This window comes from Aurantiacibacter flavus, assembly GCF_039710615.1.
In the GTDB taxonomy this organism is placed as follows: Bacteria; Pseudomonadota; Alphaproteobacteria; order Sphingomonadales; family Sphingomonadaceae; genus Alteraurantiacibacter; species Alteraurantiacibacter flavus.
Window position 1 is genome coordinate 1 of record NZ_JBDLBR010000008.1, and the last position, 56,316, is coordinate 56,316.

The following is a 56,316-nucleotide window of genomic DNA, read 5'->3' on the forward strand; positions in this document are numbered from 1 at the left end:
GGTGCCAGCCCGCGCCCCCGCCCAACCACCCGATCGCTTACGGTTACAATATCGGGTGGTTGGGCGGGGGCGCGGGCTGGCACCGAAACTGAGCGTCAGCGAAGAGAGCCCATGACCGAGGAACTGTCCAAGACTTTCGATCCCGCCGCCATCGAGGCGAAATGGTATGCCCACTGGGAAGAAACCGGCGCCTTCCGGCCCGAGCGGCCCGACGCCGAACCCTTCACCATCGTCAATCCTCCGCCCAACGTCACGGGTTCGCTGCATATCGGTCATGCACTGGATAACACTCTGCAGGACATTGTGATCCGGTACGAGCGCATGAGAGGCAAGGATGCGCTGTGGGTGGTGGGCACCGACCACGCGGGGATCGCCACGCAGATGGTGGTCGAGCGGCAGATGGAAGCCGCACAGGACAAGCGCACCAACTACACCCGCGAAGAGTTCATCGACAAGGTGTGGGAGTGGAAGCATGAGAGCGGCGGCACGATCACCCGCCAGCTGCGCCGCCTCGGCTGCTCGATGGACTGGAGCCGCGAGCAGTTCACGATGGACGAGCACTTCACCAAGGCCGTGCTCAAGGTTTTCGTCGATCTCTACAACAAAGGCCTGATCTACCGCGACAAGCGGCTGGTGAACTGGGACCCGAAGTTGAAGACCGCGATCTCCGACCTCGAGGTCGAGACGCAGAACATCAACGGTGGGTTCTGGCACTTCAAGTACCCGCTGGCGGACGGCGTGACCTTGGATGATGGCCGCGACTATATCGAGGTCGCCACCACGCGCCCCGAAACGATGCTGGCCGATATGGCCGTGGCGGTGAACCCGGAAGACGCGCGCTACACATCGGTGGTGGGCAAGTTCGTCACACTGCCGATCACCGGACGGCGCATTCCCATCGTCGCCGACGAACATGCCGACCCGGAACTGGGCTCGGGCGCGGTGAAGATCACGCCGGGGCACGATTTCAACGACTTCGAAGTGGGCAAGCGCGCCGGGATCAAGCCCGCCGAGATGCTCAACATGCTCGATCAGGACGCCAACGTCTGCCAGACGGCGGACGGGCTGGTGCCGGAGAAGTACATCGGCCTGCACCGCTTCAAGCGGGACGGCGAGGATGGCGCGCGCGAAAAGGTCGTGGCTGCGCTGAAGGCCGAGGGCCTGCTGATCCCGCATGTCGCCAAGACCAAGAAGGGCGAAGAGGTCGAGCACGACGCCGAGCCGCGCGTGATCGCGACCCCCTTCGGCGACCGTGGCGGCGTGGTGATCGAGCCGTGGCTGACCGACCAGTGGTATGTCGATGCCGAGAAGCTCGCCGGCGCGCCGATCGAGGCGGTGAAGTCGGGCAAGATCGAGATCGTCCCGAAGACCTGGGAAAAGACCTTCTTCAACTGGATGGAGAATATCCAGCCTTGGTGTGTATCGCGTCAGCTGTGGTGGGGGCACCGGATTCCGGCCTGGTATGCCGAGGACGGCGAGGTCTTCGTGGCCGAGACCGAGGAAGAGGCGCAGGCTCTGGCTGGCGAGAAGGCGCTGACCCGCGACGAGGACGTCCTCGACACATGGTTCTCCTCCGCGCTGTGGCCCTTCGCCACGCTCGGCTGGCCTGACGACACCGAGCTGCTGAAGAAGCACTACCCCAACAACCTGCTCGTCTCGGGCTTCGACATCCTGTTCTTCTGGGATGCGCGCATGATGATGCAGGGCATCGAGATGACCGGCCAAATCCCATGGCCGCGCCTTTACCTCCACGGGCTGGTGCGCGCGGCGGATGGCTCGAAGATGTCGAAATCGAAGGGCAACGTGGTCGATCCGCTGATCCTGATCGACAAGTATGGCGCCGATGCGCTGCGCTTCTTCATGGCGGCAATGGAAAGCCAGGGCCGCGACATCAAGATGGATGAGAGCCGCGTCGAAGGCTATCGCAACTTCGCCACCAAGCTCTGGAACGCGACCCGGTTCTGCCAGTCGAACGGCATCGGCGCTTCGGCCACCGTGGCCGCGCCGGATGCGAAACTGGCGGCAAACCAGTGGATCATCGGCGAAGTGGCGCAGACGGTCGAGGCGCTGGACAAGGCCATGGCCGAGCTGCGCTTCGATGCCGCCGCCAACACCATCTACCAGTTCGCGTGGAGCCGCTTCTGCGACTGGTATCTGGAGCTGATCAAGCCGGTCTTCGCGGGCGATGCCGACAGCCCCGCAGCGGTGGAAACCCGCGCCGTGGCCGGCTGGGCGCTCGACCAGATTTTGGTGATGCTGCACCCGTTCATGCCCTTCATCACCGAAGAGCTGTGGCACGCGCAGGGGACACGGCCCTATGACCTCATCCTCGCCAATTGGCCCGAACCGCAAGCATCGGTCAGCAAGGACGCGACCGACGCCATCGACTGGGTGATCGCGCTCACCACCGCCACCCGCGCGGCGAAAAACGAGCTAGGCATTGCGCCGGGCGCGAAGCTTGCCGCGTTCTGCCCCGCCCCGAGCGACCTCGCCAAGCGCGTGGTCGAGCGCAGCGCGGCGGCAATCGAGCGGCTGGCCCGCCTGACGCCGGTCGAGTTCGCCGAGGCTCCGGCGGGCGCGGCGATGCAGGTGACGGCGATGGACGACGTGTTCCTGATCCCGCTTGAGGGCGTGGTCGATCTCGATGCCGAGAAGGCGCGTCTCGAAAAGGCGCTGGCGGCCTCGCAGAAGGAGTTCAAGAGCCTCGACGGGCGGTTGTCGAACCCGGCCTTTGCCGAGAAGGCCAAGCCCGAAGCGGTCGAGAAGGCGCGCGCCGATCATGCTCACCACGCGGGCGAGATAGAGCGGCTGACGGCGGCGCTGGCACGGTTGGGGTAAGTGAGCCCCAAACACCAACCCCGCTCATCCTGAGCTTGTCGAAGGATTGTCCTTATCTTTGTGCGTGATGCCCGAAAGAAGAAAGACAGCCCTTCGACAAGCTCAGGGCGAGCGGGTGTGGTGCTGGACATTTCCTACACCTCTCAGGCTGTGGCATGGGAACAGTCATGACCTCCTCCCATCTCCCTCGCGCGCCCCGCCAACAACACCCCCACCCGCGCAAAAAGTTTCCCCTCAGGGCACTGTCACACCTGTCACACCTTGGGGCTGCCCCATGGCGCTAGTCCTCGCCACTCAGACCCCGGGAGAGCCCGAGATCTTCGCTTCGCTGCAAGGCGAAGGCCCGAGCATGGGCACTCCGGTCGCCTTCGTCCGCCTGTCGCGCTGCAACCTCGCCTGTGTCTGGTGCGACACCCCCTACACCTGGCACTTCGCCGACGACGACCGCCCCCATCGCGGCGGCGCAACCTACGACCGTGCCGCCAATCAGATCACACTCGACGAGGCCGACGTCGCCGCGCGGATCGCAGCGCTCGGGCAGAAGCGGCTCGTGATCACCGGCGGCGAGCCGATGCTGCAAGGCGCGCAGCTTGCGCGGATGCTCGAACACCTGCCCGACATCGAAGTAGAGATCGAGACCAACGGCACGGCCAAGCCCCCCGCCCGGCTCGACTTCCGCGTCGATCAATTCAACGTCAGTCCCAAGCTCGCCCATTCGGGCAATCCGGCAAGCCTCGCGCTCAAACCCCAGATGCTCGACTTCTGGGCCAGCGAAAGCCGCGCAGTGCTCAAGTTCGTGATTGGCGCACCCGAGCATATTGCCGAAGTCAAAGATATCGTTCGTAAACACATGATATCCCCGAATAAGGTATTTCTGATGCCCGAAGGAACTGACAGCGAAACGCTGCGCGAGCGCGAAGGATGGCTGGTAGATGCCTGTCTTGCCCACGGTTTTCGCATGTCAGACCGGATGCACATTCACCTGTTTGGCGATACACGCGGAACTTGACTATGTCCGATTCGCCAACAGAAGCGCCCGCGAAGGCGCCACCTCGCATGCGCGGTGACCTCACCTCGGGGCCGATCCCCAAGACCCTGCTGATGTTCAGCCTGCCCGCCCTGCTCACCAATGTGCTGCAATCGCTGTCGGGCACGGTCAACTCGATCTGGGTCGGGCGGCTGATCGGCGAAGAGGCCCTGGCCGCCACCGCCAATGCCAACATCGTCATGTTCCTCGTCAGCTCGGCGGCCTTCGGGTTCGGCATGGCCGGCACGGTGCTGATCGGCCAGCGCTATGGCGGACGCGACCTTGACGGGGCGCGGCGCAGCTTCGGTTCGGCGGTGGGCTTCTGCGCGATGCTGATGCTGGCGATTGCGGGTGTGGGCTTCGCCTTTGCGGGGCCGCTGCTGCGCCTGCTGGCAACGCCAGAGGGTGCCTATCCGCTGGCGCTGGTGTACCTCCAGCTCATCTTCCTCTCGATGCCGTTCATGATGGTCTCGATCATCCTGTCGATGGGCCTGCGCGGCACAGGTGATGCGAGCACGCCGCTCATCTTCATGGGTGTGACCGTGGCGCTCGACACGGTGCTGAACCCGCTGCTGATTGCGGGGTATGGCCCCTTCCCTGAGCTTGGCATCGCGGGGTCGGCACTGGCGACGATCATCTCCGCCATGATCTCGTTCGCCGCGATGGTGGCCTACGTCTATGCGAAAGACCTGCCCTTACGGCTGCGCGCGAAGGAACTGCGCTATCTGTGGCCCTCGAAAGAGGAGTTGGCCTTCATCCTCACCAAGGGCCTGCCGATGGGCGCTCAGTTGCTGGTGATGAGCAGCGCGGGCATCATCGTGGTCGGCCTCGTCAACCGCGAGGGACTGCTGACTACGGCAGCCTATGGCGCGACCATGCAGCTTTTCAACTACATCCAGATGCCCGCGATGGCGATCGGCGGTGCGGTAAGCGCAATGGCGGCACAGTACATCGGCGCAAGGAAGTGGGACGGGCTCGACAGGGTTACCAGGGCGGGCCTGTGGCTCAACCTCACCTTCACCGGCGTGGTGACCGTGCTGCTGCTACTGTTCGACCGCCCGGTGCTGGTGCTGTTCCTCGGGCCGGACAGCCCTGCCGTGCCGATTGCGCGGCATATCCAGCTGTTGGCGAGCTGGAACTTCGTGCTGTTCGGCGTGACCATGGTCTATACCGCCACGATGCGGGCAGCGGGCGCCGTGTGGATTCCGCTAGTGGTGGTGGCCGTGGCGCTCTTCCCGGTGCGGCTGGGCTTCTACGAACTGACTTACGGCTGGCTCGAAGCAGATGCGATCTGGCTCAGCTTCCCCGTAGGCGCGGCGGTTGGCCTGGCGCTGGGGTGGTACTTCTACCACCACTTCAACTGGCGCAGGGCCATAGATGCTCCGAGCCCCGAGATGGCGGCGGAAGGTATCCACGCCGAGGGCCAGCCCGCCGGCCGGATGAGTGCGGACCTCTAGCCGCCCTGCGCGCGCCAGCGCTGGACGGTGCGGTAGACCATCTCCTCTTCGCCGCCACCCTGGCTCCACAGGTCGACGAAGCTGGGATCGTCGGAAGCGGGGCGCTTCGATTCCTCCAGCGAATCGAAGTTGACGCGCATCGGGATCGACACGCCCTCGCCGCAGATGATGCACTCGCGGTTGCGCAGTGCGGGCACCGAATCGAGGAACCCGCGCGCGCCTTCGGGCATGGCCGCCTTCACGAAGGCCTGGTCGCGCTCGTTGTTGAGCCGCATCGAGATGATCGTGCCGCACTGCGAGAGCACGCCTTCGGCAAGGTCGGAGGGGCGCTGCGTGATGAGGCCGAGCGAGATGCCGTACTTGCGGCCCTCCTTGGCGATGCGCGAGAGGATGCGGCCCACCGAGTTGCCATCCGAATTGCGCTCGTTCGGCACGTAGCGGTGGGCTTCCTCGCAAACGAGCAGGATCGGCGTGGTGCGCTCGCCCCGGCTCCAGATCGCGAAGTCGAACACCATCCGGCTGAGCACGGCGACCACGGTGCGCGTGATGTCCGACGGCACGCCCGAGACGTCGATGATCGAGACGGGCTTGTCCGAACTGGGCAGGCGGAACACCTTGGCGATGAAATCGGCCATGGTGTCGCCCACCAGCATGCCCGAGAACATGAACTGATAACGCGGATCGGCGCGCAGCTCCTCGAGCTTGGTCTTGATGCGCATGTAGGGCGCGGTGGTGGTCGCCTTATCGAGCTTGCCCATCTCGTCCTGCAACATGTTGGTGAGGTCGGACAGCAGATAGGGGATCGGCGAGTCGACGGTGATCTTGCCGAGGCTTTGCGCGAGCCGGTTCTTCGAGCGTGCCGCCAGCAGGCACTTGGCGAGGATGTCCTTGTCTTCCTGCAGGTCGTTGCCGGTGGAGCGCAGCAGCACCTCGCAGTGTTCCTCGAAGTTCATCAGCCAGTAGGGCATCTGCAGGTTGGAAACGTCGAAGATCATGCCGGTGTTGCGGAAGGCGGCGGCATATTCGCCGTGCGGATCGATCATCGCGATATGGCCCTGCGGCGCGGCCTGGCAGATGCGGTGCAGGATCAGCGCCGCCCCGGTCGACTTGCCGGTGCCGGTCGAGCCGAGCAGCGCGAAGTGCTTGCCGAGCATCGCATCGACATAGATCCCCGCGCGAATATCGCGGGTGGGATAGACGGTGCCGACCTGGATCGATTTGCGGCCATCGGAAGCGTAGATCTGTTTCAGATCGTCGGAAGTGGCCGGAAAGATTTCCGAGCCTGGGATCGGATAGCGCGTCACCCCGCGGCGGAAGCCGTGGAGCTTGCCGGTCAGGCGCTCTTCCAGCCCCTCGCCGAGGAAGTCGATGTGGGCGACGAGGGCATTGCCGTCGCCGCGTCGGTCCTGCCGCTGGTCGCGCACCGAGCCGAGCAGCCAGCCCTCGTTGGTGCGCACCTTGATCAGGCTGCCGACCTGCCCGGCCAGCGCGACCGAGGGGTCGGCATCGTCCATGCAGGCATTAAGCCGCGCCAATTCGAGCGCAATGGCCGAACCCGCGCCCGAGACTTCAAGCACGCAGCCAATCGGCTGCGCGGCAAGATCGGGTGCATCGTCCAGCGGATCGGGAGCATGGTGCGGATCAGCGGCCTCGCCTTGCGGCTGCGCGCCGTGAGAGAAATTCTGGCGCATTTCGGTCATCGACTGTTCCCGCTCCAAGCGACGTAGATGGAAAGCGGATAGCGACCGGGTGGTTAAGATCGGGTCAAAATTAGGGAAACGTCTCTAGTTGACGCGCTCCTACACGATCGCGAACAGCCGCCCCGCCGCCCAGCCCATGAACAGCGACATGCTGATCGCGAACAGGCCATAGAGAAACGAATTGTCCTGCGACTGGTTGGCGATCGCAAGCTCCACCCCCTCCTTGTGCACCCCCAGCTGACGGCTGTTGGAGGCGATGACACGGCCCCGCAGGACGGCGAAGGTCTCGGCGGTATATTCGCCCGGCCGCACGTTCGATGGGATCGGCAGGCGCACCGAGTAGAGCACGCCCTCATCCAGATCGACGGCACCGTCGTACTGGTTGTAGAGCCCCTGCCGCTGGCGCAGATCGACCAAGCCTGCCGAGAAGCGCGCCTGTTCGGCGGGGTCGATGGTGCCGGTGGGCGAAAGCTGGATATAGTCGAGCCCGAACTCGTAGATTGCAGCGGTGCGCGGATCGACGATCTCGGATACCGGGCTCGACGAGGCCATGGCGTAGAAGCTGGGCACCGAACGGTAGTCGGTGCTGGCCGCGTTCACCCAGATGCCCGCGATCTGCTCCTTCTCGCGCAGGGTAATCGGCTCGGTCGGGCCCTTGAGCACGACGACGATATCGTAGTCCTCGTCGGCCCGACGCCCGCGCGGATCGAGCAGCGCGCCATAGAGCAGCAGCTCGGTGCCGGTGAAGCCTTGCCGCAGCACGATGTCGGTCTGCGATGCGCCCACGACGAGGATCGGATCGCGCCCTTGCGCATGGGCCGGAGAGGCAAGCGCAAGCCCCGTGACGATAACAAGCCCGGTGACGAAAAATAACACCCACGCCGCCAACGGCCCAAGGGGCCGCAAGGCCGACTGGCCGCCCGCAGACGCCCCGGAGCCAAAGGCGAAGGGAGTGGTGCCGAAGAAACCCATCACAACGGCACCACCGAATAGACTTCGTCGGGCCGGATGGTGAGGCCGAAAGCCATGCGCAGCGCTATCGCCAGCACGATGGCGGCGAGGATCAGGCGCAGAACCTCCGGCTTGGCGACCTGGGCGATGCGCGTGCCATACTGCGCGCCCGTCACCGAGCCGACCAGCAACAGCCCCGCCAGCACGATATCGACCGCATGGGTCGTGAACGAATGGACCATGGTCACCAGCATGGTGATAAAGAGAATGTTGAACAGGCTGGTGCCGACAACCACCCGCGCGCTCATCCCGAGGATATAGAGCATCGCGGGCACCATCATGAAGCCGCCGCCCACGCCCATCAGCATCGTGAGAATGCCCACGACGAGCCCCAGCAACATCGGCGCCAGCGGCGAGACGTATATGCCGGAAGCGTAGAACCGCATCCGATAGGGCAAGGCCGCGATCATCGGATGGTGGCGGCGCTTGGCCGCGCGCTTCTTGGAGCCGAAGCGCGCAGGCTTCAGTTCGGCCAACGCCTCGCGCAGCATCAGCCAACCAATCGTGCCGAGCAAGATCACGTAAAGCAGGTTGATGACCACGTCGATCTGGCCAATAGCCTGCAACAGCGAGAACAGCCCGGCCCCGATCAGCGCCCCGCACAGCCCACCGCCGACCATCACCGCGCCGATCTGGAAGTCGACGCCTTTGTTGCGCATGTGGGCGGACACCCCGGAAACGCTGGCGCCCGTAACCTGCGTGGCAGCAGAAGCGGCGGCGACCGTGGGCGGAATACCGTAAAAAATCAGCAGCGGGGTGGTCAAAAACCCGCCACCGACACCGAAAATGCCCGACAGGATGCCCGTGCCAAAGCCAAGCATGACGATAAACAGCCCGTTTACCGACAGATTGGCGATGGGAAGGTAGACATCCATGCCAGCGGCCTATCGCATGGCAGGCCCTAGGCAAAGGTGAATGCTGCGCTGCGGCTAAAATCCTGCGGACAGTGTGAGCGCAGGGCCACTGGCGGGCGCGGCATTGCCCGCTACCCTCACCCGATAGTCGGTAGAGAGGCGCCCATAGACATTGTCGCCGAGCCGAAAGCTGGCACTGAGGCTGGGGCCGATGTCGAATCGCCGCGTACCTTTTTGCGCGCCAGCCCAGGCACCGCCACCAGCGGACAGCGAAAAGCTCGGGCTCTGCGCCAGCGCCCGGGTGAACCGCATCTGCGCATCGACGAAGCCGGTTGCAAAGTCGCCGCCGACCCAGCCCGCCTGCGCATAGACCTCGCCTGCGAACTGTCCGGGAAGCGAAAGCGGCGGCAGTTCGGTGACGGCGAAAACCGCCGGACGCACTTCGTTTGCCCCGTTGCGCAGGCTCAGTCGTGCCTCTGCGGCGAGGCGCACAGGAAGATCGGGCAAGGGCCGCGCCGAAAGGCCCGCAGCCAGATCGGCCTCGCGCGCACCATCGAGCGCGGTCGTAGCGCGGCTGTAGACCTGCGGCCGGTGCGCACTGCCGGGTGCCAGCAAGTAGGCGAGCACAGCCCCGGCCTGGCTGCGACCATAGTTCGGCGCGGTCGCCGCCTGAACGCCGCCCCCGCTGTCATCGCGCCAGAACACCCAAGTGCTCGCCATCCACCGCGAGGGAGCGACCGACATCGGGGCAAACACCGGGTCGTCTATGGTCGCGGCAGACGCGACGCTCGACTGACCGCGATCCCTATGCCGCGATTCGCCGGGTTGCGAAGGGGCAGTGATCAATCGAGACCGGGGCCTCGGCTCGATCTCCAAGCCAATCGAATCGGCACGTTCATCCGCCGCCCGTTGGTCCACGCCGCCTGTCTTCAATCCTGAAAGCTCGATCCGGACAAGCGGATGGAAGCCTGCCTCGAGGCGCGCGAGACGCTCTGCGGACTCTGCCCCGGCAATGCCCCCACTCACGCTCGGCCGTGCCAGCGCCGCTTCGATGGCGGTGCCGCTGCCAAATGTCGCCTGAGAGTTTGCCAGCATCAATGGCGACTGCCAGAACACCAGCCGCAGCAACACCCAGACGACCAGTACGCCCAGCATGGCAAACACCGGTCGACCACGAGCGCGCTCCTCAGCCGACGTAGTCACTTTCCGGTCCTGCCAAGGTCCATCTCCAGGCGCAGATCCTGATCGGCAGCGAATTGCGCCGGATGGACATCGTGCTCAGTCTTCTCCCACTTGGGCGCCGCGCCGCGAAGCGTGCGAATATAGGCGAAAAGCGCGCGCCTGCCGGCCATGATGGCGATGATGTTGGAGACCGGAATACGCAAAACCGCGCGCAGCCCTTCGAGCCAGCCATATTCGCGTGTCGTAAAGGCGAAGCGCATGCCCGCGCGCCAGACAAAGCTCGCCACGTTCAACCACAACAGCCACAGCAGGAGGGCATCGGGCTTCCATTCCGCGCCAAGTCCGAACTGCCTAAGCAGCAACGACAAGGAGCCCAGCACCAGCAGTAGGTAGCCGCTAAACAGCACCAGCGCTGCAAACGGTCCGCGCCGGTCACGCAGGCGCATCCAGCAGTCGCCGATCCCGCGGCTCCAGCCGAGCCGGTCCCAGCCTTGCAGCGCTATGCCATGCACCCAACGTGACTTCTGCCGCACGGCTCCTGCAATACTGGACGGGAAATAGGCGCGCGTAGCCACCAGAAGTCCAGCCTCGTCGCGCACCCGCAAGAAGCGCGACCGACCGCCGGCCAGGGCAACGCGCAACCCGAGCTCGTAATCTTCGGTGAGCGAGCGGTCGGCGAAGGGGCCGACAGTTCCGCGTTGACGCACCATTTCGGCCAACATGCGCCGTTCGAACGCGCAGCCCACACCCGCTGCGGGCAAGCCCGTCGCAAGCGCGGCGCGTACCACCATCCCCTTGCCATGCGCCTCGGCAAATTCCTCGCAATAGTGGCTTCCGATCCAACGGCTGTCCGATTGCGGCACCGGCAACACCGGGAGTTGCACGAACTCGGCCTGCTCGATCGCTCGGTCGAGCAACGGCAAGGCGGCCGGGTCGACCATATCCTCCGCATCATGCAGCACGACCATGCGTACCAGACGGCCCGTGCGCATCTCGTCCAAAGCCATGGCCGCATATATCCGGTTGAGGCAATCCGCCTTGCTCGTAGGCCCCTTGTTTTCATGGACCACAATACGCAGCCGCGGGTCGCCCCCGGCGCCGCGCATGGCCGCCTCCAGAGTTCCCGAGTCGTTCGAGTAGCACCCGACGTAGATTCGCAGGTCCGCCTGCGGCCAGGCCGACAGCGCATGGGCAACTGTGTGGGCAATCACCTTCTCTTCACGCCAGGTGGGAATCATCACCACTGCCAGACCCGAAAGTTGGCGATCGGCAACGTTGCGAGTCGCCATAGTCAGGGTGCGCAGTTCACCACGCCAGCGCTTGCACAGATAGATCAGATCGACTGCAAACTCGTCGGCGGCACCAATGAGGAAGAAGACCCCAGCGAACAGAAGCAATTCGTACTGGATGAGCGCAAGCCATTCCACGCCTCGGAAAAGTTCGACACCCATGAACGCGCCCCTTCGTTCTAATAAGTATCTTTATCTATATGATATCGAGTGACTACTCAACGTAATCGCCAGCAAATTTGCCAACAAAAATGTATCAGAAGGGAAAAGGGCGGGCTTGCAATCCCTCCCGCATCTGCGAAATGTGGCGGCGAGATGAACCAGCCTTCCCTGATCACCACCGCCGTCCGCCCATTTAAGGCCCTGTTCAAAGCCGACAGCTTCGAAGGCATCCTGCTGATAGCGGTTGCAGCATTGGCGATGATCGTCGCAAATTCCGGCGTCAGCGGCGCCTATCATGAGCTGTTTCAGGGTTACCTTTGGTCGAAAGAGACCTTTTACCTCAACACCATGCACCTGTGGATCAACGACGGGTTGATGGTGATCTTCTTCTTCGTCGTCGGGCTGGAAGTGAAGCGCGAGCTGATCGCGGGAAATCTGTCCGATCCAAAGCAGCGCAACCTCCCGGTGCTGGCCGCCATCGCCGGCATGGCCGCGCCGGCCGCCGTCTACATGCTGCTGGCTGGTAGCGAACCTGGGCTTGCGCGCGGGTGGGCCATTCCTGCCGCCACCGACATCGCCTTCGCCATGGGCGTGATCGGCTTGCTCGGCACCCGCGTGCCCGCACCGCTACGGCTGTTCCTGCTTACCGTCGCCATTGTCGACGATATTGGCGCAGTACTGATCATCGCGATTTTCTACACGGCCCACCTCTCGCTCGCCTGGCTTGCGGCGGCCGCCGTTGTCCTGGGGGTGATGGTGGCCTTGAACCGCTTCGGCGTCAGCCGCCTGTGGCCCTTTGTCATCGCTGCGATCGTGCTGTGGCTGTTCGTGCTGTTCTCAGGCATTCATGCGACGATCGCCGGGGTGCTTGCAGCGCTGACCATCCCGATGAAGAAGCGCGACGGCAATTCGATGCTCGAGGATGCCGAGCACGCGCTGGTGCCGTGGAACGCCTATCTCGTGGTGCCGATATTCGGTTTTGCCAACGCGGGCGTCGATCTGTCGGATATCGGCGTGGAAAATCTGTTCGACCCCCTGCCGCTGGGCGTCGCCGCAGGCCTCGTGCTCGGCAAGCAGCTGGGCATCTTCTCATGCGTGTTTGCTGCGGTGAAGCTCGGCGTCGTCCAGAAGCCGAAGGATTGCTCTTGGGCCGAGATCTGGGGCGTATCGATCCTGTGCGGGATCGGTTTCACGATGAGCCTGTTCATCGGCGAGCTGGCCTTCCCCGGCGCTGGCGACATGATGCGCCTGCTGCGCGAAGAGGCCAAGATCGGCATCCTCGTCGGCTCGGTGATCAGCGCGCTGCTTGGCTATGGCGTGCTGCGGCTGGTTACGAAGGTGCGGCCGGAATACGACGACCCGAACGACCCGATTGTTTGATTTGCAGGCCCTGGGCCGCCTGCGCCGGGCCTTCATCGCCGGACTGGCATCGCTCGCACTTATCGGATGCGGCAATGCTGACGAGAACTGGGCTGCTAACGAACAGGCATCCCAGCCAGCGCCTTACGATCCTGCGCCGATAGAGTTCTTCCAGAGGCCTGCGATGCTCGCCGAAGCCCGTGCGAGCGGCAAGCCGATGCCGCTGCTGGTGTTGATCGAAAGTGCGCGGTGGAGCCCGATGACAGGTTCGGATTCACCGCGCCTTGCCCTTTATGACGATGGCCTCGTCATCTACCGCACAAAGGCCGGGTTCCGACAGGCGCGGCTCAATGCGCAGGAGCAGAGCGATCTGCTGGCCATCACGAACGATCTCGACCCCGCTCTGAGGGCAGGCCGTTATGATCTCGCGGATGGCGATCCGGTGCGGCACGAACTCTCGCTGCTGCTCTATCGCGAGGAGCCGGTGTTCATCTCGACTTTCGGCTACCTCAACGACGGGACCGGCTCTATGCACCTGCCGAAGGATCTGCGCAGAGCCTACTGGAAGCTGCTCGACTATTCCCATCCGCAGGCGCAGCCATGGCTGCCGGAGTTCGTCGAGGTGATGATCTGGCCCTACGGCCATGCCCGCGAGGATGTGGTTGCCTGGCCTGCCAACTGGCCCGGTCTCGATGATGCGCGCACTGTCCGCACCGGCGACGGTTACAGCCTCTATCTGCCATCCGCCGAACTGGACGAACTGCGCCCATTCATCGCATCGCGCAGACCGCGCGGAGCCATCGAGCTGGGCGGCATGAAGTGGTCCGTCTCATTCCGCTACCCCTTCCCGATGGAACAGCTATGGATGGCACCCAACCCGGAGCAAGATGCTCCGGGCCAGTAAAATCAGGCCTTCGCGAGCGGCGCGTCTTCGCCGAGGTCTTCGTACCAGGCTTCGACCTCGCCCTTCAGCTTGATCGTCAGCGGGCGGCCCTTGCGGTCCATCGCCTTGCCGGCCTGCACGCGCACCCAGCCTTCGGAAATGCAATATTCCTCGATGTCGCGCCGTTCGCGGCCCTTGAAGCGGATGCCGACGCCGCGTTGCAGCTTGTCGCCATCGAAATGCGGGCTGCGCGGGTCGATCGCGAGGTGATCGGGCGGCACGTCCGCAGCTGCGGGGGTGGCCGGGGTCGCCTCGGGGGCGGTTTCGGGGGTTTGCTCTTCGCTCATGGGGCAAGGCCCCTATAACGCAGCCCGCCGCGTGGCAATGCCGATCCGCACAGCCAACCACCCTTCGTGCTTGCCCTTTGCCGCGCTGCCCTTTAAGGGCGCGGCTTCGATTTTTGCGAGGTGGCTTGCCATCTTGCAGCTCATCGTCGGGCCGCGGGCGTGGCGGAATTGGTAGACGCGCTGGTTTTAGGTACCAGTATCGCAAGATGTGGGGGTTCGAGTCCCTTCGCCCGCACCAGTTTCGGTTGGCGCCCCGATACCCGGCTATCGGATGCGGGTGTTCGTGCCCGGTCCGCAGCAATTAGAAGGCCTGAAAGAACCAGATATGGCAATGCAGATCGTCGAAACCACCAATGAAGGCCTCAAGCGTGGCTATACGCTGACCATCCCCGCCAGCGACATCGCCGACAAGGTCGGCGCTGAGATCAAGAAGATCGCCCCGCAGGTGAAGATGCCCGGCTTCCGCCCCGGCAAAGTCCCGGCCAACCTCGTGAAGAAGATGCACGGCGAGGCGATTCACGCCGACGTGCTCAACACCACGTTGCGCGGCGCAATCGACGAGCTGATGGCCGAAAAGAAGCTGCGCCCCGCGCTGCAGCCCAAGGTCGACATGACCGACGGCTATGAGCAGGGCAAGGATGCCGAGCTGACCGTCGAGCTGGAAGTGCTGCCCGAGATCGAGGTGCCTGCGCTCGAAGGCCTGAAGCTCGAAAAGCTGACCGTCGCCGTGAGCGACGAGCAGATCGACGAGGCGCTGGGCAAGATCGCCGAGGGCCAGAAGAGCTACAAGGACGCGGCCAAGACCAAGAAGGCCGCCGAGGGCGATCAGGTCATCATCGATTTCGTCGGCTCGGTCGACGGTGTGGAATTCGAAGGCGGCAAGGCCGAAGATGCCCCGCTCGTGATCGGCTCGGGCCAGTTCATCCCCGGCTTCGAAGAACAGCTGACGGGCGTGAAGACCGGTGAGGAAAAGACCATCACCGTGACCTTCCCCGAAGACTATCCGGCCGAGCACCTGAAGGGCAAGGAAGCCCAGTTCGCGATCACCGTGAAGCAGGTGAAGGTCGAAGCCGAAAGCAAGATCGACGAAGACTTCGCCAAGTCGCTCGGCCTCGAGAGCCTCGAACAGCTCACCGGCCTCGTGAAGGGCCAGCTGGAGCAGGAAAGCGCCGGCCTCACCCGCACGCAGATGAAGCGCCAGCTGCTCGATACGCTGGCTGCCAGCCACGATTTCCCCGTCCCGCCGACCATGGTCGAAGCCGAGTTCGACCAGATCTGGCAGCAGCTGGAAGCCGAAGCCGCTCGCGAGGAAGATCCCGAAGCCGCCAAGGCAGAGATCGAAGCCGAGAAGGACGACTACAAGCGCATCGCCGAACGCCGCGTGCGTCTGGGTCTGCTGCTGTCGGAAATCGGCCAGGCCAATAGCGTGGAGATCAGCCAGCAGGAAATGGGCATGCTGATCCAGCAGGCCGCGCAGCAGTATCCAGCCGAGCAGCGTCAGCAGTTCGTGGACTACGTCCGCAACGAGCCTATGGCTCAGGCTCAGCTGCGCGCGCCCCTCTATGAGGATAAGGTCGTCGACTTCCTGTTCGACAAGGCCGACGTCACCGAGCGCGAAGTGACCCGCGAGGAGATCGAAGCCGCGATCGAGGCCGACGAAGCCGGCACCGAGGACAAGAAGCCCGCCGCCAAGAAGGCTCCGGCCAAGAAGCCTGCCGCGAAGAAGGCTCCGGCCAAGAAGGCAGCTGCTGACGGCGAGGCCGAGGCCAAGCCGGCGGCAAAGAAAGCGCCTGCCAAGAAGGCCCCGGCGAAGAAGGCTCCGGCCAAGGCCGCCGATGGCGAGACCAAGGCCAAGGCAGCTCCAGCCAAGAAGGCTCCGGCAAAGAAGCCTGCAGCCAAGAAAGCGCCTGCCAAGAAGGCTGACGCCGAGTAATTCGCGCCTTCAAGAACAAGCGAAAGGGCGGCCTCGCAAGGGGCCGCCCTTTTCGTTTGCTCAGAAGCTGCCTTTGACGATGAACTCCATCACCCGCCCGATCTCGCGGCGCCGATTCTCGCGGAACAGCAGGTTGTCGGCGCCGCGCGGGCCGTCGAACACGTAACGGTCGTAGACCAGTTCGTCCTGCAGCAGGTTCGACATCTTGGCCTGCACGGTAAGCCCGAGCAGATCCTTGTGTTCGACAAACAGCGCCAAGGCATTGCCGATGCGATGGTCGTAGCCGTATTCGGCGACACGGTAGCTGGGATTGAACCGTGTCCGGCGCAGCGCAGCGCCCCATGCCCAGTCGGTAACGGGGATGTCGTGTCGCCAGTCCAGTTCAAGTTCGAACGGTTCGGCAAAGCCCACCGGCAGCGCCCCGCCCAGCACCGGATCGGTGTAGGACGATTCGCGCAGGTTCAGCGAATAGTCGAGCCGCGCTCCGGTGAACCCGACCGGCTCGAACCGAACGGTGCCGTATAGTTCGACGCCCTGAATTCGCGCCGTTTCGATATTGCCCCGCGCCGAGCCTCCCGTGGGGGTGGGCACGAAGGTGGTGTAGTCCGAAAAGTCGCGCTGAAAGATGCGCAAGGTGGCATTGCCCCAGGGTCCGAAATCGCGCGCCGCTTCCAGATCGTAGGCCCAGCGCTGGTCGGGGCGAAGCTCGTTGTTGGCGGCATTCTGGTTGTCGTCGGCAAGGTTCACCTCGGCCAGCACGTCGGCAAAGTCGAGCTGGCCGGTGCGCCGCTCGATCTTGAGCGAGACATTGAGCCGCTCGCTCGCCGACCAGGATAGCGACAGCGAACCGTTCGGGCGGCGGAAACTGCGCGCCAGCGCGCCGCTGCCCGTCTGCTGGATGCGCGAATACTCTCCGCCCACAATCAGCTGCATCGAAACGGTGGGTGTGAGCGCCCGGCTATGTGAAATGCTTGCCGAATACCGGTCTTCGGTCACCCCCCCCGTCCCCGCAGGGAAATCGAGCGGCGTGAAGGTGCCGTCGGGCTCCAGGGTGAACAGATCGGACGTGCGGTCGAGCCGGTTGAACGCGGCCTCTCCCGAAAGCTGCCAGTCGCCGTCGAGCATGGCCCAGTCGTATTCGGCGCGTCCGATGCGCTCGCCGCTTTCGGTGAACCTGCTGAAAAGAATACCGGTGACAGGCACCCCGGTGGCCGGATCGACCTCGGACTGCGAGCGGAAAGTGAGCCGGTCGTAGCGCTCGAGCCCGATCAGCGTCAATCGCCCTCCTGCGAGCGCGAACTCCAGGTCGCCGCCGACCTCGTAGTCGTAACCGCGCGAGAGCGAGAAGATTTCCTCGTATAGCGGGGCGACATCGGGGCTGAGCGTGCGCTCGCGCTCCCACTCGCGGAAGCGACGCAGGAGCAGCGAGGCATTAATGTTCGCCACCGCCCCGCCCGGCAGTCCATAGCGCAGGGAGGTCGAATACTTGGTGTCGTCGCCCTGTTCGAGCCCGGTACTGAAGCGCTCCTCCACCCGGCCACTGGCGAAGGTCACATAGTTCGTCCCACCTGATCCACCGTAAAACGGCTTGCCCTCGGCAGCCACAGTGACGTCGAGCGCGCCGAACGTGCCCGAGGCCGAGATCACCCCTTCGAGCCAGCGGTTCTTCGAATATTCCGCAGCCAGTTGCGGACGCCATTCGAACTGCACCTGCACCCCGCCGGTCGAATTGGCGACGATGTTGGCGACCCGCCCCGTCAGCCCGGGCACATCGAGTGCGGCGCCGTCGACGATCTCGATACGAATGACGTTGCCTGCCGGGATGCGCGCGAGCTGGTCGGTGATCGAATCCGACTTCGAAGCAAGTCGCTCGCCGTTGAGCAGCACGTTGCCCGAAGCCTGCCCCAGCCCGCGCCCCTGCCCACCGCCGCGGTCGTCGATCGCAAAGCCGGGCACGCGCTCAAGCATGTCGAGCGCGCTGCGCGGGGCGAAACTGGCAAAGTCGGCCGGAGTGAACACCTCCCGCGCGGCGCCCTCGGCTGGCGGCGCAGGAGCAACATCCTCGCTTGCTCCATCAGCCTGGGCAAAGACGGGCGCGGACCAAGGCGTAAACCCCAAGGCCAAGGCGGCGGCGCTGGCCCCAACGGCACCGCGCCGCAAACGAGTGATCCGCCCTTCTCCCATAACAACAGGGCTAAACACGCGCCCGCCCTGCGGCAAGAGTGCTTTTGTATCGAAATGAATACACCGGAAAACTCTCCCACACCAATACACCTGGCTCCAGAGCTCCAAGTAAAAATACGGAGGGCGAGGCGAGCATGGAACAAGCGCATTCCATGCCACTAAGGCTCTGCGCTCGGGTCGCGGGCCGGTTACATAGTCAGTGATGCACAGGTCCAGTGATCAAGCCCCTTGAACATCGCGCGGCCAGACGCGACATAGCGTTCGGATCACACGAAGGGATATTCATGTTCGACGTTTTCGGCGACGCCAAGGACCGTTTCCACACCGACCCCATGACCGGCGCTCTCGTACCCGTGGTGGTCGAATCGACCAGCCGTGGCGAGCGCAGCTTCGACATCTTCAGCCGCCTGCTGCGCGAACGCATCGTGTTCGTGACCGGCCAGGTGGAGGACAACATGGCCTCGCTGATCGTGGCCCAGCTGCTGTTCCTCGAAAGCGAGAACTCGCAGGATATCAGCATGTACATCAATTCGCCCGGCGGCGTGGTGACGGCCGGCATGGCGATCCACGACACCATGCAGTACATCAAGCCGAAGGTGCGCACCGTGTGCATCGGCCAGGCCGCATCGATGGGCTCGTTCCTGCTTGCCGCCGGTGAGCCGGGCATGCGCGTGGCGCTGCCGAACGCGCGGATCATGATCCACCAGCCCTCGGGCGGCGCGCGCGGCATGGCCTCGGACATCGAGATTCAGGCCAAGGAAATCCTCCGCATCAAGGCGCGGATGAACGACCTCTATGTGAAATACACCGGACAGGATCTGGAAACGGTGGAACGCGCAATGGATCGCGACACCTTCCTCGAGGCCGACGAAGCCAAGGAATTCGGTCTCGTCGACGCGGTCTTCGCCCATCGCCCTAAGGGCGAGGACGATAGCGCCACCGAAGGTTCGGGCGGCGCTCCTGAATAAGTTGGGGCCACAGTGTCCCGAAACCGGGCAAACCGGAGGGACACTGTAGCCATTTGGCAACCGTGTGCGTTCAGGACCCCTCAAGCCGAACGAATTAAGGCTTATGGGAATTGATCTTGGGCACACGACGCCTAGACTACCCCATTCGACTCTCCCGTCAGGCATGCGCCTCGGCGGTAGGGCAACAGGGGCGCGCATTGGACAAGGATTATGACAAAGTTGAGCGGATCCGATAGCAAGAGCACCCTTTACTGCAGCTTCTGCGGTAAGTCGCAGCATGAGGTGCGCAAGCTGATCGCCGGGCCGACCGTGTTCATCTGCGATGAATGCGTCGAGCTGTGTAACGACATCATTCGTGAAGAGGCCAAGGTCGGCGTCGGCGGCAAGAAGGACGGTTCCGTCCCTGCCCCGATCGATATCTGCAACACTCTGAACGACTATGTGATCGGGCAGGAACGCGCCAAGCGCGTGCTCTCGGTCGCGGTTCACAACCACTACAAGCGTTTGAAGCACGCCGGCAAAGGTAACGATGTCGAGCTTGCGAAGTCGAACATCCTGCTCGTCGGCCCGACCGGCTCGGGCAAGACGCTGCTCGCGCAGACGCTGGCGCGCACCTTCGACGTGCCCTTCACCATGGCCGACGCCACCACGCTGACCGAAGCCGGTTACGTGGGCGAGGACGTAGAGAACATCATCCTCAAGCTGCTGCAGGCGAGCGACTACAACGTCGAGAAGGCCCAGCACGGCATCGTCTACATCGACGAGATCGACAAGATCACGCGCAAGGCCGAGAACCCCTCGATCACGCGCGACGTCAGCGGCGAAGGCGTGCAGCAGGCGCTGCTCAAGCTGATGGAAGGCACCACCGCCTCGGTTCCGCCGCAGGGCGGGCGCAAGCATCCGCAGCAGGAGTTCCTGCAGGTCGACACCACGAACATCCTGTTCATTTGCGGCGGCGCTTTCGCGGGCCTCGAAAAGGTGATCGGCGACCGCTTGCAGAAGCGTTCGATCGGCTTCGGCGCCAACGTGTCGGACCCGGCCAAGGCGCGCGTGGGCGAAATGCTCGAAAAGTGCGAGCCTGAGGATCTGCTGAAGTTCGGCCTCATCCCCGAATTCGTCGGCCGTCTGCCGGTGATCGCCACCCTGCACGACCTCGATGTCGATGCGCTGGTGACGATCCTGAAGGAGCCGAAGAACGCGCTGGTAAAGCAATATGCCCGCTTGTTCGAGCTGGAAGACGTCGAACTGACCTTCACCGACGAGGCGCTCGAAAAGATCGCTCAGAAGGCCATCAAGCGCAAGACCGGCGCGCGCGGCCTGCGCTCGATCGTCGAGGGCCTGCTGCTCGACACCATGTTCGATCTGCCGAGCATGGAAGGCGTTTCGGAAGTTGTCGTCGATGCCGACGTGGTCGAGGGCCGCAAGGAACCCGTCCGCGTGGTCTCTAACGACGACGACAAGAAGAAGGAGCAGGCGGCCTAATCGCGGGCCGCCTCGCCTCCCACCCGGCCAATATTTGTCGGATTTTCGCGCAGGCTCCTTCGGGGGCCTGCTTTTGTGCGCCCTGTCAGTTCTGACGCGCACCCATGTCGCGCGCCTGCTCGGCGCGTGGCCTTAGAAGGAGCCAAACCATGTCCAACAACGCCCAACTCGCCGCCAAGCTTCTGCGCGATGCCAGCATGTTTTTTCGCCAGGTCGGCGAACAGAATCCGCCCGTGGCCGAGCAGATGAACCAGAACGCCACGGCTTACGAACAGGTCGCGCAGATGGTCGAAGCCGATCCGCTTGGCGCGCTGCCCGAAGCGGCCAACGAGCCGACGGAGCAATAGGACAGGCAAAAGGGTGCAAAGGCCACTGCGGCCTCTGCGCCCTTGCCTACCCTATTAGGTAAGTTTCTCCTCGCAACTCTTTTTCAAAACGCCTATTCAGGTCCGATGGACCTGCCCGATCCCACCTTGCTGGCGATCCCCGCCTTCATCGTGACAATGCTGGCCGAAGCATGGCTTGGACAGCGTGGCGGGCGCGTGCGCTATACCGGCAGCGACACTTTCACATCCCTTGCGCTCGGCATTGGCAGCGTGCTGGCCGGGCTGATTACTGGCGGCGCAGTGCTCGCCATGGCCATGGCTGTCCATCAGCACCGGCTGTTCGATATCGGCTACGTGTGGTGGGCTTGGCCGCTCGCCTTCGTGCTCGACGATCTGGCCTATTACTGGTTCCACCGGACGGCGCACCGGGTGCGCTGGTTCTGGGCGGCGCATGTGGTCCACCACTCAAGCGAGCATTACAACCTTTCTACCGCACTGCGGCAGACCTGGACGGGCTTTATCGCGCTCTCGTTCGTGTTTCGCCTGCCGCTGTTCTTGATCGGCTTTCCACCGGCGATGGTGTTCTTCCTCGTCGGCCTGAACCTCATCTACCAGTACTGGATCCACACCGAGGCAGTGGACCGAATGCCGCGCTGGTTCGAGGCAGTGATGAACACGCCCTCGCATCACCGCGTCCACCACGCCACCAACCCGCGCTATCTCGACGCCAACTTCGCAGGCGTCTTCATCGTATGGGACCGTATCTTCGGCACCTTCGTGCCCGAGACCGACGCCGAGGCGGTGCGCTACGGCATCGTGAAGCCGCTCGAACGCACGGGCGGGATCACGGGGGTGCTGTGGGCCGCATTCCACGAGTGGGTCGGCATCGCGCAAGACCTGCGGCGCGCGCCGTGGCGAGCGAAGCTTGGCTACCTGATCAGGCCGCCCGGATGGAGCCATGACGGCTCGCGCGAGACCTCGGAGATGATCCGGACCCGCTGGCTGGACGAGCGCGAAGCCGCGGCTAACCCAGGCCCCCAAGACACTGCTCAGGCAGGTTCCAGACGGTCCTCTTCCAGCACCGTGCGCGCGGCGCAATAAAGCCGCTCGACCGCGAGCGAAGCCTGGACCTTGTCCTCCTCGGGCAGCAAGGCCGCGATCGCTTGCTCGCTGTTCTGCGCAATCCGGGCCATGGCATGGCAGATCGTCTGCCCCATGGCAGTCAGGCGAATGGCCAGCGGGCGCGGTGCGGGATTGGGTGGCCTCGCGATCAGGCCTCGTGTGGTGAGCATCTTCACCATCCGGCTAACCTGTCCGCAGTCACGGTTGAGATTGCCCGCAAGCGCCGCCAGCGTGATCGGCGCATGGGCATTGACCTGCGCCAGCAGGCGATAATGAATCTCGGTCAGGCCGAAGCTCTGGCGGAAGCTGGCAGCGCGACAGCGCACCACTGCCTCGCAGGCCATTATCAGCCGGTCGGACAGGGCTTGCGCGGCTTCGGTTTGGTCGAAGGAATGGTTGGCGGCGGTCATTGTCGGTCCTTTCGCGAAAGGCCACTGCCAGCGCGACGCGGAAGCCCCGGATCCGCCCACGCGGGCCACAGCCCGGTTATCGCCGCGATCATGACAAGATGCAGGCAAACCGACAGGTAAATTACCGTAATGAGGGCAGGCGCAACGGGTTACACCGGCGTTACCGCAAGCTTCTCAGGCGCAACCTTCGCAGGCCTGATGGCTTTTTTCGACCTGGAAGGTCGCGTGGCCGATGGCGTGGTGATGCTCCAGCTCGTGCGCCGCCTCGCGAAGGAAGGCATCGCCCGGATGGCCGCCCGGCATCACCAGATGCGCGGTGAGCGCGGTCTCGGTCGTGCTCATGGCCCAGATATGGACATGGTGGACGTCGCTCACCCCTGGCAGGCGCTTCAATCGGGCGAACACCGCCTCTTCGTCGATCCCGGCAGGCACACCGGCGAGGCCCAGCCGGACGCTGTCCTTAAGCAGCCCCCAGGTGCCCCAGCCGATTACCGCCACGATCACGAGGCTGACCAGCGGATCGATAATCACCGCCCCGGTGAGCAAGATCACCACGCCCGCCACCACCACGCCAACCGACACCAGCGCATCTGCCGCCATGTGCAGGAAAGCGCCGCGTACGTTCAGATCGTCGTGCTGCCCGCGCATGAACATCAGCGCGGTTGCCGTGTTGATGACGATGCCCACGCCCGCCACCCAGACCATCGTCCAACCTTCCGGTTCGACGGGTTCGATCAGCCGGTGTACGGTCTCGAACAGGATCGCTCCGATTGCGATGAGGAGCAGCATGGCATTGGCAAGCGCTGCCAGGATGGTCGAGCTCTTGAGGCCATAGGTGAAGCGCGCCGTGGCGGGCCGCTTGGCCGCAACGCTCGCGCCCCAGGCGATGATCAGGCCGAGCACGTCGCTGAGGTTGTGCCCGGCATCGGCTACCAGCGCCATCGAGCCCGAGATATAACCGTAAATCGCCTCCACCGCGACAAACACGGTGTTGAGGACAATGCCGATAGCAAAGGCCCGCCCGAAGTCCTTGGGCGCATGCGAATGCCCATGATCGTGGCCATGGCTGTGCCCATGGCTATGGCTGTGCGCCCCGCTCATCGCATCACTCGTAGACGCAAGCGTCGAGCGCGTCACGTCTCACCACGCCAATGCGCGCGCGGATCGAATTGCCATAGCGCCGGGTGAAGCCCGTGGGATTGACCACGGCGCGCTTCTTCGGGCTTGGTAACGCCGCCGCCATCCGCGCCGCCTCGCTTTCGCTCAGCTGAGCCGGCGAATGCTGGAAATAGCGCTCGGCCCCGGCGGCGACACCATAGGTGCCGATCCCCGTTTCAGCGACGTTGAGGTAGACTTCCATGATCCGGCGCTTGCCCCACAGGTGCTCGATCAGGAAGGTGAACCAGGCCTCCAGCCCCTTGCGGAAGAAGCCGCCGCCCTGCCACAGGAACACGTTCTTGGCAGTCTGCTGGCTGATGGTCGAGGCACCGCGCTCGCGCTTGCCCGCCATGCGCTCCTCGATCGCCTGCTCGATTGCCTCGGCATCGAACCCGGAGTGTTCGCAGAACTTGCTGTCCTCGGCCGCGATCACAGCGGAGACCATGTTGCGGTCGATCCGCGAGAGCGGCTCCCAATCGCGGGTGTAGCCGTTCTCGTCCATCAGCATGGTGGCGGTGACAGGGACTGGCACGAAGCGCCACAGGCCCACTGCGAGCAGGCTCAGCACCACGAAAGCCACGATAAGGCGACCGAGCCAGATAAAGATACGCATGACCATATGGCGGCTGTCATAGCGGGAAGGCAGCGCCATGAAAATCCACCTCCTGGACGCACTTGTAACATCAGGCGATTTCGGCACTATGTGCGCCGCCATCGGTCGCTTTTAAGGAATTTTCCCCATTATCCGCACCACCCTACTCGCCGCCCTGCTTGTTTCCACCACGGCCACACCCACTCTGGCGCAGGACGCAGAGATGGCCGCCGCCATCGAGGCCGACTGGGACGGCCACCTCGCCGCGCTGTTCGAACACTTCCACCGCAACCCCGAGCTGTCGTTCATGGAAGTGCAGACCGCCGCGCGCATGGCCGAGGAGCTGCGCGAAGCCGGGGCCGAAGTGACCGAGAATGTCGGCGGTACCGGCGTAGTGGGAATGCTGCGCAATGGCGAGGGGCCGCTGGTCATGCTACGCGCCGATATGGACGGGCTGCCGCTCAAGGAAGACAGCGGGCTCGCCTATGCCTCCACCGTCACGCAGGTCGATGCAGACGGAGTCGAATATCCGGTCATGCACGCCTGCGGGCACGATTCGCACATCACCGCACTGGTTGGCATTGCCCGCTATCTCGCCGGCCATACCGATGACTGGTCGGGCACGGTGATGCTGGTGGTCCAGCCAGCAGAAGAGCGGCTCGGCGGCGCGCGCGCCATGCTCGAAGACGGGCTTTACGAGCGCTTCGGCAAGCCCGACTATGCCCTCGCCTTCCATTCGTCGGCCGGCTCCCCGGTGGGCACGATCAACATAGCCGACAGCTCCAATCTCGTTTCATCGAGTTCCGACGCGGTCGACATTGTAGTCCACGGAGTGGGCGCACACGGGGCCTATCCGCACGCCGGGCGCGACCCGGTCTATATCGGGGCAGAGATCGTGACCGGGCTGCAAGGCATCGTCAGCCGCGAGGTGGCACCGCTGGACCCCTCGGTGATCACGGTCGGCATGTTCAACGCCGGGACCAAGCGCAACATCATCCCCGACCGCGCCGAACTGCAGCTGACCGTGCGCAGCAACGATCCGGCAGTGCGCGCGCAACTGCTGGAGGCTATCGAGCGTGTCGCGGTGGGCACGGCGCGCGCGCATGGCATTGGCGAGGACATGCTGCCCGAGGTCACCCACCAGTATGGCACCCCGGCCAACATCAACAACGATGCGCTGGCGCGGCGGCTCGATACGGCGTTGCGCTCAGCCTTCGGCGAGGATGCCGTGGTGGTCCAGAAGCAGACCGGCATGGGCGCGGAGGACTTTGCCTATTTCGTCACAGAGGAGACCGGCGTCCCCGGCTACTTCATCTCCATCGGCAGCACCCCGCTGGCGGACATCGAAGCGGCAGCCAACGGCGGCCCGCCCGTCCCCTCGCACCATTCGCCATTCTTTCGCATCGACGGCGAAGCCACGGTGACGCTGGGCGCGGAGGCGCTGATCACCGCCGTGCTGGACCTCGCTGCGCCTAGCTAAGCGCTACGGCGCCTTGCGCGCGTCGTAATCGGCGCGCGCAGCCTCGATCCGCGCAAGATTGCGCTCGGCCCATTGCCACACGCCGCAGAAGGCCTCGCCAAGTTCGTGGCCGAGGTCGGTCAGCCGGTATTCGACCCGCGGCGGCACTTCGGCAAAGACTTCTCGCGAGACCAGACCCTCGCGCTCCATCTGCCGCAAGGTCTGGGTCAGCATCTTCTGGCTGATGCCGGGAACCGATCGACCAAGATCGCTGAAGCGACGCGCGCCCGCTTCCTCAAGCGCTTCAAGCACCAGCAGAGTCCACTTGTCGGCCACGCGGCCGATGGTTTCATTTACCAACGCGTCGATTTTCGGATCGTCGGCATAGCTTGTGTGGCCCGGATTTTCCATTTCTCACCTTTGGGTAACTACAGCACTTTTCGGTGCCTACTTTCCAAAGGAGAGTATCGGTCTATCTGGACTGTCGTGGCAAGCAGAAAGGACACGACCATGAAGACATCGGGCAACACCATTCTCCTCACCGGCGGTGGCAGCGGCATCGGGCGCGAACTGGCCCGGCGCTGGCACGATCTGGGCAACACGGTGATCGTGGCGGGGCGCACCGCTGCCAGTCTGGCGGAAACTGCCGAGGGCTATCCGAACATCCACGCGATGACCGTCGACGCCGGCGATCGCGCCGATATCGCCCGCTTCGCCAGCGAGGTGATCGCTGAGTACCCGGCGGTCAACGTGCTGGTGAACAACGCCGGGATCATGCGCTTTGAAGACATCGCCGCCCCGCGCGACCTTGCCGATTCCGAGGCGACGATCAGCACCAACTTGCTCGGTCCGATCCGGATGACCGACGCCTTCGTCGAGCACCTCTCTAAGCAGGCCGATGCGGCGATTATCAATGTCAGCTCGGGCCTTGCCTTCGTGCCGATGGCGCGCACGGCGACCTATTGCGCCACCAAGGCGGCCTTGCATTCCTATACCCAGTCGCTGCGCATGGCCTTGACGGGCAAGGTGGAAGTGATCGAACTCGCCCCGCCCGCGGTGCAGACCGAACTCACCCCCGGCCAGTCGACCCGTGAGGGCTACCTGCCGCTCGACACCTACATCGACCAGGCGTTGGCGCTGTTGACCGCTGACAAGACCCCGAGCGAGGTGCTGGTGCCCAACGCACAGTTCATGCGCGATGCCGAGAAGGAGGGGCGCTACGAAGAGCTGCTGGCGCGGGTCAACCAGCTCTGATCGCCCGCGAAGTTCCCTAGAGAGTAAAGAAAAAAGGGGCGCGGAAGCCATAAGCCTCCGCGCCCCTTTTCGTGTCTTATTGCCAGTTGGCTCAGGCCACGCCGGGCAGCAACTTCTCGCCAGCGATCCGCTGCATCGCCTTCTGCAGCTTCTCGAACGCGCGCACCTCGATCTGGCGGATACGTTCGCGGCTCACATCGTAGACCTGCGACAGCTCTTCCAGCGTCTGCGGATTCTCGGTCAGCCGCCGCTCGGTGAGAATGTGCTTCTCGCGGTCGTTCAGGCTGTCCATCGCTTCGAGCAGCATGCCGTGGCGCACCTGGGCCTCCTCGGCGTCGGCGACGGTCTCGTCCTGCAGCGGACGGTCGTCGGTCAGCCAGTCCTGCCACTCGCCCGAGCCTTCTTCGCCATTGCGCATCGGCGTGTTGAGCGAGCCATCGCCGCCCATCATCATCCGCCGGTTCATGTTGACGACTTCGGTTTCGGACACGCCCAGATCGGTGGCGATCTTGGCCACGTCATCGGGGTGCAGATCGGAATCCTCGTAAGCCTCGAGCTGCTTCTTCATCCGGCGCAGGTTGAAGAACAGTTTCTTCTGCGCGGCGGTGGTGCCCATCTTCACCAGGCTCCACGAGCGCAGGATGAACTCTTGCATCGAGGCCTTGATCCACCACATCGCATAGGTCGCGAGGCGGAAGCCGCGATCAGGCTCGAACTTCTTGACGCCCTGCATCAGGCCGACATTGCCTTCGGAAATGAGATCAGACACGGGCAGACCATAGCCGCGATAGCCCATCGCGATCTTCGCCACCAACCGCAGGTGCGAGGTGACGAGCTGCGCGGCAGCTTCAGGGTCTTCGTGTTCCTGATAGCGCTTGGCGAGCATATATTCCTGCTCGGCCGTAAGCACCGGGAATTTCTTGATTTCGGCCAGATAGCGGTTGAGGCTCTGCTCACCGCCTAAGGCTGGCACACTAGGTCGGACTTGGCTCACTGTTCCCTTACCTTTCTTCTGTGTCGACCGCCGATGCCGGACCCCTGATGGGCATCACGGCGCTGGGGCCACCTGGGATGCTCCCGCAGGAGCATTTTTCCTTTATAGGAGCTTTGCACGCAAAGTGTGTGCATTTCATCGATCAGAACGACCAAGTTCGTCGATGAGTTCCCGCATATCGACCGGCAATTCTGTCGCGAATTGTATCGTCTCGCCGGTAACGGGATGGACGAACCCGAGGCTTGCTGCATGCAGCGCCTGGCGCGCAAAACCGAGTTTGCGAATGGTGTCGCGTATGGCTGACGGATCGCGTCCATAGACAGGATCTCCCAATAGCGCATGGCCGATTGACGAAAGGTGAACCCGCACCTGGTGGGTCCGCCCTGTTTCGAGCCGACATTCAATGAGACTCGCGTGATCGAGCCGTTCGATCAGCTTGTAATGGGTGATCGCATGCTTGCCACGCGAGGAATTGTTGTCGAGCACCGCCATTTTCTTTCGATCGCGCTCGGACCGGCCTAGTCGCGCATTGATCGTGCCCTGCGCCGGGCTCGGATAGCCGCCGCAGACCGCGAGATAGCGCCGCTCGATCGAGTGGTCGGCGAATTGCTTGGCGAGCCCTTCGTGCGCGACATCGCTTTTGGCGACCACGAGCAGGCCCGAGGTGTCCTTGTCGATGCGGTGGACAATGCCGGGCCGCGCGACTCCGCCGATGCCGCTGAGCTGGCCCGCGCAGTGGTGCAGCAGCGCATTCACCAGCGTGCCATCGGGATTACCCGCCGCCGGGTGGACCACCATTCCGGCGGGTTTATCGACGACGATCAGGTGCGCGTCCTCGAACACCACAGTGAGGGGGATATCCTGTGGACGAGCCTGTGGATCGCCTGGTGGTGGCAGGTGGATAACGAAGCTCAAGCCCGCTTGAACCTTGGCCGATGGCGACGTGGCGAGCTGGCCTGCAATCTGAACTTTCTGCTCCGATATCAGCGCCTTGATCCGCTCACGCGAAAGCTCGCTCGCCTCGGCCAAGGCCTTGTCGAGACGGCCACTGGCGGTGATGGTCCCCGAGACAACCTTAGACATCGGCCTGCCCCCCACCACCCGCTCGTCCTGAGCTTGTCGAAGGACCGTCCTTGCTTTGCGCATGGAGTGAGATCGCCTCCCAATCACCCCTGATCAGGGCAAGCTTCTTCGCCCGCGACCAGCCCTTTATCCGTCGCTCTGCCTCGAACGCCTCTTGCCGCGATGGAAACTCCTGCGACCACCCCAGTTCAACCGGCAATCTCTCGCTCGTAAATCCCGGAATAGCTCCTGCCTTGTGTTGTGCCATGCGCAGGTCCAGATTGTCGGTATGCCCAGTGTAGAACTTACCTCCTCGGCAATGCAGCATGTAGGTCCAGAACGGCATGAGCCCGTCTAGAGAGAAAAGCGGTCCTTCGACAAGCTCAGGACGAGCGGATCTGGTGCTAATTGTGGCGCTCGCGGAGCAAATCCGCACCCATGCCCGGCTCACCGCCCCACTCGAATGCTGCGGCCTCCTGCTCGGCCAGGGCAGCACGATCACCGAGGCGTGCCCTGCCCGCAACGTCCACCTTTCCCCGCAAACGCACTTCGAGATCGACCCGCAGGCGCTGATCGACGCGCACCGCGCCGCGCGCGCAGGCGGGCCGCAGGTGCTAGGCTACTATCACTCACACCCACGCGGCCCCGCCGAACCCTCGGCCACCGACCGCGCCATGGCCGCGCATGACGGTGCAATCTGGGCGATAGTCGGACAAGACGGAGCCATCGGCCTGTGGCGTGATAATAAACAGGGCTTTGAAGCGCTTTTCACAGAAGCCTCAAGCCGGTAAGGAGCGCACGTCATGACCTCCTCCACCGATCTTGCCGCCCTCCTTTGCTCACGCCTGTGCCACGATATGCTCAGCCCCGTGGGTGCGCTCAACAACGGCCTCGAACTTCTCGCCGACGAAACCGACCCCGAAATGCGCGCTCGCTGTGTCGAACTGCTTGAGCAAAGCGCGAAGACCACCGCGATGAAGCTGAAGTTCTTCCGGCTCGCTTTCGGAGCCGCAGGCGGCTTCGGCGAACAGGTGCCGGTCGAAGAGCCCAAGGAGCTGATCGCAGGCCTGGCTTCCGGCAATGCCCGCATCAGCCTTGCCTGGGCGCTGGAGGTCAACACGCTGTCGAAGCCGGCGGTGAAGATCCTGCTTAACCTCGCGGCTATCGGGCTCGATTCGCTGGTCCGCGGCGGTACCTTGATGGTCGGTGCCGAACGCAGCGACGGGGCAACCGAGATCGTGATTCGCGCCGAGGGAGCGAAGATCGCCTTCGACGAGGGCGTGGGCCGCGCGCTGGCGGGCGAACTGCCCGAAAGCGAGCTGACCGGCCGCACCGCCCCTGCCCACATGATCCACCTGCTCGCGAGCGAGAACGGCGGCGAACTGCGCTCGGCCCGCGCCGACGAGATGCTCGTGCTCGGGGCCGCGCTGCCGCCCGTGCCCGGAATGATCGGCTGACCATGGACGGGCCGCCGCTCGACCCTGCCGATCTGGTCGACCGCCACGCCCCCTCGCCCAACTGGAACGAGCGGCAACTGCCGATCTCGATGCTGGTGCTGCACTACACCGACATGGTGGGCAAGGACGCGGCGCTCAACCGGATGTGCGACCCGGAGATGGGTGTCTCGGCCCACTATCTGATCGAGGAAGACGGCACGATCATCCAGCTCGTCGAAGAGGACAAGCGCGCCTGGCATGCGGGCAAGTCGTCGTGGCGCGGGGTGCACGACGTGAACTCGGCCAGCATCGGCATCGAGCTTGATCACCCCGGCCACACCAACGGCTATCGCCCTTTCGCCGATGCGCAGATCGAAGCGCTGGTCCCGCTGGTCCACTCGATCGTCAAGCTGCACGATATCCCGCGCGCCAACGTAGTCGCCCATTCGGACGTCGCGCCTGATCGCAAGGTCGATCCGGGCGAGTTGTTCCCGTGGTATCGGCTGGCGCGGCTGAACCTGTGTCTTGCGCGGCCCCAGCGGCTCGATCTGGGCGATCCGCTCGAAAACGACGGCGCGTTCCTGCTCGCGCTCGACCGTTTCGGTTATGACATTTCCGACCAGCGCAGGGTCGTGGAGGCATTCCAGCGCCGCTGGCGGCCCGACCTGATCGACGGCGTGATCGACGGCGAATGCCGCGCGATCCTGTTCCAGCTCCTGCTCGACCGCGACCGCGGGCTGACGCGCTAGGGCTTGATCCAGATCATTTCCTGATCACCCGCCTTGCGGCACCCCACTCCCGACCGGTCGGCATTTCGCCTGCCGCACGGAGGCTTGTCCCAGATGTCGCACACAGAGTTCAAGGATTGGCCCGCGATGGCCGCCAACCTCATTCCGGCCATCCGCGAATTGCACAAGGGCGCTCCGGGCGTGATGAAAGCCTTCCGCGAGATGGCCGCCGCCGCGCACGAAAGCGGCGCACTCGACGCCAAGACCAAGGAACTGCTGGCGGTGGCCATCGCGGTCGCCACGCGATGCGATCCATGCATCACCTTCCACATCGAAGGCGCACGCAAACACGGCGCCACTCGGGAGGAAATCGCCGAGACGATGGGGCTCGCCGTCTACATGGGTGCCGGGCCGAGCGCGATGTATGCAGCCCAGGCGCTGGAGGCCTATGACCAGTACGTCGATAAGGCGGGCTAGCTTGCGCTTGGCCGCGCCATCCCTATAAGCAGCGCCGTGCCGGGGAGCCGGGCAGCCGCGTAATCCCGTTTCGGGAGATGCGAGGAAAGTCCGGGCTCCACGAAACGAGGGTGGCGGGTAACGCCCGCCGAGTGAAGGCCTCAGGGCAGAAGCTCAGGGAAAGTGCCACAGAGAGTATACCGCCGATGGCCCGCGCTGTTTGTCAGTTCGGGGGCACAGGCAAGGGTGAAAGGGTGCGGCAAGAGCGCACCGGGGCGCTGGCAACAGGGCCTGCATGGCAAACCCCACCCGGAGCAAGACCGCATAGGGGTCGCGCGCCTCGCAAGAGGCAGGGGTGTTTCGCCCCGAGCGATCCGGGTTGGTCGCCAGAGCGCGCCGGGCAACCGGCCGCCCAGACGAATGGCTGCCGCCGCCGATACCTTCCTGCACGCAGGATAAGGTCGGCGGACACAGAACCCGGCTTACAGGCTCCCCGGCACACCGAACGCAATGCTAGCTATCAGGCACCCGCGTCGTGATAGCGCCGTCCTTGTCGCAAACGGCCTCGATGAAGCGTCGGTTCTCACCTTCGAGCACGAGCGCGGTCAGCTTGCCGCTGGCATAGGCGCCCGTATCGATACCGATCCGGTTCGTCCGCACCACCGGGTCATCGGTAATGGTGTGCCCATGCACGACGACAAAGCCAAGCGGCTCCTTATGGCTAAGGAACGGCTCGCGAATCCAGCGCAGGTTCGCACTTATCTGGTTCTCGATCGGCTGGGCCGGGTCGATCCCGGCGTGCGCGAACACATAATCGCCCAGCACGATCATGTCCTCGAAGCCTGCGATGTAGGCGCGCTCCTCCTCGCTCACCGCCCCGGTCATCATTGTCTGCACCTGGTCCACAGTGGCAAGCGAATAGGCCTTCGGGTCGAGCCCGTAGCTGAAGAGGGTTTCTCTGCCGCCGTGGCGGAGAAAGTGCCGCAGCATATCGGAGCTTTGGAAGCTCCTGAGGAACAACTCTTCGTGATTGCCCGCCAGTACGCGCACCTCGCGGCGCTGCTGCCAGCTGCGCGCAAAGGCCACCACGCCCGCGCTGTCGGGCCCGCGATCGACCAGATCGCCCAGCAGGATAACGCTGGTTTGCGCCGGTGCGCAGGCTTTATCGTCGCTCTCGATGGCAGCAGCCAGGGCAGTGAGAAGATCCAGCCGGCCATGCACATCGCCTATCGCATAGACACGGCGGCCTTCGGGCAAGCTGGCGCGAGGCCCTGGCGTCGCGCAAGACTTGCCAAACATTCTGTGCAGGAAACCAACCATAATCGACGTTGGAAATGGCCTTGGATCGCGCACAGTCAAGCGAGATCGCCAAGCGACCACCACCATTGCCACAATGGCAACTGAGGCAGAGTGGCGCAGACGCACCGCAAACCGCCAATGGTGATGCGTTTATGACACACAAATTACACGAGATGCGGCCTTGCTGCAATTCGTCTTGTGCAACGCAGCACTTGTTGGCAACTTTTCCATCCGAGCAATTGGTTATCGGCCCGATCGAGAAACAGAGGCCGAGAAATTGCTACGCAGGTGGGACGAGGCAGAGTTTCAACAAGCAATCGAGGAAATTGCCCATGCTTACGTCCGTCCGCAGCCTGCTGGCTGCAACTGTTCTCGCCGGTTCCGTTTTCGCCGCCGCCGCTCCTGCCGCCGCGCAGGATATCGAGCTGTCGGGTAACGCTGCCGTCGTTTCGGAATACCGCTTCCGCGGCGTTGACCTGTCGGGCGGCGATATCGCCATCCAGGGCGGCGTCGATGCTGCCATCGGCGGCTTCTATGTCGGCACCTGGGGCTCGAGCCTCGATGAAGACACCGTCGGCTTCGGCCACACCGAGCTCGACATCTACGCAGGTTACGCGGGCTCGGCTGGCGTCGTGAGCTACGACATCGGTGTGCTCGCCTACCTCTACCCGAATGCCGGCCCCGGCGACACGGATTACATCGAGCCCTACGCTTCGGTTGGCGTGACCGCTGGCCCGGCTGACGTGACCCTCGGCATCGCCTACGCTCCCGAGCAGGATTCGCTGAACGGTGAAGACAACTTCTACATCTACACCGATGTTGGCGTCGGCATCCCGAACACCCCGGTGAGCCTGTCGGGCCACCTCGGCTACACCGACGGCTACCTGACCTTCACTACCGATCAGAAGGCTTGGGACTGGTCAATCGGTGCCGACGTGGCACTGGGCAGCGTGGCTTCGGTTGGCGTTGCCTACGTCGGTGCCGAGGGTAATCCTTCCACCGTTGACGACATGGGCACCGTGACGACCGCCGACGACTTCATCTACGACTTCGTGGATGACGCTGTCGTCGTGACGCTGTCGGCCAGCTTCTAATTTTCTGACTCTTTTCAGGGGAAAGGCCCGCGCCGAAAGGTGCGGGCCTTTTCTTTTGTGCGGACGAGCTACCTAGTCGATCATGAAATCCACCGTGGTCACCACCCGCACCTTCTTGAACGGCGTATCGGCATTTCCCCAGCCGCCGCTGTCGCCATCGCGGCTGGTGATCTCGAAATAGCCCTGTGTCGCCTGCCGGATCGCGCCCACCTCGCTACCCGAATCCTCGGCAAACTGTTCCGCCGCCGCGCGCGCGTCGCGAGTCGCTTCCGCCACCATTTCAGGCTTGATCTCGTTTAGGCCGGTGAACGAATAGCTCATTCCCGAGCCCTCTTCGAGCATGACCCCGCGCCGCACCAGATCGAACTGGCGCCGCACCGCGCTCTGCGCCTTCTCGATATCGGTGGTGCGCAGGCTCATGCGCTGGCGCACGGTGAAGGTGGGATAGCCATCGTTGGTGTAGCTCGAGACGTTCACCGCCACCGGTTGCAGCGCGTCGTCGGGAAAGCCCAGTTCCTTGAAGAAGGCGGTGAGCTGTTCGGTATCGCGGTCGACGCTGGCCTGCGCCTCACCGAGGTTGGCCGCGCTGGCCGAATAGGAGATCGTCCAAGTTGCCAGGTCGGCGACCACGTCGCGTTCGGCAAGGCCACGCACCGTCACCGAACGATCGGCCAGCCGCGCGCGCAGCAGGCCATCGCCCATCAGATATCCTCCCGCGACCATACCTGCAGAGAGGATCAGAGCCGTACCGAAGAACAGCTGCGTCTTCGGTCGCTTCCAGAACGGGGCCGAATTTTCGGTGGCGCTATCACGGGTTTCGTCGATAAGGCTGGTCATCCACAATCTCCCTGCTCGAGTGCTGCGACGAAATGTGGCTCACGAGCGATGAACTGTTTTTGAACGTCGACGAACCGAGGCCCTATTCCATGCTGAAATATCTCCACACGATGATCCGTGTTACCGATCTGGACGAGACCATCGCCTTCTTCGGACTGCTGGGGCTTGAAGAAGTCAAACGAATGGACAACGAGAAGGGCCGCTTCACGCTCGTCTTCCTCGCCGCGCCCGGCCAGAAGGACGTCGCCGAGGTCGAGCTGACCTGGAACTGGCCCGCCGAAGACGGCAGCGCGGGCGAGGTCTACACCGGCGGCCGCAATTTCGGCCACCTCGCCTATCGGGTCGATGATATCTACGCCACCTGCCAGAAGCTGATGGACGCAGGCGTCACCATCAACCGCCCGCCACGCGACGGGCACATGGCCTTCGTCCGCACTCCCGACGGCATCTCGATCGAATTGCTGCAGGACGGCCACCTCGAACCGCAAGAACCCTGGGCAAGCATGGAAAACACCGGGAGCTGGTAATCGTGGCTGCAGCGAGGAACCGTGAGCAGGCAGCCGGAGTTTACCCGGCCATGAAACCGATCCTGCTCATCTCCGCCCCGTTGCTCGCCCTCGCCGCCTGTTCAGGCGATGCCGACCCCGCGCCGGAGCCAGACGCAACAGCCAGCGAAGCCCTCGCGCCGTCCGACCGCGCTCCCGCAGCGGAGATGACGCCAGCCGAGCGCCCCGTCCTTACGCTGGAGGGCCTGGGCGATCTCAGGATCGGCGCCGCCGTGCCGCAGAACAGCAGCTGGAGCGCGCCCGACTTACAGGCGGGTAACGGCTGCACGATGTACTCCTCGCCCGATTTCCCCGACACCTGGGCAATGGTGACGGGCGGCCTCGTGCGCCGCATCAGCGTCGGTCCGGACAGCGATGTGCAACTGAGCGAGGGAATCGGTGCAGGCTCCACCGAGGCGCAGGTGCGCGGAACCTTCGGCGGCTTCCGCGAAACGCCGCACAAGTACGAGGATCCTCCCGCCAAGGATCTCACCGCCCCCAACGTCGAGAGCGGCGAGTCCGCGCTCCGGTTCGAGATCGGAGCCGACGGCAAGGTCAGCGTGATGCACGTGGGCACCATGCCCGAACTCGGCTTTGTGGAAGGTTGCGCCTAGCGCAGGCTGGCAAAGGCGCGCGCGAACCCCGCATCGCCGCCCATCCGGTCAAGCGCCAGCTCAGCCGCGAAGGTGTCGCTCTGGCTGGTCATCCGCGCAGGTGAGGGCGCGCTGGCCTGCTGTCGGGGTGCCGGAGGGGACGCCTTGCCGGCGGAAGGCAGGTCGGCAAAGGCATAGCGGAACGGGATAGTCTGCGCGCCGGGCTTCTCGTTATAGATAAAGCCCGCGACTGGCCAGTGCGTTGTGCCGAGCGCATCTGAGGGGGCATACCAGACGCGCACCTCGCTCCAGTCGTTATTGGGGGAGACGTCGACCGCGCGCACGTTGTCTTCGATCTGGCCGCGCCGCCCGTCGATTTCCGACCAGTTGGCGTGGCGCAGCAGCACCGTACGGGCATCGACAATCCGGCTGACGGCAGCGACATGGCCCAGCGTCATGTTGCGGAAGGGCTCGAAGGCCATCACGGCCCCGATGCGAGGCGTACGCCCACGAGCGTAGCGCCCTTCGGCCTGACCCCACCAGGTATGCGCATCGCCATAAATCTTGATGCCCGACACCTCGCGGGCATAGGGGACGCATTGCAGATAATTTCCGGTCGCAGTCTCCGGCGAACCGGGCGGAGGCGCGGCATATTCTGCCACCGCGGGCACGCCCGCACCTGCGGCAAGAATCAGCAGGCTGGCGGCAAGAACCTTCCTCATAACGGCACTGCCTTGCCGCCAGAAGGTTAGTAACTTGTCGGTAAACTTGGTAAATACACCAGGTTAATTGTGAATTTACGCTGCCTGCGAGAGCCTCTCTCTTGGCGAGAACACTTGCCATCCGTCGCCAGGCGCGCCACCTGCATTCCCATCATGAAAATGCGCAAACTCCCGCAGGTGGTTATCATCGGCCGACCCAACGTCGGCAAGTCGACCTTGTTCAACCGTCTGGTGGGCAAACGGCTCGCTCTGGTCGACGATCAGCCCGGCGTCACGCGCGACCGGCGGATGGGCGAAGCAGGCTTGCTCGGGCTGGAGTTCGAGGCTGTCGACACCGCCGGGTGGGAAGACGAGGACGCAGAAAGCCTGCCCGGTCGTATGCTCGCGCAAACACAGGTCAGTTTGGCCGGTGCCGATGCCGCGCTGTTCGTTTACGATGCGCGCTCGGGACTGACCCCGCTCGACGAGGAAATCGCCCGCTGGCTGCGTGAGCAGGAAGTGCCGGTGGTTCTGATCGCCAACAAGTCCGAAGGCAATGCTGGCGAAAGCGGCATTATCGAAGGCTGGTCGCTCGGCATGGGCGAGCCGGTGCCGGTCAGCGCCGAACATGGCGAAGGCATTGCCGATCTTTACACCGCGCTCTCTCCGCTGATCGCCGAAAAGGCCGAGCTGATGCAGATCGCGGCCGAAGCCGAAGCTGCGATCGAAGCCGACCGCATGCGTGCCGCCGCCGAGGCAGCCGAGGCCGAGGGCATCGAGCTGGAAACACATGACCCGGCGGCTCCGCTGGCGCTGGCCATTGTCGGGCGTCCCAATGCGGGCAAGTCCACGCTGGTCAACAGGCTGCTCGGCGAAGACCGGCTGCTCACCGGACCCGAGGCCGGGATCACACGCGATTCAATTTCCATCGACTGGGACTGGACCGAGCCCAAGTCGGGCGAGAACCGCAAGATTCGGCTGATTGACACGGCAGGGATGCGCAAGCGCGCAAAGGTAGTCGACAAGCTGGAGAAGCTCTCGGTCGCCGATGGCCTGCGCGCGGTCGACTATGCCGAGGTCGTGGTGCTGCTGCTCGATGCGACCCGCGGGCTGGAGGTGCAGGATCTCAAGATCGCCAACAAGGTGATCGACGAAGGCCGCGCGCTGATGATCGCGATCAACAAGTGGGACGTGGCCGAGGACACCAGCGCGCTGTTCAACGGCGTGCGCGCCGCGCTTGACGATGGGCTGTCGCAGCTCAAGGGCGTGCCGCTGCTGGCGGTCTCGGCGGTGACCGGCAAGGGGCTCGACCAGATGCTCTCGGCAGCCTTCGACCTGCGCGAGGCATGGAGCCGGCGCGTCTCGACCTCAGGGCTGAACCGCTGGTTCGACCATGCGCTGAACATGAACCCGCCCCCTGCCCCCGGCGGTCGGCGGATCAAGCTGCGCTACATCACCCAGGTCGGCACGCGCCCGCCCCGGTTCGTGATCTTCGGCACCCGGCTCGACGATTTGCCGACCAGCTACGAACGCTATCTGGTGAATTCGATTCGCAAGGAACTGGACTTCGGCGCCGTGCCCGTGCGCATAACGCTCAAGAGTCCGAAGAACCCGTTCGATTGAGCGAAAATTTCGGCCACTTGCAGGCTGAAGACAGATACTGACACAATCCTGCACCATTTCCATGCGACAAGGCTGCAGGGCCAAGTTGAGCCGCACAGGAACAAGCTTCCAGCGGCTGCATTGGAGAGGTCAGATGGATCGATATTCCCTGCACATTTCACCAGCACCTGCCGCAGGCGGGTCGCCCATGATTTTCGACGTGCCCGATCTGCGCACCGCGCTGATCGTGACCGATATCAACATGGCGTCTGGCGTGGCCGAGGTGTGGCAAAAGGATCGCAAGCTGGCCAGCGTCCGCCGCGTCAACAGCGAACGCCTGCCCTACTGGCAAGTGGGTTGAGCCAGCTCGCCGCTCAGCCCTCGCTGGGTGCCGACGAGTTAAGCTGCACGTAGTTCTGGAGGCCCATCCGGTCGATCATGTCGAACTGGGTTTCGAGGAAGTCGACATGCTCTTCCTCGCTATCGAGGATCGAGGCAAACAGGTCGCGGCTGACATAGTCGCGCACGATCTCGCAGTGCGCGATTGCGTCGCGCAGCAAGGGAATCGCCTCATTCTCCATCGCCAGATCGGCCTTGAGGATTTCCTCCACCGTCTCGCCCACCTTCAGCCGGTGGATAGCCTGGAAGTTGGGCAGCCCGCCGAGGAACAGAATCCGCTCGGCCAGAATGTCGGCGTGCTTCATCTCGTCGATGCTCTCATGCCGCTCATAGTCGGCCAGCTTGTGCACGCCCCAGTCCTTCAGCACCCGGTAGTGCAGCCAGTACTGGTTGATGGCGGTGAGTTCATTGGTGAGCGCCTTATTGAGGAACTCGATGACCTTTTCGTCGCCCTTCATGTGTTTTCTCCGCTGGCTTAGGGGGTGTGCGGCCATTTGGGCCACCATGCCGCGGCAGGGCAAGCGAATTCTGTCGTCAGGACGTCAAAAAATGGCGGAAAACTGCGCTTTTGCGAATGCGATCAGGCCGCAATATCAGCCGGTGCGAGGACCGAGCTGCGCTCTTCGGCGATCAGGTCGTCGGCCTCTTCGAGGCAATGGCCGCAGTTCGGCTTCTTGCCCAGCGCCCCATAGACCCCTTCCGCATCGCCAGGACACAGCCGCGCAGCGTTGCGCAGGTCACATTCTTTAATGGCATTGCAGATGCAGATGTACATTGGTCTGACCCACTCCTGCGATTGATTCGCACGAGCCAATCTATGCGATCTATTCGCAATAGCAAGCCCAATATTACCTTGTTCGGCGGAGGGGGAACACCCGCCCGTAGGTAAGGCAGCGCCACAGCCATTCGAGCGGCCCGAACCGGAAGCGCTTCAGCCACGGCTGCGACCAGGCGAGCATCAGCACACAACCGCCGAGCGCCACCAGATAGAGCTCTGGCCGCGTGAGCTTGCCCCACAGACCGCCGGCCCAAGGGTGGAACACCAGCAGCATCACCATCGATGTCCCCAGGTAGTTGCTGAAGGCCATTTGCCCCGCCGCCCGCACCCGGCGCGCGAGCCAGCCCTGGCATCGCGGCGAGGCCAGCGCGAGCAGCGCCGCGAGCCCCACAATCACCGGCAGGCGCGGCAGGTGCGAGAAGGCCATGAAGGCCGCCAGCGTGCCCCAGTATGTCAGCCCCGTCTCCTTGATCCACAGCCCGATGGCGAGGGTCACCAGTGACCCGAGCACGATCCCGGCCCAGCCCCACCGCCACTGTCGCGTGGACTTGAGCTGGCCGCTGAACAAGCCGTAGCGATAGAGCGCCATGCCGATCATGATCAGAGGCAAGGTCTCGAACAGATAGAGCAAAGCGCCGACGAAGGGCTCCCACAGGTGCTTGGTCAGATTGTTCGCGACGAAGTCGGCGTAAGTGCCCGTCGTCAGGATCACGGTCTCGGCCTGATCGCCCGCGATCTCCGCCTGCGCCGCCGCGACCAGTTCCGCCCGCGTCTCGGCCATGGCCGCGCCCGCACCAAGGCTGGTTTCGGCGATGAGGAAGGGCGTCGCCATGATCGCCATGTTGATCACCATCCCCAGCGTATAGAGCAGGGTGCCGAGCACGAGCAGGTTTCGCCGCGGCCAGTCGATGAACAACAGAGCCCCCATGCCCATCAGCGCGTACAGCACCAGAATGTCACCGCGCCACAGGAAGTAGAAATGGGCAAGGCCGAACACCAACAGCCAACCCAGGCGGCGCAGTTGCAGGCCGATCAGCCCCCCACGCCCGTCCTCGCCCGCCTTCTCGGCCATCAGCACCAGCCCTGCCCCGAACAGCAGCGAGAACAGCCCGCGCATCTTGCCATCGACGAGCACGAACTGCGCCACCCACAGCCAGTCGGCTGCCTCGCCGTGCGGGGTCAGGAAGGCTCCGGGCCACATATAGGCTGTGATCGACTGGCCGAAGCCGACCACATTGGCGAACAGGATGCCAATCACCGCAATCCCACGGATGAAGTCGAGGCTCGACAGTCGCTGCGGTGCGGTGACGGGACGCGCTTCGCGATGGTGTGACATAGGCGCGCTCCCCGGCATGGCCCCAAGCGCGCTAGCAGAGGTCGCAAGCCAGGTGAACGCCTATTGCAAAGCCCCCAGTCGAGGGGCCTAGTCGCGCGTAACGAGACAATCGTGTCCACCGCGCTTGAGCGCCGAGCAGGCAGCCTCGGCAGCGCTGCGGCTGGGGTAGCCCGCGGCGAGCAGACGCGTGACACGGCCCGTCGGCACCAGCAAGCGCTGAGCCCCTGCCAACTCGCGGCGTCCGGCGAGCGATGACCACAGCCGTTCCGCATTTCCGGAAACCGAGAACGCGCCCAATTGCACCTTCCATGGTCCCGTCATGGCGGAAGGAGCGGGAGCAGCTTGCAAAGCCGCCGCCGCGCGGGCGGGAGTTTGTGTCGGGGTGGGAGCCGGAGCCGGGCTCGCTACTCGCTGAGGCGCGCGGGCAAATGTCGCTCCGGCCTCGGCCGGGCTTTCGGTGCCGGTGGCACGGCTCGCCTCGGCCACGGCAGCCCGCGCGGCAGAGACCGACGGCGATACCGCCGTAGTAGGAATCGCCCGCGGCACTGGCGCACTGGGTGCGGGAGCACTGGCACGCGCCTCGGCCGCCTCCGGTGCCCCACCAAGGTCGAACTGGGCGAGCTCCACAGCGCGCGCGCGTGATGCCTCGGTCTCAAGCTGCTGCGCCATCGCCGCCGCCTTCTGGCGCTGCTCTAGCGGAATATACTCATCCATCTCGGCAATCGCGGGCGCCGCCTGCGGCAGGCCCTGCGCATTGGCCAGCGTCAGCAGGGCATAGGCCCGTTCCCAGTCGCGCTCCACCAGATTGCCATTGAAGTGCGCAATGCCGAGCAGATACTGCGCGCGCGGATCGCCGCGCCGCGCCGCCGCTTCGACATAGGGCAAGGCCGCTTCATGCTTCCCGCTCTGGAACAGGATCAGGCCATAGGTATCGGCGGCCTGAACATGCCCTGCCTGGGCCGCGCGGCGATACAGGTCTTCAGCCAAGGCCATGTCCGCTGGCACACCGCGTCCGAGCCTGTATGCCTGCGCCAGATTGAACAACGCATCGGGATCGCCCGCCGCCGCTGGGCCTTCCCACAGGGCAATCGCCTGAGCATAGTCACCCCTGCTCCATGCATCCACACCATCGCGAACGTTGGCCAGCAGCGGTCCGCCCGCTACCAGCGTTGCCGCCGCGATAAGCGCAAATGCAGAGCCGGTTTTCGTGCGCACAACCATCCCGCTTCCTAAAGCGACGGGACCAATGCCCGTCAATTCGATCCTTTCATAGTAAAGGAGGGTTTAGCAAAGAGTTTATACTCCGTGCTTTTGCGGAGGCAGGGCGCAGCCAAAGCCCCGTCAACCACGCCCCGGCGGCAAAAAGGGCAGATCACCCGGCCCTCCCTTAACCCAAAATAAACGGTGATCTGCGAAGCCAGCATCCAAAGCGCCTCCGGGTGCCTTGTTTGACCGATGGTTTTCAAAGGGGACACGCCTTGCGCGTACTGGCATTGGCATCACAGAAGGGTGGTTCGGGGAAGACCACGCTGTCAGGCCACCTGGCCGTTCAGGCGCAGCGCGCCGGCGCTGGGCCGGTCGTCCTGATCGACATCGACCCGCAGGGCTCGCTGGCCGACTGGTGGAACGAGCGCGAGGAAGACTTTCCCGCCTTTGCCCAGACCACCGTCGCCCGCCTCGCCAACGATCTTGCCATCCTGCGCCAGCAGGGCTTCAAGCTGGCCGTTATCGATACGCCGCCCGCCATAACCATGGCGATCCAGTCGGTGATCGCGGTGGCCGAGCTGATGGTTGTGCCCACCCGTCCCAGCCCGCACGACCTGCGCGCTGTTGGCGCCACGGTCGACCTGTGCGAGCGCGCGGGCAAGCCGCTGATCTTCGTCATGAACGGAGCCACTCCGAAGGCGCGTATCACCTCCGAAGCCGCCGTTGCGCTGTCTCAGCACGGCACCGTCGCGCCAATCACCGTGCACCACCGCACCGATTTCGCCGCCTCGATGATCGATGGCCGAACGGTGATGGAGGTCGATCCCGAAGGACGCAGCGCGCAGGAGGTCGCCGCGCTGTGGATTTACATCGCCGACCGGCTCGAAAAGAATTTCCGTCGCACTGTCTTTTCCGGCCACCAGAAGGTCTCGCAGCAGGGCATTGGCGCCAGGCCGCAAGGCGGGTTCGGTCGCCGGGTCGCGCAGTAACGCATACGAACCAAGGCCTGAGGGAACAGAACGATGACCGCCAGATCCTCCAAGACCGCTCTTCGCCTCGGCCTCGCCTCGGCTATCGCCGCCGCGTTGGTAAGCGGCTGCGCGGGCGGCCCTGTGGCCAAAAGCCAGGCCGCGCGCGCAGATGTCCCGGCGCAATTAGCCGAAGCCAATGCAGCGGTCGAACTTGCCGAGGTAGCGGTTACCACCAATCCGCATGACGCCGCGCTGCGCCTTGCACTGGGCGACGCCTATCTCGATGCCGGCCGCTTCGCCTCGGCAGAAACGTCGTTTACCGATGCCATGGAGCTGGGCGACGCCAGCCCGCGCGCGGCGCTGAGCCTCGCGCTCGCCCAGATCGCGCAGGCCAAGTATCCCGAAGCGAGCGAACTGCTCGACACCTGGGGCAGCGAGATCGCCACGGCCGATCTTGGCCTTGCGATATCGCTTGCCGGCCAGCCCGAGCGCGGCATTCACATCATGTCGAACGCAATCCGCGCTGGCGAAAACACGGTCAAGATGCGCCAGAACCTCGCCTATGCCTTCGCCATGGCCGGACGCTGGCGTGAGGCGCGGCTGATGGCGCAGCAAGATCTTCCCGCCGGCGCAGTCGATGCCCGGCTCGAAGAATGGGCCGGATTGGCCAGCGCCGGTGCCTATCAGCACCGCATTGCCGCCCTGCTCGGCGTGCCCGTGAACATGCAGGACGCAGGCCAGCCAGTGGCACTGGCCCTGTCTCCCGCCCAAGGCGCGCCACAATATGCCGAAATCGAGAGCTTCCCCACCGCCGTCTATGATGGCGCCGAGCTGGCCGCGCTGGGCGATGTGCCCGCGCTCGGTTCGTCGGTCGGCCATGCGCCGGTGACTGCGACACCGGCCGCCGAAACCGCAGCCACGCTGGCGATGGAACCCGTGCCAAATGCCGCCGCTCGTTCGAACAATTTCGCTACCACGTTCACCGATGTCGATCACGGTGCGAGCACCATCGAACGCGCCACCGCGACCGACAGCCTGACCTTCGTGAGCACCCCGGTGGTGCAGCAGGTGTCATCAGCAGCTCCGGCACGCGTCGTTGCGCCGGTTGCGGCGCCGGTCGTCAGCCGTAGCACCGCTGCGACCCATCTGGTGCAGCTCGGCAGCTTCACGAGCGAAACGGGCGCTCGCCGCGCCTGGAACATCTATCTCGACCGGTTTCCCGAGCTGGCCTCCCATGACATGGTGATCACGCAGGCGATGGTGCGCGGCAAGCGCTATTGGCGGGTGTCCGCCGCTGGCTTCGACCGCAACGCCAGCACGACGATGTGCCGCAATGTGCGCTCGGCAGGTGCGGGCTGCATTAGCTGGTCGGCCGCCAATCCGCTGCCCGGTGCGGTCAGCTAGGACAGCCAGACACGTCCGTATTTCGATGTTTCTCCCGAGCGGGTCGCCATTCCAACCGGATGGCGGCCCGTTTGCCTTAGAGCGCGATTTCGACGCCGCCCTTCCACATCCGGGTCACGCGCCCTTCCGTCGGCTGCCGGTCGAACGGGGTGTTGCCCGCCGTCGCCGCCATCTTGCGCCGGTCGACAATCCAGGGCTTGGTCTCATCGACCAGCACGAGATCGGCCTCCGCCTCCGCCTCCAGCACCCCAGCCGCCACGCCGAGAATGTGCGCCGGGTTGCGCGCCACCAGTTCGAAGGCGCGCGCCATATCGATCACACCGTCGCGCACCAATGTCAGCACCATGGCGAGCAGCGTTTCGGCACCTGCCATGCCCGGCTCGGCATCGGCAAAGGGCAGGCGCTTGTCTTCCGGCCCGCGCGGATCGTGTCCGGAGGCGATTGCATCGATTGTACCATCGCCAATGGCCTCGATCACGGCCTGACGGTCGTCCTCGCAGCGCAAGGGGGGCGAGAGGCGGGCGAAGGTGCGGAAGTCGGCCAGAGCGAGGTCCGAGAGCATGAAGTGCGCAGGCGTCACCCCGGCGGTGATCGCAACGCCGCGCGCCTTGGCCGCGCGTACCAGCGCCAGCCCTGCCCGCGTCGTCACCTGCCTTGCGTGAAGGCGCGCACCGGTCATCTCCGCAAGCGCGATGTCGCGCGCCAGCGCCAGCGTTTCGGCCTCGGCAGGGGCCGAGGGCAAGCCCAGCCGCGTTGCCATCTCGCCCGCTGTCGCCGCCGCACGGCCCGAAAGCCCCGCATCCTCGGCATGGGCGACCACCGGCAGATCGAGCATGGCCGCATATTGCATAAGCCGCAGCATCACGCCGCTATCGCCAATCCAGCGCCGCCCGGTCGCGACCGCCTTGGCCCCGGCATCGCGCATCAGCGCCAGTTCGGCCAGCTGCTCGCCCGCAAGACCGATGGTGGCGGCCGCGAAGGGATGGACCCAGAAGTCGGGCTTGCCGCTCTGCGCCATGAACCGCACCCGCGCCGGGTGATCGAGCAAGGGCGAGCAATCCGGCATCAGCCCCGCACGGGTGATCCCGCCAAAATGAAACGCCGGCTTGTCGACCGCGAACACGCCCAGATCGACCAAGCCCGGCGCAATCAGCAGCCCGCCTGCATCAACGACACTGTCGCCCTCTTGCGGCAACACCTCGCCAACGGCGACGATACGCCCGTCGGCGCAGCGCAAGCCGCCCTCGACCACACCGCTTGGCGTGACGAGACGGCCATTGGTAATCGTAAGCGGAGCGCGCTGTTTCATACCCACTCCCCGTCTTTCCATCCGGCGACACCGCGCGTGCGGCGGGTCAGCACATCGAGGCAGGCCATGCGGATCGCCACCCCCATCTCGACCTGCGCCGTGATCAGCGACACCGCCGGATCGTCGGCCACATCGCTGTCGATCTCGACGCCGCGGTTCATCGGACCGGGATGCATCACGATGGCCTCGGGCGCATGGTTCGCCAACCGTTCGCGAGTGAGACCGTAAAGGTGGTGATATTCTCGCGGGGAAGGAATGAACTGCCCGTCCATCCGCTCGTTCTGCAGGCGCAGCATCATCACCACGTCGGCCCCGGCCAGCGCCCGGTCGAAATCGTGGAATGGCTCCACACCCATGGCCTCGATCCCCTGCGGCATCAGCGCGGGCGGCGCACAGGCGCGCACCGTGGCCCCCAGCGCCTGCAACGAAAGGATATTCGAACGCGCCACCCGGCTGTGCAGGATGTCGCCGCAGATCGTCACCGTGAGCCCGGTAAAATCCTCGCTTGTCGCGCCCCGCTCGCGCAGCGCGCGCCGCAAGGCCAGCGCATCGAGCAGTGCCTGCGTGGGGTGTTCGTGCTGCCCGTCGCCCGCGTTGAGCACCGGGCAATCGACCTTGCTGGCGATCAGCCCCACCGCCCCGCTTGACCCATGGCGGATCACGATCGCGTCGGCGCGCATCGCGTTGAGCGTCACCGCCGTATCGATCAGCGTCTCGCCCTTCTTGATGCTCGACTGCGAGGCATGCATGTTGACCACATCGGCCCCGAGCCGCTTGCCCGCAATCTCGAAGCTCAGCAGCGTGCGCGTCGAATTCTCGAAGAAGGCATTGATGATGGTGAGCCCGGCCAGCGCATCGGAATGCTTGTTGGCGCGGCGGTTGAAATCGACCCACTGCTCGGCCTCGGCCAGCAGATAGAGGATCTCGTGCCGCTCAAGCTGGGAAATGGCGATCAGGTCGCGGTGCGGATAGGCCCGTTTGCCCGCAGGGAAGCGCGAGCCGGCCGAAGAGGGTGGCGCCGATGTCATCAAGCCCGAGCCGTTAATCGCAAGCGCCCGCCTGCTCAAGCGCTTTTGCCGCTGGCGGGCATGGCAAAGGCTCTCTAGATTGCCCTTCACGGCACGATAAATGGGATCGAAAAGATGAGTTTTGCGCGCAAAGTCTGGCGCCTGTTGGTTGGAATCAAGGATGCGCTGGCTCTCGCCTTCTTCCTGCTGTTCTTCACCCTCCTGTTCGCGGCCCTGTCCGCCCGCCCCAATCCGGGTAGTGTCAACGAGGGGGCGCTGCTGCTCAAACTCGATGGCTCCATCGTCGAGGAAGTCGCCGAGATCGACCCGTTCTCAACGCTGCTCTCACGCAGCCTGCCCACGCGCGAATATGCCGCGCACGAGTTGGTCGACGCAATCGACAGCGCCGCCGAGGATGACCGGATCAAGGCCATCGCGCTCGATCTCACCACCTTCACCGGCGGCGGTCAGGTCTCGGTCAAGGACGTAGCTGAAGCGCTTGCCCGCTTCCGCGCCACGGGCAAGCCGGTCAGCGCCTATGCCCTCGCCTACACCGACGATGCGATGATGCTGGCCGCACAGGCGAACGATGTGTGGGTCGATCCGCTGGGCGGCGTCGCCATTCGCGGCCCTGGTGGCACGATCCTGTTCTATGCCGACGCGCTGGAGCGGTTCGGTGTAAATGCGCACGTCTATCAGGTGGGCGACTACAAGGGTGCGGGCGAACCCTATGCCAATGCCGCCATGTCGCCCGAATTCCGCCAGAACACCGAGGCCTATATCGGCGAGCTGTGGGACGAATACCGCGCCGCTATCGTGAAGAACCGGCCCGAGGCCGATTTCGATGCCATCACCACCGATATCGAGGCCGCGCTCACCGCCGAGGATGGCGATCTGGCCAAGCTCGCCCTTAGCGCCGGTTTTGCCGATTCCATCGGCACCTATGCCCAGTGGGGCGCACACATGGCGGAGCTCGCGGGCAAGGACCAGTGGAGCGACCACCCCGCCGCCTTCGCCCATACCGAGCTTGACGTCTATCTCGCCAACACCGGCTCCGAGGAGTGGGCCGGCGACAAGACAATCGGCGTGGTGACCATCGCTGGCGCCATCAACGACAGCGAGGCCGGCCCCGGCACGGCCGGTGCGGCCCGGATCGAGCGCCTGCTCGACGATGCGCTCGACGACGATCTGGCCGCGCTGGTGGTACGGATCGATTCGCCCGGCGGCACGGTCACCGGCTCGGAGACCATCCGCCGCGCGCTGATGCGCTATCGCGACAAGAAGATCCCGGTGGTGGTCTCGATGGCCAACTATGCCGCCAGCGGGGGATATTGGATTTCCACTGCCGGAGAGCGTGTGTTCGCCGAGCCGGAAACAGTGACCGGCTCGATCGGCGTGGTGCTGACAGTGCCCTCGTTCGAACGCCTGTTACAGGAATACGGCGTCAATCCAGAGCGGGTCGCGGTCACCCCGCTGTCTGGCCAGCCCGACGTGCTGGGCGGCTTCTCGCCCGAGGTCGACGCCTTGATGCGGATCGAAACACAGTCGCTTTACCGGCGCTTCACCGGCCTTGTGGCGCGTGCGCGCAAGCTCTCGCCCGCGCAGATCGATCAGGTAGCGCAAGGGCGCGTCTGGACCGGCGGCACCGCGCGCCAGCTGGGGCTGGTGGACCAGTTCGGTGGGCTCGACGATGCGCTGGCCTATGCCGCGCAGCAGGCCGGGCTTGAGGAAGGCAACTGGGGCGTGAAACGGCTGGCCGATCCGCGCGATCCGTTCGAAGCGATGGTTGCGGGCCTGCTGACCGGTGAGGCCGCCGAGGCAAGGCAGCCGCTGACCGTTTCAGCCGCGATCGCGGGCGACAACGGGCGCATGATGGCCGACATGCTGCGCGATCTGGAGCAGATGGTGGCAACGCCGGGGGTACAAGCGCGGTGCCTGGGCTGTGTGATCGAGGGGCAGCCGCGCAAGGAGGCCGATACCTCTGCCCCGGTGGGCTGGAGCGCGGTGCTGAACTTGCTCAGCGGGCACTGACGCAATTCTGCTACACGAGGGCCTTGCCAAGTGCCGGGACAACTGGCAAAGGCCCGCCCCTGCCCGGGACGCGACCTGTTCGCGAATCGCAAGGGCGGGCGCGTAGCTCAGTGGTAGAGCACACCCTTCACACGGGTGGGGTCGCAAGTTCAATCCTTGCCGCGCCCACCATCTAACGCATTGAATATGCTAATCTTTATAGACCTTGGCATCTTGGTGCGGCTCAGATGTGTCCAGTAATTTTGGAAATTTCCGATAGTTTTTCTGGACACTTACTGACGTGCTCCCCTGATGGTTACCATTCAGAGGTAGAGTCTCGCTTCTTCATGATTGATGTTTGATGGTATGGCAACGTGTCTGGGGGCATGCCCCCAGACACGTTCGCCGGCGATCTCGGCGGGGGTCTTCCCGCCCAGTTTCGAGTGTGGCCTGACCGTGTTGTAATCGTGCCGCCAGGCAGCCAGCACGAACCGGGCGTGCGCGAGCGAGGTGAACAGCGTTTCGTTGAGGCATTCGTCCCGCAGTCGGCCGTTGGAAGCGAAGCTGGTCAAAGGCCAACCTCTCGACGAAGCCGTTCTGCATCGGCTTGCCGGGAGCGATGTAATGCCACTCGACCCGGCGCTCCTGCGACCAGCGCAGGATGGCCGACGAGGTCAGTTCGGTGCCATTGTCGCTGACCACCGTATGCGGCTTGCCGCGGATCCCGATCAGGCTGGTCAGTTCCCGGGCGACCCGCGCGCCTGACAGCGACGTGTCGGCCACCAGCGCGAGGCACTCCCGCGAGAAGTCGTCGACCACGCACAAGATGCGGAACCGGCGACCGCACACGAGGCTGTCGGAGACGAAGTCGAGCGACCAACGCTGGTTCGGGCCATCCGGCAGCACCCTCGGTGCCCGCGTGCCCAGTGCCCGTTTGCGACCGCCACGGCGACGGACCCGCAGCCCTTCCTCGCGGTAGATGCGCAGCAGCTTCTTGTGGTTGGGACTCATGCCTTCCCGTGTCAGCAGGTAGCCCAGGCGACGATAGCCGAACCGGCGACGTTCCGCCGCCAGTTCGCGCAACCGTTGCCGCAGCGGCCCGTCATCCGGCCTCGTCGGCACATAACGAATGACCCTACGGCTCACGCCAACCAGACTGCACGCCAGACGCTCGCTCAGCCCGTGCTGCTCACGGGCGTGGGCGACGGCTTCCGGCTTCGCGCCGGGCGTCACCATTTTTTTGATGCCAGATCCTTCAGCACCACGTTGTCGAGCATCGCCTCGGCCAGCAGCTTCTTCAGCCGGGCATTCTCCTGCTCAAGCGTACGCAACCGACGGGCATCGGACACTTCCAGCCCGCCGAACTTCGACTTCCACTTGTAGGAGGTCGCTGAGCTGATCCCGTGGCGGCGGCAAACCTCCGCCGTCGCCATGCCCGCTTCCTGATCCTTCAAGATCGCAATGATCTGTTCTTCGCTGAACCTGCTGCGCTTCATTCTCGTCCGACTCCTTTACGTCGGACTCTACCAAAAACCGGTCACATTTCAGGGGAGCACGTCATGGCCGAGATAACTATCCCTAGACTGACGATCGGATGTCGCCAATGCGGACGATCCGGAAAGTCTCCTATCGGGTCGCAGAATGGGATAACGGACGTTCCCGATGGCTAACCGGCGTGTCAGCTTCACGCCCCAATTATGGTCGTTTATCCATGTGCTCGCCTCTTCCGAAAGCTGTCATTTCCTTCGAGCGGTCGAAATCCGAGCTGGCCCCACACGCGCCATCCTCGGTGCAATATCCCTAAGCCTCTGAGGGCCCGCTACCCGGCGCGCCGATTGCCGCGTGGAATGACACGAACGAGGTCGCAAGCGCCGCCTGGCTGTCGATCAGCGACTGGCGGCTGCCGATCAGCTGGCGCTGCGCGTCGAGCACGTCGAACAGGGTCGCAAGCCCTTCGCGGTAGAGCGCGTCCGATTGTTCGAGCGCAGCCTCGCTCTGCTCGATCGCTTCGCTGAGCGCCGCGATACGCTGGCTGTTGGCATCGAGCGAGACGAGCGCGTTTTCGACCTCGCCCAAGGCTTCGAGGAAGGTCAGGCGGTATTCGCCGAAGCGCGCGTCAGCCTCCGCCTCGGCGGCTTCGACTTCCGCGCGCCTGCGCCCGCCGTCGAACAGCGGAACGTCGAGCGCGGCGCCGATGGTGGCGATGAATTCGTCGAGGATGCCGCCGATAGATCCATCGCCGAGCACGATGCTGCCCGGAATGATCAGCGATGGTCGCAGATCGGCCTGCTCGACCCCGACGCTTGCCGAGGCGCGCAGCAGCGCCGCCTCGGCCGCGAGCACATCGGCCCGCCGGCGCAGCAGGTCCGCAGGCGTGCCCGCTGGCGGCCCGCCGGCATAATCGGGCATCGTGTGCTGGCCCGGTGCAGGCGGCGGAGCGAACAGCCCCGGCGACTGGCCTAGCAGGATCGCCAGCCGGTTGGCTGCGCCCGCCCGCGCAATCTCGATCAGGCCGCGCCGCGCACGCGTCTGCGCGAGGTCCGCTGCCGCGCGGCGCACATCGAGATTGGCAGCGAGCCCCGCCTCGAACCGCAGCGTCACGACCCTGAGCGTACGCTCCTGCAAGTCAGTCGATTGCGTCAGCAGCTCCAGCTGCGCGCCGGTGCGGCGATAATCGATATATTGCGCGGCGATGGCGGCGGCGACCAGCCTGCGCTGGTCGGCGAGGATATACTCCGCCTGCGCATAGTCGGCGGCTGCGGCGCGGATCTGCGCTGAGAGGCGCCCCGAGATATCCGGATCGAACGTACCCAGCAGGCCGATGCTGGCCGAATCGCTGTCGGAGGTGTCGAGGCCGATCGCCGCGTCCGCTGCGCCGTCGAGGCGCGGCAGGCGATCCGCACGCTCCGCCTGCAGCAGCGCATCCGCCGCGCGCAGACGGTCGCGCGCGATAGCGATGTCGAGATTGGCGGCGAGGCCCTGCTCGACCAGATCGTTGAGCACCGGATCGCCGAACCCCTGCCACCAGTTCTCCGCCACCCCGCTGGGCGGCAGATCGCCCCCATAGGCCTGCGGCGCGATGACCGGACGATCGACCGGATAGGGATCGAGCGAGACGCAGGCCGACAGCGCCACGGCGGCCGACAGGAGAGTAAGACTGCGGATCATGCGGGCGCCACCGTCATGTCCTCGTCCAGAGAATCGATCTCCTCGCGCAGCTTGGCGAGGTCGACGCTGCGCGGCTGGCCGAAGCGGGCGATAGCGAGATAGAGCACCGGGGTCAGGAACAGCGTGAAGATGCTGGCAATGCCAAGCCCGCCGAAGATCACCCAGCCGATCGACTGGCGGGCCTCGGCCCCCGCGCCGTTGGCGAGGATGAGCGGCAGCGCGCCGATCACGGTGGAGATCAGCGTCATGGTGATCGGTCGCAGGCGGATCGCGGCGGCTTCCTCTACCGCTTCGCGCACGCTGCGGCCCTGATGGCGCAACTGGTCCGCAAACTCCACGATCAGCACCCCGTTCTTGGCCATCAGACCGATCAGCATCACCAGCCCGATCTGCGAATAGATGTTGAGCGATACGCCCGACAGGAACAGCGCGAACACTGCTGCGGCCAGTGCAAAGGGGACGGTGAGCAGCACCACCAGCGCGCTCGTGAGGCTTTCGAACTGCGCGACTAGCACCAGAAAGACGATGGCAAGGGCGAAGCCGTAGGTCAGCGCCAGCGCGTTGGAGCTTTCCTCCAGGCTTTCCGCATCGCCCTGCAGCAGCATGTCAATATCCTCGGCCACTGTCTCCTCGGCCAACCGCTCGATCTCGTCGACCGCGTCGCGCAGCGGTGTGCCCGCCGCGATGTCGGCGTCGACCTCGATCGCGCGGCGCTGTTCGGTCCGGTCGAGTTCGGCGGCAATCCCCTCTTCGACGATCGTGGTAAGCGCCGCCAGCGGCACCAGAGTGTTGCTACCCGCCTCACCGCCCGATCCGCGGACATAGAGATTGCGCAAGTCATTGGGGTTAGTCACGCTGACCGCCTGTGCGGTGAGGAAGATCGGCACCGCCTGATCGCCCACGTTCAGATCGACCAGTTCCTCTCCGCCCACCATCGCCCGCAGCGTCTGCGACAGGTCGTTGAGATCCACGCCCAGGTCCGACGCGCGCTGGCGATCGATCCGGACGGAGAGCTGCGGCTGGGTCGGCTGATAGGAGATTTCGGCGTTCGAGAGGATGTCCGACTGCGTGTCGATCGCGGTCGCAAGCGCATCCGCACTGTCGTAGATCCGGTCGTATTCGGGGCCGGTCAGCGCGACCTCCAGCCCTTCGCCGCCGCCGCCAAAGCTGAGCGTGCCGCGCCCGCGCGCATTGGTGCGCGATCCGGGAATCTCCGCAAGCGGGCCGTTCAGTTCCTGCACGATCTCGGTCTGGCTGCGATCCCGCTCGCCCCAGTCGGCCAGCTGCGCGGTCACACGCACGCGGTTGGGATCGTAGCGGCCGACAATGGAAAAGGTGCTCTCGATCTCGCCGCTGTCGAGAAAAGGCTGGAGCGCCTGCTCGATCTCGTCCAGCTCGCGATCCATGAAGGCGAGGCCGACGCCATCGGGGCCGGTCGCATCGACCGTGACGACCCCTCGATCCTCGTCCGGCACCAGTTCGTTATCGAGCTGGGTGTAGAGGAACCCGGCGAGCCCCGCGACCAGCACCGAGCCGATGATGATTGCACGCGGCGCATCGAGCGCGCGCTTCAGCAGGCGGTCATAGCGCCTGGTGACGGCGGTGCCGAAGCGCGACAGGAGGCTCTTGCCGGCTTCATCGCCGTTTGCCTCGTCACTCGTCAGATCGAACTTCGCGGCTAGCGCGGGCACCAGCGACAGCGCGACGAAGCTGGACAAGATCACCGCGACTGCCAGCACGAAGCCGAATTCGCGGAACAGCCGCCCGGTCTCCGACGGCAGGAAGCTGATCGGCACGAAGACGGAGACGAGCACCGCAGTGGTCGCTACGACCGCGAAGAACACCTGCCGCGTGCCGACCACCGCCGCCGCGCGCCTGCCCAGTCCCTTGTTCTGCAACCGCTGGCAGTTCTCCAGCACCACGATCGCGTCGTCGACGATCAGCCCCGTCGCCAGCACCAGAGCCAGCAGGGTGAGCAGGTTGATCGAGAAGCCCATCAGCCAGATGCCCGCGATCACGCCCACCAGCGCGACGGGAATGGTCGTGCTCGGGACCATTGTGGGACGCCACGCACGGAAGAAGATCAGCATAGTGGCGACCACCACCAGAACCGTAAAGCCGAGCGTGATCAACACCTCGCGCACCGAAGTGCGGATGAACTCGGCATCGTCGGACACGATTTCGACCTCGACATCGTCGAACCGCCGGTTGACCCGCTCGACCGCCTGCCGGATCGAGTCCGAAATCTCGATCGTGTTGGAACTGGCCTGCCGCACCACGCCCAGTCCGATGATCGGCCGCCCGTCCAGCCGCACGAAGTTGCTGGCATTGGCGGGCGCGAAGCCGACCTGCGCGACATCGCCGACCCGCACATTGCCGCTGATGATCACGCTTTCGATCCGGTCGGGCTCGGTCGCGCTGGCATCGGCGCGCACGACGAGGCTCTGCGCGTCGGAGCGGAACGAGCCGACCGGCACGTCGAACGGAGCATTCTCCAGCGCATCGGCGACATCGGTCAGCGTCAGCCCGAAGCGGTTCAGGCGCAGCGGATCGACCGCGACGCGCATCTGCCGCTCGCGCGCGCCGAACGGATCGATGCTGGCGACGCCCTCTGCGGCAAGCAGTTCGGGAATGATGTCGTTGTCGACGAGCCGGGTCAGCTCGGCCTGATCATAAGCACCGCTCAGCACCGCGAGCGTCATGATCGGCTGCGCGTCCTGATCGGCCTTCACCACCGTCACCTGCTCGACGCGCTCGGGCAGGTCGCGCTGCGTCCGGCTGACCGCCTCGCGCACATCGGTTGCCGCTGTATCGAGATCGACACCGGGGTTGAACTCGATCCGGATGCGCGAATTGTTTTCCTCGCTCGAAGAGCTGATCTGGCGCACGCCCGAAACGCGCGCGACCGCATCTTCCAGAATGCTGGTGACCTCCGCGTCCATCGTTTCGGGCGCGGCGCCGGGCAGGGTGGTTGTGACCGAGACGATCGGTCGGTCGACATTGGGCAGCTCGCGCACCTCTACGCCGACCAACGCGGCGATTCCTGCCATCACGATCAGCAGGTTGAGCACGCCGATGAGCAGCGGTCGCTTGACCGCTAGCATGGGCAGATCGGACCTAGTTGCCATCGCCGCCGCGCGTCGGCGCCTGCTTGACGCGGACATCCTGTTCGGGCTGGCGCGCCTGGCGGACGAGGCGGATGTCCTGCCCGTCGCGCACCTTCTGCACGCCCTCCACAATGACCCGGTCGTTGCGGGAAATCGGCCCGTCGACGAACACCCGGCCATCGCGGCGCGAGGTGATGGTGACGGGCACGCGCAGGGCCTTGCCGTCGCGCACCAGAAACAGGTGCGATCCTTCGCCACCCCACACGATCGCCTCTTCGGGCACTGCGGCGCGCATCGTGCCGCGCTGGGTGAACTGGACGCGGAAGCTCATGCCGGGTCGCAGCTTGTCATCGCGATTGGGGATGGCGGTGCGCACGATGAAATCGCGGCTGTCCTGCGACACCCGGTTGTCGGTCGCTATCACTTCGGCCTTGATCGTGCGGTCGGGTTCGGAGAATGGCGTCACCTCGACGCTCTCCCCCCGGTCGAGCCCCGCGAAGACCTCCTCGGGGGCCGGGAAATCGACGTAGAGCGTGCCGCGCTTATCGATCTGCGTGATCGGAGTCGAGCCATCGACCCGGTCCCCCACGTCGATCTCGGTCAGGCCGACATGGCCGGAAAAGGGTGCGCGCACCGTGCGGTCGGCAAGTGCGGTCTGCGCCTGGCGCAGCTGAACCCGCGCCGCCGCGAGCGACGTTTCGCCCGCCTCGATCTGGCTTTCGGAGATTGCGCCGGTATCCTCGATCCGGCGGTAGCGGCCAAGCAGCTGGTCCGCCTCGCGCACCGATACGCGCGCCGCCTCGACATCAAGGCGCTCTGCCCGGTCGTCGAGCTGGAGCAGCGGCGCCCCCTGCCGCACGTAGTCGCCCGCGCTGAACATGACCCGTGTGACGCGCCCGGCCGTCTCGGGGAAAAGTTCGGCGGCGGTCGCCGCGCGGGCGGTGCCGATCGCATCGAACTGCGAGATTTCGGGCAGAAAGCGCACTTCCTGTGCGACGACCGGCACTGCCTCTGCCGTTCGCTCTTCCTCGACGCTCCCGCAGGCCGCGAGCAGCGGACCAATACTGACGAGCGCCAATATTTTGAGATGAAGCCGGGACATCGTGTTCCTGTTTATGGGCGCCGATTAATTGGCGAAAGGCTTTCCGGGTTCGCTACCCAGTTCGCTACACCGGCTATAGGCGGCGCGCGCGCGAGGCAAAGACTTTCGAATATGGTTCGCATTGCATTCGACTCGATGCGTTCCCGGTTTGCACTACCGTCATGCGGTTCCCGAG

50 protein-coding genes, 2 tRNA genes, 1 other RNA gene and 1 pseudogene are annotated in these 56,316 nt (G+C 64.6%); 27 read left to right on the forward strand and 27 right to left on the reverse strand.

Annotated elements, in window-relative coordinates; translation table 11 throughout:
• Positions 1-111: 111 nt before the first annotated feature.
• The 3 genes from ABDJ38_RS16125 to ABDJ38_RS16135 all read left to right on the forward strand — a co-directional run bounded on the left by ABDJ38_RS16125 (position 112) and on the right by ABDJ38_RS16135 (position 5,322).
• On the forward strand, positions 112-2,838 hold the full coding sequence (locus tag ABDJ38_RS16125) for a valine--tRNA ligase (RefSeq protein ID WP_346786162.1): 2,727 nt from the start codon (positions 112-114) through the stop codon (positions 2,836-2,838).
• Between the two features lie 274 nt (positions 2,839-3,112).
• Positions 3,113-3,847 (forward strand): 7-carboxy-7-deazaguanine synthase QueE, encoded by a 735-nt coding sequence (locus tag ABDJ38_RS16130; RefSeq protein ID WP_346786163.1) that lies wholly within the window; start codon positions 3,113-3,115, stop codon positions 3,845-3,847.
• A gap of 47 nt (positions 3,848-3,894) precedes the next feature.
• Complete coding sequence (locus tag ABDJ38_RS16135; RefSeq protein ID WP_346786164.1) at positions 3,895-5,322, forward strand: MATE family efflux transporter; 1,428 nt, start codon at positions 3,895-3,897, stop codon at positions 5,320-5,322.
• Here ABDJ38_RS16135 and ABDJ38_RS16140 read toward each other — a convergent pair.
• From ABDJ38_RS16140 to ABDJ38_RS16160, 5 genes are all read right to left on the reverse strand, one after another.
• Positions 5,319-7,022: an ATP-binding protein gene (locus ABDJ38_RS16140; RefSeq protein ID WP_346786165.1), complete on the reverse strand. Its 1,704-nt coding sequence runs from the start codon at positions 7,020-7,022 to the stop codon at positions 5,319-5,321. The genes ABDJ38_RS16135 and ABDJ38_RS16140 overlap by 4 nt on opposite strands.
• 99 nt (positions 7,023-7,121) lie before the next feature.
• Positions 7,122-7,994, reverse strand: coding sequence for a TIGR02186 family protein (locus ABDJ38_RS16145; RefSeq protein WP_346786166.1), 873 nt, complete (start codon positions 7,992-7,994; stop codon positions 7,122-7,124).
• Entirely contained in the window at positions 7,994-8,908 is a 915-nt protein-coding gene (locus tag ABDJ38_RS16150) for a sulfite exporter TauE/SafE family protein (protein ID WP_346786167.1), read from the reverse strand. The genes ABDJ38_RS16145 and ABDJ38_RS16150 overlap by 1 nt, the downstream gene beginning before the upstream one ends.
• Positions 8,909-8,962: 54 nt before the next feature.
• The gene (locus ABDJ38_RS16155; RefSeq protein WP_346786168.1) at positions 8,963-10,090 is read right to left on the reverse strand and encodes a hypothetical protein; all 1,128 of its coding nucleotides are present in this window, start codon (positions 10,088-10,090) and stop codon (positions 8,963-8,965) included.
• Positions 10,087-11,520 (reverse strand): glycosyl transferase family protein, encoded by a 1,434-nt coding sequence (locus ABDJ38_RS16160; protein WP_346786169.1) that lies wholly within the window; start codon positions 11,518-11,520, stop codon positions 10,087-10,089. The genes ABDJ38_RS16155 and ABDJ38_RS16160 overlap by 4 nt, the downstream gene beginning before the upstream one ends.
• Positions 11,521-11,673: 153 nt before the next feature.
• Between ABDJ38_RS16160 and nhaA the strand changes: the two genes are divergently transcribed.
• Together nhaA and ABDJ38_RS16170 are read left to right on the forward strand one after the other, a co-directional pair.
• Positions 11,674-12,900, forward strand: a complete 1,227-nt coding sequence (nhaA, locus tag ABDJ38_RS16165) for a Na+/H+ antiporter NhaA (RefSeq protein ID WP_346786170.1) — start codon at positions 11,674-11,676, stop codon at positions 12,898-12,900.
• Positions 12,893-13,783: a hypothetical protein gene (locus ABDJ38_RS16170; RefSeq protein WP_346786171.1), complete on the forward strand. Its 891-nt coding sequence runs from the start codon at positions 12,893-12,895 to the stop codon at positions 13,781-13,783. The genes nhaA and ABDJ38_RS16170 overlap by 8 nt, the downstream gene beginning before the upstream one ends.
• 2 nt (positions 13,784-13,785) lie before the next feature.
• Here the strand turns inward: ABDJ38_RS16170 and ABDJ38_RS16175 are convergent, their stop codons facing one another.
• Positions 13,786-14,109 (reverse strand): DUF3297 family protein, encoded by a 324-nt coding sequence (locus ABDJ38_RS16175; protein ID WP_346786172.1) that lies wholly within the window; start codon positions 14,107-14,109, stop codon positions 13,786-13,788.
• Positions 14,110-14,262: 153 nt separating this feature from the next.
• Between ABDJ38_RS16175 and ABDJ38_RS16180 the strand changes: the two genes are divergently transcribed.
• A tRNA-Leu gene (locus ABDJ38_RS16180) sits at positions 14,263-14,347 on the forward strand.
• Positions 14,348-14,440: 93 nt separating this feature from the next.
• On the forward strand, positions 14,441-16,042 hold the full coding sequence (gene tig, locus ABDJ38_RS16185) for a trigger factor (RefSeq protein ID WP_346786217.1): 1,602 nt from the start codon (positions 14,441-14,443) through the stop codon (positions 16,040-16,042).
• A 60-nt stretch (positions 16,043-16,102) separates the two neighbouring features.
• Here the strand turns inward: tig and ABDJ38_RS16190 are convergent, their stop codons facing one another.
• Entirely contained in the window at positions 16,103-18,244 is a 2,142-nt protein-coding gene (locus ABDJ38_RS16190; RefSeq protein ID WP_346786173.1) for a TonB-dependent receptor plug domain-containing protein, read from the reverse strand.
• A gap of 266 nt (positions 18,245-18,510) precedes the next feature.
• On the opposite strand from ABDJ38_RS16190, the gene ABDJ38_RS16195 reads away from it, so the two are divergent.
• From ABDJ38_RS16195 to ABDJ38_RS16210, 4 genes are all read left to right on the forward strand, one after another.
• The gene (locus ABDJ38_RS16195; protein WP_346786174.1) at positions 18,511-19,194 is read left to right on the forward strand and encodes an ATP-dependent Clp protease proteolytic subunit; all 684 of its coding nucleotides are present in this window, start codon (positions 18,511-18,513) and stop codon (positions 19,192-19,194) included.
• Positions 19,195-19,404: 210 nt separating this feature from the next.
• Positions 19,405-20,676 carry an ATP-dependent Clp protease ATP-binding subunit ClpX gene (gene clpX, locus ABDJ38_RS16200; protein WP_346786175.1) on the forward strand — a complete coding sequence of 424 codons (1,272 nt, stop codon included), beginning with the start codon at positions 19,405-19,407 and terminating at the stop codon, positions 20,674-20,676.
• 149 nt (positions 20,677-20,825) lie between these two features.
• Entirely contained in the window at positions 20,826-21,023 is a 198-nt protein-coding gene (locus ABDJ38_RS16205) for a hypothetical protein (protein WP_346786176.1), read from the forward strand.
• A gap of 105 nt (positions 21,024-21,128) precedes the next feature.
• Complete coding sequence (locus ABDJ38_RS16210; RefSeq protein WP_346786177.1) at positions 21,129-22,103, forward strand: sterol desaturase family protein; 975 nt, start codon at positions 21,129-21,131, stop codon at positions 22,101-22,103.
• Here the strand turns inward: ABDJ38_RS16210 and ABDJ38_RS16215 are convergent.
• The 3 genes from ABDJ38_RS16215 to mtgA form a co-directional block, all read right to left on the reverse strand.
• On the reverse strand, positions 22,052-22,534 hold the full coding sequence (locus ABDJ38_RS16215; RefSeq protein ID WP_346786178.1) for a MarR family transcriptional regulator: 483 nt from the start codon (positions 22,532-22,534) through the stop codon (positions 22,052-22,054). The two genes, ABDJ38_RS16210 and ABDJ38_RS16215, sit on opposite strands and share 52 nt — an antisense overlap.
• A 174-nt stretch (positions 22,535-22,708) precedes the next feature.
• Positions 22,709-23,635, reverse strand: coding sequence for a cation diffusion facilitator family transporter (locus tag ABDJ38_RS16220; RefSeq protein WP_346786179.1), 927 nt, complete (start codon positions 23,633-23,635; stop codon positions 22,709-22,711).
• Positions 23,636-23,639: 4 nt separating this feature from the next.
• Entirely contained in the window at positions 23,640-24,311 is a 672-nt protein-coding gene (gene mtgA / locus ABDJ38_RS16225; protein WP_429771126.1) for a monofunctional biosynthetic peptidoglycan transglycosylase, read from the reverse strand.
• A gap of 196 nt (positions 24,312-24,507) precedes the next feature.
• Between mtgA and ABDJ38_RS16230 the strand changes: the two genes are divergently transcribed.
• The gene (locus tag ABDJ38_RS16230; protein WP_346786180.1) at positions 24,508-25,764 is read left to right on the forward strand and encodes an amidohydrolase; all 1,257 of its coding nucleotides are present in this window, start codon (positions 24,508-24,510) and stop codon (positions 25,762-25,764) included.
• A 3-nt stretch (positions 25,765-25,767) separates the two neighbouring features.
• On the opposite strand, the gene ABDJ38_RS16235 is transcribed toward ABDJ38_RS16230, so the two are convergent.
• The gene (locus ABDJ38_RS16235) at positions 25,768-26,154 is read right to left on the reverse strand and encodes a winged helix-turn-helix transcriptional regulator (protein ID WP_346786182.1); all 387 of its coding nucleotides are present in this window, start codon (positions 26,152-26,154) and stop codon (positions 25,768-25,770) included.
• A gap of 99 nt (positions 26,155-26,253) precedes the next feature.
• On the opposite strand from ABDJ38_RS16235, the gene ABDJ38_RS16240 reads away from it, so the two are divergent.
• Positions 26,254-26,997 carry an SDR family oxidoreductase gene (locus ABDJ38_RS16240; protein WP_346786183.1) on the forward strand — a complete coding sequence of 248 codons (744 nt, stop codon included), beginning with the start codon at positions 26,254-26,256 and terminating at the stop codon, positions 26,995-26,997.
• A 91-nt stretch (positions 26,998-27,088) separates the two neighbouring features.
• Here ABDJ38_RS16240 and rpoH read toward each other — a convergent pair whose 3' ends face one another.
• The 3 genes from rpoH to ABDJ38_RS16255 all read right to left on the reverse strand — a co-directional run bounded on the left by rpoH (position 27,089) and on the right by ABDJ38_RS16255 (position 29,399).
• A complete protein-coding gene (rpoH, locus tag ABDJ38_RS16245) occupies positions 27,089-27,991 on the reverse strand; it encodes an RNA polymerase sigma factor RpoH (RefSeq protein WP_346786185.1) in 903 nt (300 codons plus the stop codon).
• A 135-nt stretch (positions 27,992-28,126) separates the two neighbouring features.
• Entirely contained in the window at positions 28,127-29,074 is a 948-nt protein-coding gene (locus ABDJ38_RS16250) for an RluA family pseudouridine synthase (protein ID WP_346786186.1), read from the reverse strand.
• Complete coding sequence (locus ABDJ38_RS16255; protein ID WP_346786187.1) at positions 29,067-29,399, reverse strand: GIY-YIG nuclease family protein; 333 nt, start codon at positions 29,397-29,399, stop codon at positions 29,067-29,069. Before ABDJ38_RS16255 ends, ABDJ38_RS16250 begins: the two co-directional genes overlap by 8 nt.
• Before the next feature lie 55 nt (positions 29,400-29,454).
• Between ABDJ38_RS16255 and ABDJ38_RS16260 the strand changes: the two genes are divergently transcribed.
• The 5 genes from ABDJ38_RS16260 to rnpB all read left to right on the forward strand — a co-directional run bounded on the left by ABDJ38_RS16260 (position 29,455) and on the right by rnpB (position 32,174).
• The gene (locus tag ABDJ38_RS16260; protein WP_346786188.1) at positions 29,455-29,844 is read left to right on the forward strand and encodes a M67 family metallopeptidase; all 390 of its coding nucleotides are present in this window, start codon (positions 29,455-29,457) and stop codon (positions 29,842-29,844) included.
• 12 nt (positions 29,845-29,856) lie between these two features.
• Complete coding sequence (locus tag ABDJ38_RS16265; RefSeq protein ID WP_346786189.1) at positions 29,857-30,510, forward strand: histidine phosphotransferase family protein; 654 nt, start codon at positions 29,857-29,859, stop codon at positions 30,508-30,510.
• Between the two features lie 2 nt (positions 30,511-30,512).
• Positions 30,513-31,238 carry an N-acetylmuramoyl-L-alanine amidase gene (locus ABDJ38_RS16270; RefSeq protein ID WP_346786190.1) on the forward strand — a complete coding sequence of 242 codons (726 nt, stop codon included), beginning with the start codon at positions 30,513-30,515 and terminating at the stop codon, positions 31,236-31,238.
• A gap of 93 nt (positions 31,239-31,331) precedes the next feature.
• Positions 31,332-31,694, forward strand: a complete 363-nt coding sequence (locus ABDJ38_RS16275) for a carboxymuconolactone decarboxylase family protein (protein WP_346786191.1) — start codon at positions 31,332-31,334, stop codon at positions 31,692-31,694.
• A 39-nt stretch (positions 31,695-31,733) separates the two neighbouring features.
• Positions 31,734-32,174: RNase P RNA component class A (gene rnpB, locus ABDJ38_RS16280), an RNA gene on the forward strand.
• Between the two features lie 12 nt (positions 32,175-32,186).
• Here rnpB and ABDJ38_RS16285 read toward each other — a convergent pair.
• Positions 32,187-32,930: a metallophosphoesterase gene (locus ABDJ38_RS16285; RefSeq protein ID WP_346786192.1), complete on the reverse strand. Its 744-nt coding sequence runs from the start codon at positions 32,928-32,930 to the stop codon at positions 32,187-32,189.
• Between the two features lie 374 nt (positions 32,931-33,304).
• Here ABDJ38_RS16285 and ABDJ38_RS16290 point away from each other — a divergent pair, with 374 nt between their 5' ends.
• Positions 33,305-34,066: a TorF family putative porin gene (locus ABDJ38_RS16290; protein WP_346786193.1), complete on the forward strand. Its 762-nt coding sequence runs from the start codon at positions 33,305-33,307 to the stop codon at positions 34,064-34,066.
• 72 nt (positions 34,067-34,138) lie between these two features.
• Here the strand turns inward: ABDJ38_RS16290 and ABDJ38_RS16295 are convergent, their stop codons facing one another.
• On the reverse strand, positions 34,139-34,789 hold the full coding sequence (locus tag ABDJ38_RS16295; RefSeq protein ID WP_346786219.1) for an SIMPL domain-containing protein: 651 nt from the start codon (positions 34,787-34,789) through the stop codon (positions 34,139-34,141).
• Positions 34,790-34,992: 203 nt separating this feature from the next.
• Here ABDJ38_RS16295 and ABDJ38_RS16300 point away from each other — a divergent pair, with 203 nt between their 5' ends.
• On the forward strand, positions 34,993-35,430 hold the full coding sequence (locus tag ABDJ38_RS16300) for a VOC family protein (protein WP_346786194.1): 438 nt from the start codon (positions 34,993-34,995) through the stop codon (positions 35,428-35,430).
• 2 nt (positions 35,431-35,432) lie between these two features.
• On the forward strand, positions 35,433-36,062 hold the full coding sequence (locus tag ABDJ38_RS16305) for a hypothetical protein (RefSeq protein ID WP_346786195.1): 630 nt from the start codon (positions 35,433-35,435) through the stop codon (positions 36,060-36,062).
• Here ABDJ38_RS16305 and ABDJ38_RS16310 read toward each other — a convergent pair.
• Positions 36,059-36,763: a CHAP domain-containing protein gene (locus tag ABDJ38_RS16310; protein ID WP_346786196.1), complete on the reverse strand. Its 705-nt coding sequence runs from the start codon at positions 36,761-36,763 to the stop codon at positions 36,059-36,061. The genes ABDJ38_RS16305 and ABDJ38_RS16310 overlap by 4 nt on opposite strands.
• A 153-nt stretch (positions 36,764-36,916) precedes the next feature.
• Between ABDJ38_RS16310 and der the strand changes: the two genes are divergently transcribed.
• Positions 36,917-38,365, forward strand: coding sequence for a ribosome biogenesis GTPase Der (gene der, locus ABDJ38_RS16315; RefSeq protein ID WP_346786197.1), 1,449 nt, complete (start codon positions 36,917-36,919; stop codon positions 38,363-38,365).
• 133 nt (positions 38,366-38,498) lie between these two features.
• Positions 38,499-38,705 carry a hypothetical protein gene (locus tag ABDJ38_RS16320; RefSeq protein WP_346786198.1) on the forward strand — a complete coding sequence of 69 codons (207 nt, stop codon included), beginning with the start codon at positions 38,499-38,501 and terminating at the stop codon, positions 38,703-38,705.
• A 13-nt stretch (positions 38,706-38,718) separates the two neighbouring features.
• On the opposite strand, the gene bfr is transcribed toward ABDJ38_RS16320, so the two are convergent.
• The 4 genes from bfr to ABDJ38_RS16340 form a co-directional block, all read right to left on the reverse strand.
• A complete protein-coding gene (bfr, locus tag ABDJ38_RS16325) occupies positions 38,719-39,201 on the reverse strand; it encodes a bacterioferritin (RefSeq protein WP_346786199.1) in 483 nt (160 codons plus the stop codon).
• A 122-nt stretch (positions 39,202-39,323) separates the two neighbouring features.
• The gene (locus tag ABDJ38_RS16330; RefSeq protein ID WP_346786200.1) at positions 39,324-39,518 is read right to left on the reverse strand and encodes a (2Fe-2S)-binding protein; all 195 of its coding nucleotides are present in this window, start codon (positions 39,516-39,518) and stop codon (positions 39,324-39,326) included.
• A 73-nt stretch (positions 39,519-39,591) separates the two neighbouring features.
• Entirely contained in the window at positions 39,592-40,857 is a 1,266-nt protein-coding gene (locus ABDJ38_RS16335; RefSeq protein ID WP_346786201.1) for a DUF418 domain-containing protein, read from the reverse strand.
• 87 nt (positions 40,858-40,944) lie between these two features.
• Complete coding sequence (locus ABDJ38_RS16340) at positions 40,945-42,078, reverse strand: SPOR domain-containing protein (protein ID WP_346786202.1); 1,134 nt, start codon at positions 42,076-42,078, stop codon at positions 40,945-40,947.
• 257 nt (positions 42,079-42,335) lie between these two features.
• Here ABDJ38_RS16340 and ABDJ38_RS16345 point away from each other — a divergent pair, with 257 nt between their 5' ends.
• Together ABDJ38_RS16345 and ABDJ38_RS16350 are read left to right on the forward strand one after the other, a co-directional pair.
• Positions 42,336-43,052, forward strand: coding sequence for an AAA family ATPase (locus ABDJ38_RS16345; protein ID WP_346786203.1), 717 nt, complete (start codon positions 42,336-42,338; stop codon positions 43,050-43,052).
• 33 nt (positions 43,053-43,085) lie between these two features.
• On the forward strand, positions 43,086-44,438 hold the full coding sequence (locus ABDJ38_RS16350) for a tetratricopeptide repeat protein (RefSeq protein WP_346786204.1): 1,353 nt from the start codon (positions 43,086-43,088) through the stop codon (positions 44,436-44,438).
• A gap of 76 nt (positions 44,439-44,514) precedes the next feature.
• Here the strand turns inward: ABDJ38_RS16350 and ABDJ38_RS16355 are convergent, their stop codons facing one another.
• Positions 44,515-45,747: a dihydroorotase gene (locus ABDJ38_RS16355; protein WP_346786205.1), complete on the reverse strand. Its 1,233-nt coding sequence runs from the start codon at positions 45,745-45,747 to the stop codon at positions 44,515-44,517.
• On the reverse strand, positions 45,744-46,775 hold the full coding sequence (locus ABDJ38_RS16360; protein WP_346786206.1) for an aspartate carbamoyltransferase catalytic subunit: 1,032 nt from the start codon (positions 46,773-46,775) through the stop codon (positions 45,744-45,746). Before ABDJ38_RS16360 ends, ABDJ38_RS16355 begins: the two co-directional genes overlap by 4 nt.
• Positions 46,776-46,889: 114 nt before the next feature.
• On the opposite strand from ABDJ38_RS16360, the gene sppA reads away from it, so the two are divergent.
• Together sppA and ABDJ38_RS16370 are read left to right on the forward strand one after the other, a co-directional pair.
• Positions 46,890-48,785 (forward strand): signal peptide peptidase SppA, encoded by a 1,896-nt coding sequence (gene sppA, locus ABDJ38_RS16365; protein WP_346786207.1) that lies wholly within the window; start codon positions 46,890-46,892, stop codon positions 48,783-48,785.
• A gap of 96 nt (positions 48,786-48,881) precedes the next feature.
• Positions 48,882-48,956 (forward strand) — tRNA-Val (locus ABDJ38_RS16370).
• 131 nt (positions 48,957-49,087) lie between these two features.
• Here the strand turns inward: ABDJ38_RS16370 and ABDJ38_RS16375 are convergent.
• The 4 genes and pseudogenes from ABDJ38_RS16375 to ABDJ38_RS16390 all read right to left on the reverse strand — a co-directional run bounded on the left by ABDJ38_RS16375 (position 49,088) and on the right by ABDJ38_RS16390 (position 56,141).
• A pseudogene (locus tag ABDJ38_RS16375) lies at positions 49,088-50,260 on the reverse strand (IS3 family transposase).
• Positions 50,261-50,564: 304 nt separating this feature from the next.
• Positions 50,565-51,932, reverse strand: coding sequence for an efflux transporter outer membrane subunit (locus ABDJ38_RS16380; protein WP_346786208.1), 1,368 nt, complete (start codon positions 51,930-51,932; stop codon positions 50,565-50,567).
• Positions 51,929-55,060, reverse strand: a complete 3,132-nt coding sequence (locus ABDJ38_RS16385) for an efflux RND transporter permease subunit (protein WP_346786209.1) — start codon at positions 55,058-55,060, stop codon at positions 51,929-51,931. The genes ABDJ38_RS16380 and ABDJ38_RS16385 overlap by 4 nt, the downstream gene beginning before the upstream one ends.
• Positions 55,050-56,141: an efflux RND transporter periplasmic adaptor subunit gene (locus ABDJ38_RS16390; protein WP_346786210.1), complete on the reverse strand. Its 1,092-nt coding sequence runs from the start codon at positions 56,139-56,141 to the stop codon at positions 55,050-55,052. The genes ABDJ38_RS16385 and ABDJ38_RS16390 overlap by 11 nt, the downstream gene beginning before the upstream one ends.
• Between the last annotated feature and the right edge of the window lie 175 nt (positions 56,142-56,316).

Bases quoted from the DNA above. Each gene is read 5' to 3' on its own strand.
- ABDJ38_RS16295 (WP_346786219.1), bottom strand. From the start codon at position 34,789: ATGGTCGCGGGAGGATATCTGATGGGCGATGGCCTGCTGCGCGCGCGG.
- ABDJ38_RS16355 (WP_346786205.1), bottom strand. From the start codon at position 45,747: ATGAAACAGCGCGCTCCGCTTACGATTACCAATGGCCGTCTCGTCACG.
- nhaA (WP_346786170.1), top strand. From the start codon at position 11,674: ATGAACCAGCCTTCCCTGATCACCACCGCCGTCCGCCCATTTAAGGCC.
- mtgA (WP_429771126.1), bottom strand. From the start codon at position 24,311: ATGGTCATGCGTATCTTTATCTGGCTCGGTCGCCTTATCGTGGCTTTC.
- ABDJ38_RS16385 (WP_346786209.1), bottom strand. From the start codon at position 55,060: ATGGCAACTAGGTCCGATCTGCCCATGCTAGCGGTCAAGCGACCGCTG.
- ABDJ38_RS16330 (WP_346786200.1), bottom strand. From the start codon at position 39,518: ATGTACATCTGCATCTGCAATGCCATTAAAGAATGTGACCTGCGCAAC.
- ABDJ38_RS16290 (WP_346786193.1), top strand. From the start codon at position 33,305: ATGCTTACGTCCGTCCGCAGCCTGCTGGCTGCAACTGTTCTCGCCGGT.
- ABDJ38_RS16335 (WP_346786201.1), bottom strand. From the start codon at position 40,857: ATGTCACACCATCGCGAAGCGCGTCCCGTCACCGCACCGCAGCGACTG.
- ABDJ38_RS16270 (WP_346786190.1), top strand. From the start codon at position 30,513: ATGGACGGGCCGCCGCTCGACCCTGCCGATCTGGTCGACCGCCACGCC.
- ABDJ38_RS16250 (WP_346786186.1), bottom strand. From the start codon at position 29,074: ATGTCTAAGGTTGTCTCGGGGACCATCACCGCCAGTGGCCGTCTCGAC.
- ABDJ38_RS16150 (WP_346786167.1), bottom strand. From the start codon at position 8,908: ATGGATGTCTACCTTCCCATCGCCAATCTGTCGGTAAACGGGCTGTTT.
- ABDJ38_RS16340 (WP_346786202.1), bottom strand. From the start codon at position 42,078: ATGGTTGTGCGCACGAAAACCGGCTCTGCATTTGCGCTTATCGCGGCG.
- clpX (WP_346786175.1), top strand. From the start codon at position 19,405: ATGACAAAGTTGAGCGGATCCGATAGCAAGAGCACCCTTTACTGCAGC.
- ABDJ38_RS16215 (WP_346786178.1), bottom strand. From the start codon at position 22,534: ATGACCGCCGCCAACCATTCCTTCGACCAAACCGAAGCCGCGCAAGCC.
- ABDJ38_RS16125 (WP_346786162.1), top strand. From the start codon at position 112: ATGACCGAGGAACTGTCCAAGACTTTCGATCCCGCCGCCATCGAGGCG.
- ABDJ38_RS16160 (WP_346786169.1), bottom strand. From the start codon at position 11,520: ATGGGTGTCGAACTTTTCCGAGGCGTGGAATGGCTTGCGCTCATCCAG.
- ABDJ38_RS16380 (WP_346786208.1), bottom strand. From the start codon at position 51,932: ATGATCCGCAGTCTTACTCTCCTGTCGGCCGCCGTGGCGCTGTCGGCC.
- ABDJ38_RS16205 (WP_346786176.1), top strand. From the start codon at position 20,826: ATGTCCAACAACGCCCAACTCGCCGCCAAGCTTCTGCGCGATGCCAGC.
- ABDJ38_RS16195 (WP_346786174.1), top strand. From the start codon at position 18,511: ATGTTCGACGTTTTCGGCGACGCCAAGGACCGTTTCCACACCGACCCC.
- tig (WP_346786217.1), top strand. From the start codon at position 14,441: ATGCAGATCGTCGAAACCACCAATGAAGGCCTCAAGCGTGGCTATACG.
- bfr (WP_346786199.1), bottom strand. From the start codon at position 39,201: ATGAAGGGCGACGAAAAGGTCATCGAGTTCCTCAATAAGGCGCTCACC.
- ABDJ38_RS16275 (WP_346786191.1), top strand. From the start codon at position 31,332: ATGTCGCACACAGAGTTCAAGGATTGGCCCGCGATGGCCGCCAACCTC.
- ABDJ38_RS16350 (WP_346786204.1), top strand. From the start codon at position 43,086: ATGACCGCCAGATCCTCCAAGACCGCTCTTCGCCTCGGCCTCGCCTCG.
- ABDJ38_RS16175 (WP_346786172.1), bottom strand. From the start codon at position 14,109: ATGAGCGAAGAGCAAACCCCCGAAACCGCCCCCGAGGCGACCCCGGCC.
- ABDJ38_RS16140 (WP_346786165.1), bottom strand. From the start codon at position 7,022: ATGACCGAAATGCGCCAGAATTTCTCTCACGGCGCGCAGCCGCAAGGC.
- ABDJ38_RS16265 (WP_346786189.1), top strand. From the start codon at position 29,857: ATGACCTCCTCCACCGATCTTGCCGCCCTCCTTTGCTCACGCCTGTGC.
- ABDJ38_RS16300 (WP_346786194.1), top strand. From the start codon at position 34,993: ATGCTGAAATATCTCCACACGATGATCCGTGTTACCGATCTGGACGAG.
- ABDJ38_RS16130 (WP_346786163.1), top strand. From the start codon at position 3,113: ATGGCGCTAGTCCTCGCCACTCAGACCCCGGGAGAGCCCGAGATCTTC.
- ABDJ38_RS16390 (WP_346786210.1), bottom strand. From the start codon at position 56,141: ATGTCCCGGCTTCATCTCAAAATATTGGCGCTCGTCAGTATTGGTCCG.
- ABDJ38_RS16210 (WP_346786177.1), top strand. From the start codon at position 21,129: ATGGACCTGCCCGATCCCACCTTGCTGGCGATCCCCGCCTTCATCGTG.
- ABDJ38_RS16145 (WP_346786166.1), bottom strand. From the start codon at position 7,994: ATGGGTTTCTTCGGCACCACTCCCTTCGCCTTTGGCTCCGGGGCGTCT.
- ABDJ38_RS16310 (WP_346786196.1), bottom strand. From the start codon at position 36,763: ATGAGGAAGGTTCTTGCCGCCAGCCTGCTGATTCTTGCCGCAGGTGCG.
- ABDJ38_RS16135 (WP_346786164.1), top strand. From the start codon at position 3,895: ATGCGCGGTGACCTCACCTCGGGGCCGATCCCCAAGACCCTGCTGATG.
- der (WP_346786197.1), top strand. From the start codon at position 36,917: ATGAAAATGCGCAAACTCCCGCAGGTGGTTATCATCGGCCGACCCAAC.
- ABDJ38_RS16220 (WP_346786179.1), bottom strand. From the start codon at position 23,635: ATGAGCGGGGCGCACAGCCATAGCCATGGGCACAGCCATGGCCACGAT.
- ABDJ38_RS16230 (WP_346786180.1), top strand. From the start codon at position 24,508: ATGGCCGCCGCCATCGAGGCCGACTGGGACGGCCACCTCGCCGCGCTG.
- ABDJ38_RS16240 (WP_346786183.1), top strand. From the start codon at position 26,254: ATGAAGACATCGGGCAACACCATTCTCCTCACCGGCGGTGGCAGCGGC.
- sppA (WP_346786207.1), top strand. From the start codon at position 46,890: ATGAGTTTTGCGCGCAAAGTCTGGCGCCTGTTGGTTGGAATCAAGGAT.
- ABDJ38_RS16320 (WP_346786198.1), top strand. From the start codon at position 38,499: ATGGATCGATATTCCCTGCACATTTCACCAGCACCTGCCGCAGGCGGG.
- ABDJ38_RS16255 (WP_346786187.1), bottom strand. From the start codon at position 29,399: ATGCCGTTCTGGACCTACATGCTGCATTGCCGAGGAGGTAAGTTCTAC.
- ABDJ38_RS16235 (WP_346786182.1), bottom strand. From the start codon at position 26,154: ATGGAAAATCCGGGCCACACAAGCTATGCCGACGATCCGAAAATCGAC.
- ABDJ38_RS16360 (WP_346786206.1), bottom strand. From the start codon at position 46,775: ATGACATCGGCGCCACCCTCTTCGGCCGGCTCGCGCTTCCCTGCGGGC.